48 protein-coding genes and 2 pseudogenes (1 of these 50 running past the window's edge) are annotated in these 57671 nt (G+C 72.1%); 37 read left to right on the plus strand and 13 right to left on the minus strand.

Annotated elements, in window-relative coordinates; genetic code table 11:
• The first annotated feature begins 221 nt into the window (after window positions 1-221).
• Together IEZ31_RS22615 and IEZ31_RS59405 are read left to right on the plus strand one after the other, a co-directional pair.
• Window positions 222-737, plus strand: a complete 516-nt coding sequence (locus IEZ31_RS22615; protein ID WP_268241683.1) for a sigma-70 family RNA polymerase sigma factor — start codon at window positions 222-224, stop codon at window positions 735-737.
• A complete protein-coding gene (locus IEZ31_RS59405; RefSeq protein WP_229835748.1) occupies window positions 734-1591 on the plus strand; it encodes an anti-sigma factor family protein in 858 nt (285 codons plus the stop codon). Before IEZ31_RS22615 ends, IEZ31_RS59405 begins: the two co-directional genes overlap by 4 nt.
• Before the next feature lie 60 nt (window positions 1592-1651).
• Here the strand turns inward: IEZ31_RS59405 and rarD are convergent, their stop codons facing one another.
• The 3 genes and pseudogenes from rarD to IEZ31_RS22635 all read right to left on the minus strand — a co-directional run bounded on the left by rarD (window position 1652) and on the right by IEZ31_RS22635 (window position 4983).
• Window positions 1652-2566: an EamA family transporter RarD gene (gene rarD, locus IEZ31_RS22625; protein WP_190251940.1), complete on the minus strand. Its 915-nt coding sequence runs from the start codon at window positions 2564-2566 to the stop codon at window positions 1652-1654.
• A 121-nt stretch (window positions 2567-2687) separates the two neighbouring features.
• Window positions 2688-3068: pseudogene (locus IEZ31_RS22630) on the minus strand (phage holin family protein); the annotation flags it as partial.
• A gap of 136 nt (window positions 3069-3204) precedes the next feature.
• Entirely contained in the window at window positions 3205-4983 is a 1779-nt protein-coding gene (locus IEZ31_RS22635) for a type VII secretion protein EccE (protein WP_190251942.1), read from the minus strand.
• A gap of 89 nt (window positions 4984-5072) precedes the next feature.
• On the opposite strand from IEZ31_RS22635, the gene eccB reads away from it, so the two are divergent.
• Entirely contained in the window at window positions 5073-6080 is a 1008-nt protein-coding gene (gene eccB, locus IEZ31_RS22640) for a type VII secretion protein EccB (RefSeq protein ID WP_190251943.1), read from the plus strand.
• Here the strand turns inward: eccB and IEZ31_RS22645 are convergent.
• Window positions 6074-6871 (minus strand): DNA adenine methylase, encoded by a 798-nt coding sequence (locus IEZ31_RS22645; RefSeq protein WP_190251944.1) that lies wholly within the window; start codon window positions 6869-6871, stop codon window positions 6074-6076. The two genes, eccB and IEZ31_RS22645, sit on opposite strands and share 7 nt — an antisense overlap.
• Window positions 6872-7013: 142 nt before the next feature.
• Between IEZ31_RS22645 and IEZ31_RS22650 the strand changes: the two genes are divergently transcribed.
• Both IEZ31_RS22650 and IEZ31_RS22655 read left to right on the plus strand, forming a co-directional pair.
• The gene (locus IEZ31_RS22650; protein ID WP_190251945.1) at window positions 7014-7337 is read left to right on the plus strand and encodes a WXG100 family type VII secretion target; all 324 of its coding nucleotides are present in this window, start codon (window positions 7014-7016) and stop codon (window positions 7335-7337) included.
• 17 nt (window positions 7338-7354) lie between these two features.
• Window positions 7355-7654: a WXG100 family type VII secretion target gene (locus IEZ31_RS22655; protein ID WP_190251946.1), complete on the plus strand. Its 300-nt coding sequence runs from the start codon at window positions 7355-7357 to the stop codon at window positions 7652-7654.
• Here IEZ31_RS22655 and mycP read toward each other — a convergent pair.
• Window positions 7630-8778 carry a type VII secretion-associated serine protease mycosin gene (mycP, locus tag IEZ31_RS22660; RefSeq protein WP_190252049.1) on the minus strand — a complete coding sequence of 383 codons (1149 nt, stop codon included), beginning with the start codon at window positions 8776-8778 and terminating at the stop codon, window positions 7630-7632. The genes IEZ31_RS22655 and mycP overlap by 25 nt on opposite strands.
• Window positions 8779-8994: 216 nt before the next feature.
• Between mycP and IEZ31_RS59410 the strand changes: the two genes are divergently transcribed.
• Together IEZ31_RS59410 and IEZ31_RS22670 are read left to right on the plus strand one after the other, a co-directional pair.
• Complete coding sequence (locus IEZ31_RS59410) at window positions 8995-13146, plus strand: SseB family protein (protein WP_190251947.1); 4152 nt, start codon at window positions 8995-8997, stop codon at window positions 13144-13146.
• The gene (locus IEZ31_RS22670; protein WP_190251948.1) at window positions 13143-13508 is read left to right on the plus strand and encodes a UCP033725 family protein; all 366 of its coding nucleotides are present in this window, start codon (window positions 13143-13145) and stop codon (window positions 13506-13508) included. The genes IEZ31_RS59410 and IEZ31_RS22670 overlap by 4 nt, the downstream gene beginning before the upstream one ends.
• Here the strand turns inward: IEZ31_RS22670 and IEZ31_RS22675 are convergent.
• Complete coding sequence (locus IEZ31_RS22675) at window positions 13505-14428, minus strand: alpha/beta fold hydrolase (protein ID WP_190251949.1); 924 nt, start codon at window positions 14426-14428, stop codon at window positions 13505-13507. The genes IEZ31_RS22670 and IEZ31_RS22675 overlap by 4 nt on opposite strands.
• Before the next feature lie 106 nt (window positions 14429-14534).
• Here IEZ31_RS22675 and IEZ31_RS22680 point away from each other — a divergent pair, with 106 nt between their 5' ends.
• The 3 genes from IEZ31_RS22680 (at window position 14535) to IEZ31_RS22690 (ending at window position 19211) form a co-directional block, all read left to right on the plus strand.
• Window positions 14535-15620 (plus strand): C45 family autoproteolytic acyltransferase/hydrolase, encoded by a 1086-nt coding sequence (locus IEZ31_RS22680; RefSeq protein ID WP_190251950.1) that lies wholly within the window; start codon window positions 14535-14537, stop codon window positions 15618-15620.
• A gap of 276 nt (window positions 15621-15896) precedes the next feature.
• Window positions 15897-17822 (plus strand): DUF1800 domain-containing protein, encoded by a 1926-nt coding sequence (locus IEZ31_RS22685; protein WP_190251951.1) that lies wholly within the window; start codon window positions 15897-15899, stop codon window positions 17820-17822.
• A 9-nt stretch (window positions 17823-17831) separates the two neighbouring features.
• The gene (locus tag IEZ31_RS22690) at window positions 17832-19211 is read left to right on the plus strand and encodes a DUF1501 domain-containing protein (protein ID WP_190251952.1); all 1380 of its coding nucleotides are present in this window, start codon (window positions 17832-17834) and stop codon (window positions 19209-19211) included.
• 743 nt (window positions 19212-19954) lie between these two features.
• Here the strand turns inward: IEZ31_RS22690 and acs are convergent.
• Entirely contained in the window at window positions 19955-21919 is a 1965-nt protein-coding gene (gene acs / locus IEZ31_RS22695; protein WP_190251953.1) for an acetate--CoA ligase, read from the minus strand.
• 149 nt (window positions 21920-22068) lie between these two features.
• Between acs and IEZ31_RS22700 the strand changes: the two genes are divergently transcribed.
• Complete coding sequence (locus IEZ31_RS22700) at window positions 22069-22812, plus strand: oxidoreductase (protein WP_190251954.1); 744 nt, start codon at window positions 22069-22071, stop codon at window positions 22810-22812.
• Between the two features lie 28 nt (window positions 22813-22840).
• On the opposite strand, the gene IEZ31_RS22705 is transcribed toward IEZ31_RS22700, so the two are convergent.
• Together IEZ31_RS22705 and IEZ31_RS22710 are read right to left on the minus strand one after the other, a co-directional pair.
• Window positions 22841-23146, minus strand: a complete 306-nt coding sequence (locus IEZ31_RS22705) for a hypothetical protein (protein ID WP_190251955.1) — start codon at window positions 23144-23146, stop codon at window positions 22841-22843.
• A gap of 334 nt (window positions 23147-23480) precedes the next feature.
• A complete protein-coding gene (locus IEZ31_RS22710) occupies window positions 23481-24311 on the minus strand; it encodes an HAD family hydrolase (protein ID WP_190251956.1) in 831 nt (276 codons plus the stop codon).
• Window positions 24312-25003: 692 nt separating this feature from the next.
• On the opposite strand from IEZ31_RS22710, the gene ssd reads away from it, so the two are divergent.
• The 7 genes and pseudogenes from ssd to IEZ31_RS59415 form a co-directional block, all read left to right on the plus strand.
• Complete coding sequence (gene ssd, locus IEZ31_RS22715; protein WP_190251957.1) at window positions 25004-26071, plus strand: septum site-determining protein Ssd; 1068 nt, start codon at window positions 25004-25006, stop codon at window positions 26069-26071.
• Window positions 26068-27108: a TadA family conjugal transfer-associated ATPase gene (locus IEZ31_RS22720; RefSeq protein ID WP_373294664.1), complete on the plus strand. Its 1041-nt coding sequence runs from the start codon at window positions 26068-26070 to the stop codon at window positions 27106-27108. The genes ssd and IEZ31_RS22720 overlap by 4 nt, the downstream gene beginning before the upstream one ends.
• The gene (locus IEZ31_RS22725; RefSeq protein WP_190251959.1) at window positions 27105-27773 is read left to right on the plus strand and encodes a type II secretion system F family protein; all 669 of its coding nucleotides are present in this window, start codon (window positions 27105-27107) and stop codon (window positions 27771-27773) included. The genes IEZ31_RS22720 and IEZ31_RS22725 overlap by 4 nt, the downstream gene beginning before the upstream one ends.
• Window positions 27770-28381 (plus strand): type II secretion system F family protein, encoded by a 612-nt coding sequence (locus IEZ31_RS22730; protein ID WP_190251960.1) that lies wholly within the window; start codon window positions 27770-27772, stop codon window positions 28379-28381. Before IEZ31_RS22725 ends, IEZ31_RS22730 begins: the two co-directional genes overlap by 4 nt.
• A gap of 52 nt (window positions 28382-28433) precedes the next feature.
• Window positions 28434-28601 carry a DUF4244 domain-containing protein gene (locus IEZ31_RS22735; RefSeq protein WP_190252050.1) on the plus strand — a complete coding sequence of 56 codons (168 nt, stop codon included), beginning with the start codon at window positions 28434-28436 and terminating at the stop codon, window positions 28599-28601.
• Window positions 28598-28999 (plus strand): TadE family type IV pilus minor pilin, encoded by a 402-nt coding sequence (locus IEZ31_RS22740; protein ID WP_190251961.1) that lies wholly within the window; start codon window positions 28598-28600, stop codon window positions 28997-28999. The genes IEZ31_RS22735 and IEZ31_RS22740 overlap by 4 nt, the downstream gene beginning before the upstream one ends.
• A pseudogene (locus IEZ31_RS59415) lies at window positions 28996-29391 on the plus strand (Rv3654c family TadE-like protein); the annotation flags it as partial. The gene IEZ31_RS22740 and the pseudogene IEZ31_RS59415, both read left to right, overlap by 4 nt.
• A 110-nt stretch (window positions 29392-29501) precedes the next feature.
• Here IEZ31_RS59415 and sftH read toward each other — a convergent pair.
• Window positions 29502-31802 (minus strand): DEAD/DEAH box helicase, encoded by a 2301-nt coding sequence (gene sftH / locus IEZ31_RS22750; RefSeq protein ID WP_190251962.1) that lies wholly within the window; start codon window positions 31800-31802, stop codon window positions 29502-29504.
• Window positions 31803-31945: 143 nt separating this feature from the next.
• Between sftH and IEZ31_RS22755 the strand changes: the two genes are divergently transcribed.
• The 7 genes from IEZ31_RS22755 (at window position 31946) to IEZ31_RS22785 (ending at window position 41665) form a co-directional block, all read left to right on the plus strand.
• On the plus strand, window positions 31946-32344 hold the full coding sequence (locus IEZ31_RS22755; RefSeq protein ID WP_190251963.1) for an STAS domain-containing protein: 399 nt from the start codon (window positions 31946-31948) through the stop codon (window positions 32342-32344).
• A gap of 4 nt (window positions 32345-32348) precedes the next feature.
• Entirely contained in the window at window positions 32349-32828 is a 480-nt protein-coding gene (locus IEZ31_RS22760) for an ATP-binding protein (protein ID WP_190251964.1), read from the plus strand.
• 210 nt (window positions 32829-33038) lie between these two features.
• Window positions 33039-35402, plus strand: coding sequence for a sodium-translocating pyrophosphatase (locus IEZ31_RS22765; RefSeq protein WP_190251965.1), 2364 nt, complete (start codon window positions 33039-33041; stop codon window positions 35400-35402).
• 88 nt (window positions 35403-35490) lie between these two features.
• A complete protein-coding gene (locus tag IEZ31_RS22770) occupies window positions 35491-36024 on the plus strand; it encodes a hypothetical protein (RefSeq protein WP_229835750.1) in 534 nt (177 codons plus the stop codon).
• Complete coding sequence (locus IEZ31_RS22775) at window positions 36021-37088, plus strand: hypothetical protein (protein ID WP_190252062.1); 1068 nt, start codon at window positions 36021-36023, stop codon at window positions 37086-37088. The genes IEZ31_RS22770 and IEZ31_RS22775 overlap by 4 nt, the downstream gene beginning before the upstream one ends.
• A 267-nt stretch (window positions 37089-37355) precedes the next feature.
• Window positions 37356-40133, plus strand: a complete 2778-nt coding sequence (gene topA, locus IEZ31_RS22780) for a type I DNA topoisomerase (protein ID WP_190251966.1) — start codon at window positions 37356-37358, stop codon at window positions 40131-40133.
• A 263-nt stretch (window positions 40134-40396) separates the two neighbouring features.
• Window positions 40397-41665, plus strand: coding sequence for an acyltransferase family protein (locus tag IEZ31_RS22785; RefSeq protein ID WP_190251967.1), 1269 nt, complete (start codon window positions 40397-40399; stop codon window positions 41663-41665).
• A gap of 36 nt (window positions 41666-41701) precedes the next feature.
• Here IEZ31_RS22785 and IEZ31_RS22790 read toward each other — a convergent pair whose 3' ends face one another.
• Window positions 41702-42994: a D-arabinono-1,4-lactone oxidase gene (locus IEZ31_RS22790; RefSeq protein WP_190251968.1), complete on the minus strand. Its 1293-nt coding sequence runs from the start codon at window positions 42992-42994 to the stop codon at window positions 41702-41704.
• A gap of 235 nt (window positions 42995-43229) precedes the next feature.
• Here IEZ31_RS22790 and IEZ31_RS22795 point away from each other — a divergent pair, with 235 nt between their 5' ends.
• The 10 genes from IEZ31_RS22795 (at window position 43230) to nadC (ending at window position 52643) form a co-directional block, all read left to right on the plus strand.
• Entirely contained in the window at window positions 43230-43775 is a 546-nt protein-coding gene (locus tag IEZ31_RS22795; protein WP_190252052.1) for a TetR/AcrR family transcriptional regulator, read from the plus strand.
• Between the two features lie 130 nt (window positions 43776-43905).
• On the plus strand, window positions 43906-44796 hold the full coding sequence (locus IEZ31_RS22800) for a Rossmann-like and DUF2520 domain-containing protein (protein ID WP_190251969.1): 891 nt from the start codon (window positions 43906-43908) through the stop codon (window positions 44794-44796).
• Window positions 44793-45617, plus strand: coding sequence for a pantoate--beta-alanine ligase (gene panC, locus IEZ31_RS22805; RefSeq protein ID WP_190251970.1), 825 nt, complete (start codon window positions 44793-44795; stop codon window positions 45615-45617). The genes IEZ31_RS22800 and panC overlap by 4 nt, the downstream gene beginning before the upstream one ends.
• Window positions 45614-46048 (plus strand): aspartate 1-decarboxylase, encoded by a 435-nt coding sequence (gene panD, locus IEZ31_RS22810; RefSeq protein ID WP_190251971.1) that lies wholly within the window; start codon window positions 45614-45616, stop codon window positions 46046-46048. Before panC ends, panD begins: the two co-directional genes overlap by 4 nt.
• Window positions 46049-46065: 17 nt before the next feature.
• On the plus strand, window positions 46066-46980 hold the full coding sequence (locus tag IEZ31_RS22815; RefSeq protein WP_190251972.1) for a septum formation family protein: 915 nt from the start codon (window positions 46066-46068) through the stop codon (window positions 46978-46980).
• An 81-nt stretch (window positions 46981-47061) separates the two neighbouring features.
• The gene (locus IEZ31_RS22820) at window positions 47062-47973 is read left to right on the plus strand and encodes a septum formation family protein (protein ID WP_190251973.1); all 912 of its coding nucleotides are present in this window, start codon (window positions 47062-47064) and stop codon (window positions 47971-47973) included.
• 5 nt (window positions 47974-47978) lie between these two features.
• Complete coding sequence (locus IEZ31_RS22825) at window positions 47979-48869, plus strand: septum formation family protein (RefSeq protein WP_190251974.1); 891 nt, start codon at window positions 47979-47981, stop codon at window positions 48867-48869.
• Between the two features lie 157 nt (window positions 48870-49026).
• Entirely contained in the window at window positions 49027-49893 is an 867-nt protein-coding gene (locus IEZ31_RS22830; RefSeq protein ID WP_190251975.1) for a septum formation family protein, read from the plus strand.
• Between the two features lie 231 nt (window positions 49894-50124).
• The gene (locus tag IEZ31_RS22835; protein ID WP_190251976.1) at window positions 50125-51765 is read left to right on the plus strand and encodes an L-aspartate oxidase; all 1641 of its coding nucleotides are present in this window, start codon (window positions 50125-50127) and stop codon (window positions 51763-51765) included.
• A complete protein-coding gene (nadC, locus tag IEZ31_RS22840; protein WP_190251977.1) occupies window positions 51762-52643 on the plus strand; it encodes a carboxylating nicotinate-nucleotide diphosphorylase in 882 nt (293 codons plus the stop codon). The genes IEZ31_RS22835 and nadC overlap by 4 nt, the downstream gene beginning before the upstream one ends.
• Before the next feature lies 1 nt (window position 52644).
• Here the strand turns inward: nadC and IEZ31_RS22845 are convergent, their stop codons facing one another.
• The gene (locus IEZ31_RS22845; RefSeq protein WP_190251978.1) at window positions 52645-54495 is read right to left on the minus strand and encodes a hypothetical protein; all 1851 of its coding nucleotides are present in this window, start codon (window positions 54493-54495) and stop codon (window positions 52645-52647) included.
• Between the two features lie 66 nt (window positions 54496-54561).
• Here IEZ31_RS22845 and IEZ31_RS22850 point away from each other — a divergent pair, with 66 nt between their 5' ends.
• Window positions 54562-55323 (plus strand): type III pantothenate kinase, encoded by a 762-nt coding sequence (locus tag IEZ31_RS22850; protein ID WP_190251979.1) that lies wholly within the window; start codon window positions 54562-54564, stop codon window positions 55321-55323.
• A 59-nt stretch (window positions 55324-55382) separates the two neighbouring features.
• Here the strand turns inward: IEZ31_RS22850 and IEZ31_RS22855 are convergent, their stop codons facing one another.
• Window positions 55383-56093, minus strand: coding sequence for a class I SAM-dependent methyltransferase (locus IEZ31_RS22855; protein WP_229835752.1), 711 nt, complete (start codon window positions 56091-56093; stop codon window positions 55383-55385).
• Window positions 56094-56229: 136 nt separating this feature from the next.
• Here IEZ31_RS22855 and lysS point away from each other — a divergent pair, with 136 nt between their 5' ends.
• Window positions 56230-57671, plus strand: the 5' portion of a protein-coding gene (gene lysS, locus IEZ31_RS22860; RefSeq protein ID WP_190252054.1) for a lysine--tRNA ligase. 13 nt of this gene lie beyond the right edge of the window; the window shows 1442 of its 1455 coding nt (coding positions 1-1442); it begins with the start codon at window positions 56230-56232; its stop codon lies beyond the right edge, outside the window.

Raw genomic sequence — 57671 nt, forward strand, 5'->3', positions numbered from 1 at the left:
CGCCGGTCGCGGCCCGCGCTGGTTGGCCTCCAAAGCAAGTTGACCTTGGTGGATTTCGGCCGCCGGGGCGACCGAAATCCACCAAGGTCAACTTGTGGGGCTCGTCGGCTCGACTGGGCCGTGATACGTCCAGTCACATCCGCGACATGTGGTGTGCGGCTGAACCGCTCTGCGTATTAGTGCGTAGAACCAGGTGGAAGGGATCGGAAACATCACGAGGCGTGAGTAGAGACGATGCAGACCTGCTGAAGGCGCTCCATACGGAGCACGGAGACGCACTGTTCGCCCATGCCTTGCGACTGACCGGCGGCGACCGCCAACGGGCCGAGGACCTGGTGCAGGAGACCCTGCTGCGGGCCTGGCAGCACCCCGAGGCGCTCGACCCGGCCCGTGGCTCGGTGCGGGCCTGGCTCTTCATCACCGCGAGGAACCTCGCCATCGACGCATGGCGGCGGCGCTCCGCGCGGGTCGGCGAGGTGTTCACCGACCAGCTGCCGGAAACTCCGGTCGTGGTCGACGAGACCGAGCGCGCGGTGGAGTCCTGGGTCATCGCCGAGGCGCTGTCCCGGCTTTCCCGACCGCACCGCGAGGTCCTGGTCGAGTGCTTCTACCAGGGGCGCTCGGTCGCCGACGCGGCCGACCGGCTGGGCGTGCCGCCCGGCACGGTCAAGTCGCGGACCTACTACGCACTGCGTTCGCTGAAGGTCGTACTGGAGGAGTTGGGGGTGACGCAATGAGGTGTGAGCACCTCCATGACTCAGGTGTCTACGTCCTTGGGGCGCTGTCGCCGCCCGAGCGTGAGGCATACGAGCGGCATCTCGCGGACTGCGCGGAGTGCCGTGCGGAGGTGGCGGAGTTCGCCGACCTGCCGGCCCTGCTCGGGCGCCTGGACCGGAGCGCGGCCGCGGCCATCGCCGACGAGCCGGCCGACTCAGGGTCCGCGCTCGACGGATGGGGCGACGCAGCGCTCGACGGGCCGGGCCAGCGCCCGACGGCTGGGCAAGAGACGGACGCGAACGGCGGCGCGAGGTGGGCCGGGCCGTCCAGCCTCGATCGCTCGTGGGCGGGGCCGATCATGGCGGCTTCCGGCGGTACCGATGCGACCAACGGCCACCGGGTGGACCCCCTGCTGCCTCGGGTGCTCGACCGCGCGGCCCACCAGAAGCGGGCCGACCGGCGGCGGAGGCGCTGGCAGACCGTGGGCACCGCGCTCGTCGCGGCGTGCCTCGGCGTGCTGGGCGTGCTCGGCGTGCGGGCCGCGGGCATCGGCGAGCCGAAGGGGCCGGAGTTCGTCGCGATGGAGGAGGTTGCCGGGTCGGTGCCGGTGACCGCCCGCCTGGCCCTCGAACCCGCCGCCGACGGGACGGTGGTCCGCATGCAGTGTGCCTACCAGGGCGGCGGCTACGGCAAGTGGACCTACAAGCTCGTCGTGGTGCCGAGGTCCGGCCCGGCCGAGGAGATCGACTCGTGGACCGCCGGGTACGGCGACGAGTACGACCTGAAGACCCGCACCACGATCCCGCGCGCCGACATCGCGCGGGTCGAGATCCGCAAGGACGACGACACACCGCTGCTGGCGCTCACCACCTAGAACATTCGTCTCACTCACCGGGAGCGGGCGGTCGTCTCATGAGGCGGCCGCCCATCTCGTTCACACGGCGGCGGGCATTTCCTCGCGCTGGGCCGCGCGCGTGCGGCGGGTCGAGCGGATCGCGTCCCAGGTGAAGATGCCGAGCGCGCACCAGACGATGGCGAAGCCGGCGAGCCGCCCCGGGGGCAGCGCCTCGTGGAAGACCGCGACGCCGAGGATGAGCTGCAGCATCGGCGTGAGGTACTGCAGGATGCCCAGGCCCGACAGCGGCACGCGGTTGGCGGCCTCGGCGAAGAGCAGCAGCGGCACCGCGGTGAGCAGCCCGGCGCCGGCCAGCATGACGGTGTGCCAGGCCGAGACCGTGCCGAAGGTGGACTGGTGGTCGCTGGTCAGCCACCAGAGGTACCCGATGGCGGGCAGCGTCAGCACCGCGGACTCCAGGAACAGCCCTTCGGCGGCGGGCAGGCCGAGCTGCTTCTTGAACAGCCCGTAGCAGCCGAAGGACCCGGCCAGGGTGAGCGCCACCCAGGGCAGCCGCCCGTAGTCGATCGTGAGCACGACGACCGCCACCGCCCCGACGCCGAGCGCGACCCACTGCAGCCGGCGGAGGCGTTCGCGCAGGACGAGCACGCCGAGCAGGATGACGAAGAGGGGGTTCACGAAGTACCCCAGGGAGGCCTCGACGACGCGGTTGGTGTCGACGGCGTAGATGTAGACGCCCCAGTTGACGGCGATGAAGACGGCGGCGGCCGCGACCCCGGCCATCCGCCGGCCGTTCTTGACCAGCTCTTTCAGCGGCCGCCAGCGCCACAGGGCAGCCAGTAGCAGCGCCACCGTGACGAGCGACCAGACGATCCGGTGCGCGAGGACCTCCACGGCACCGGCCGGACGCAGCGCCCGGAAGTACAGCGGGAAGACACCCCACAGGATGTTGGCGGACAGGGCGGACAAATAGCCTCGGCGCAGCGGGTCCACGGCTCAACCGTAAGGGGTGGACGCCTGCCCACCCCTCACCGGGCTACCGATAGTTCTGGTAGTTGCCGTACTGCTGACGGGGCGGCGGCTGCGGACGGCGGTAGTCATCCTTCTTCTTGCGGTCGCGGTCGCCGCGGTCGGGGATGAGGAAGTTGATCAACCAGCTGACGACGCCGATGAACAACGCCCCGAGGATGGCCGTGGGCCAGAACTTGTCGACGTTGAACGCCAGATCCAGCCAGTCGGCAATCTTGCTGGTGAGCAGGAGCAGCGCCCCGTTCACGACGAGCGACACGAGCCCGAGCGTGAGCAGGTACGCCCAGCAGCCGATGGTCTTGATGATCGGACGCAACACCGCGTTGACGATGCCGAAGATCGCCGCGACCGCGATGACCGTGAGCACCTTCCGCCCAGTGTCACCCTCGACGGTGATACCCGGGATCACCAGCGTGGCCAGCCAGACCGTGAACGCGCTCACGGCGAGCCGGATGAGGATTCCCATGCGGGTGATGGTGTCATGGACAAGCCAGCCCGGAACACCCCACTATCACCACTTCCTGGGCAGAAGGCCACCCGGCACTCACCCTCCCCGGCCGGGAGGGCGGGGGTGCGGCTCGTGTTCGGCTCCTGCCGGGAGGTCAGCGGCCGGTGAGCCGGCGCTCGTGCGGGGTCGTGGCGAGGTCGGCCCAGCGGACGCAGTGGCCGGTGACGACGATGGCCAGCATGTCGGGGCCGACCTTCGGGAGCCACGCCGCCGACTCGTTCAGGCCCAGCGCGTCGGCGGCGAGAGCGGCCTGCGGTCCGGGGAGGGACTGGAGGATCACCAGGTCGGACGCGCGCAGCGCCTCCGCGTCGGCCGGCTCGAGGTGCGGGCGGGCCAGCAGGGTCGTACGCCACGGCCGCGACGGCGGCGCCGGCCCGCTGTCCACCACCAGCAGTTGCGGGCGAGCCGGCGTCGGGTCCGGGAGCGGTTGAGCGCGGTCGGCCGCCTTGATCGAGACCGAGCTGCCCAGACGACCCAGGAACGGTGCCCAGGCCCCCGGGTCGGCGGACTGGATCACCACGTCCGCACCGGTCGCGGCCGCTCGCATGATCAATTGCTGGGCGCAGCGGAGCCCGGTGATCAGGGTCACCCGGGTCGGGAGATCGCGGAACAGGCGGATCGGGACCGGGCCGCCATGGCGGTCCAGGCCGAGCACCACCCCGGCCCGTCCAAGGACCAGCCGCGACTCCACGGCTGCCCGGCCGCCCTCCGAGCGACTGCCGGTTCCTGCCGCCGGGCGGCCGCCGGGTGCCGAGCCGGTCGCTGTGGCGGCTGGGCCGGTCACCGCGGCGGCTGGGCCGGTCGCTGTGGCGGCCGAGCCTGGCGGCAGGCGGTCCGTGCTCAGCAGGCCGGTCAGCGCGGCCGTCGGTCCGGTGGCGGCGGCGCCGAACGGGAGGGTCGCGGTCAGGCCGTCGAGCTGGGTGCCGTCCAGGCGGCGGATCCGGGTGCCGTCTGCCGTCGCTGCTTGTCGCAGTGCCTCCTCCGCTCGATGCAGGGCCGCGGCCGAGCCTGGTGCCGAGCCTGGTGCCGAGCCTGGTGCCGAACCGCCGTCCGCCGGCACGGTCAGGCGGACGACGACGTCGAGCGCCGGCGTGCGGGACGTGACCGTCAGCGCCACCGCCGTGGTCGACGTCGGGATCGACGTCAACGTCTCCAGGAGCGAGCCCTGACCTTGGGCTGCCACTCGGAACGCAGCATGGACGTGGGTGGCCGCCTCGACCGCCGAGCGGGTCTCGACGAGCGGGGCAGGCGGCGACGTGCAGTGTGCGGACTCCTCGAAGGCCGACAGTGCGGACCGCGCGGGCAGCGGCCGGGCCGGGACGCCGGAGCGCTCCAGCTGGCGCACCGCACGGCGGAGCGCGGCCCGCAGCGCCTGGTCGAGCGTCTGGCGGGCGTAGCCACCCGAGCGGCGGGCGCGCACCGTCAGCAGCACCCGCTGGCGAGCCGGGACCCGAGCACCCGTCAGCGAACGGTGTGCGGCGTCCTCCGCCGGCGGCACGGTGATGATCAGCAGCTGGAGGCGGATCTCCGGGGCATCGTCCGCGGCCGAGGGCAGCAGGGTCGCCAACGGCGGCAGCGGGGGTAACGGCTCGCTCGTCAGCCCCGCCGCGTCGCCGAGCTCGACCACCGCGGCCAGGCCGTCGACGTCCTCCAGCACGGCGACCTCGGCGCCGTCCAGGTCGGCCGGGGTCAGCGCCGCGCCCGGGTGGAGCCGGGCCAGCAGCGTCGCGGCGTCGCGGGACGGTGGCAAGGAGCGGCGGCGGGTCGGCAGCGGGGTCAGCAGGGCCGCGGCGAACGGGACGGCCAGCAGCGGCCAGAGCGACGCCGCGGCCCACGCCGTGGCCAGGGCGGCCAGCGCTACCTGGGCCGACACGATTCTTGCCCGCAGCATTACATCGCCCCCCACCGATGTCGTTCGCCGCCTATCGTATGTCCCCGGTACGACACTTTCTGGAGGACCGGATGGCGTCGCAGCAGGAGCAGGTGCACTCGTACCAGTTCGGGGTCCAGCGGGTCGTCGCCGCGCTCGTTGCCAGGGAGACCGACCCCGCGCAGCCGCCGTTCCGGCGGCTCGCCGGAGCCGCGCTCGTCGGAGTGCTGCTCGCGGCCGTCGGGGTCGGCGGGGCCGCCGCCTATGCGCTGCTGCGGCCCGGCGACACCAGCGACTGGCGGGACGACAAGGCCCTCATCGTCGAGCGGGAGTCGGGCGCGCTGTTCGTCTACCGCGAGCCGCGCCTCCACCCCGTCCTCAACCAGGCCTCGGCGTTGCTGCTGCTCAACGCGCCCGACGCGCACACCGTCACGGTGAGCCGGGCCCGGCTCAGGAGCGCGCCGCGCGGGGCCGTGCTCGGCATTCCGGGTGCGCCGGCCTCGTTGCCGCCCAAGGACCGCCTCCGGACCGAGCCGTGGATGGTGTGCTCAACGCCGGACGGGTCGGTGGTGTTCATCGGGGACCGGCCGGGGAAGGGGCAGGCGCTCGGCGACCGAGGGGTCCTCGTGGCCGGTTCGTCGCACCAGGTGTACCTCATCTGGCACAACCAGAAGCATCTGGTGCGCCAGCCGGGGGCGCGCTCGCAGGTCAGCGTCGGGCAGGGGTTCCTGCACGCGGTTCCGTCCGGTGCCGACTTCGACGGCGTGCTGCCGTCGTTGGTGGACGATCCGGGCGCGGCGATGTGCGTCGATGACCAGATAACGACCGCGGTCGAGCTTCCCGATGTCAAGGGCGGCGTGCCCACGGGCGGGGGAGACACGGTTGTCGTGCCGCCCGGCGGCGGTGCCCTCGTGCGGACCGACACCGGGGTGCTCAGCCTGGTCACCGACCTCGGGCGGCGGCACACCGTGCCCGGCGAGGACGTGCTGCCGGTGCTCGGGTACGCGGGGCAGGAGCCCGTCACCGTGCCCGCGGCGCTGCTCGGGCTGCTGCCGGCCGGGCCCGCGCTCGATCCCGTCCTGGCCGGGCGGTCTCAGTAGTTGGTCAGTACCAGATCTGCCGAATCGCGGGCGGATGCGCGGAGGTTGATGTCCCGCCGGGTGGCCATCCGGACGGCGGTGAAGCCCTGATAGATGCGGCGGGTGGCGTCCGTGTCACTGTTGGTCATGGTCAGCAGCACGCCGCGCGCGGAGGCCTCGCGCATCGCGGCGGCCAGGCGCTCGTGGTCGGCCTCGTGGAACTGACCCGGCGTGTACCGCTTGAAGTCGGCGAACCCGCCCTCCGGCAGGTACGGCGGATCGAGGAACACCCAGTCGCCGGCCGCCGCCTCCCGCAGGGGCTCGGCGAAGTCGCAGCGGCGGATGTCGACGTCGATCAGCGCCTTGGCGGCTGCCAGGAGCGTTTCGCGGTTGTAGTACGGGCGGTCGTAGGCGCCGTACGGAACGTTGAACCCGCCGCGGCGGTTCACCCGCCACAGGCCGCGGAACGCGGTCTTGTTCAGGTAGATGACCCGCGCGGCGCGGCCGAGCTCGTCGAGGTGCTCGGGCTGCTGGGCGCGGACGCGGGCGAACTGCTCCGGGGTGTTCGGCAGCGCGTCGAGGCGCTCCATGACCGCCTCCGGGTCGGCCGCGACGGCGCGGAAGCAGGCCACCAGCTCGGGATTGGCGTCGGACAGGACGGCCTTCGCCGGGCGGAGCTCGAAGAAGACCGCCGCGCTGCCCATGAAGGGCTCCCAGTAGCGGCCGGTGAACCGGGGGGCCATCGCGACCAGGCGGGCCGCGTAGCGCGTCTTCCCGCCAGCCCACTTGATGAACGACCGGCCCTCCGTCATGCCGCCATCTTAGGTGCACTCGTTCTGATGCATCAGATTTGATGCATGGAGTTATCCACAGGCTCGGAAAGGGTCTGGTGATCGATCGGCTACGGCCAGTACGGTCCAGGCATCGATCGGAATCGAGGAGACGGGGAGTTTCATGGCGCAGACCACGCAGGCGCAACAGGCGGAGCTCAATGCCGCCGCGCAGCGGTTCGAGCAGGTCAACGGAGAGTTGCAGAGCATGCTCTCCACGCTGATGCGGGAGCTCGAGATCACGCGCAGTGGTTGGCAAGGGGCCGGCGGGCGGTCGTTCGAGGCGGTCAAGCAGGCGTGGCGGCTCGACCAGGAGGCGCTCAACAAGAACCTGCTCGAAACCGCGGCCGGGCTCAAGTCCGCCGGGCGCAACTATGCGGCCTCCGACGTCGAGGCCGACGCCCGCCTGCGGCGGGTTGCCCGCACCGACCTGTCCGCGCTCGGCTGAAGGCGGAGGAGGACGTCATGGACGACATGCTCGTGGTCAACTTCGGTGCGATGGAACACGCCGGTCAGTCCCTCCAGTCCGCGCTCAACACCCTCAATGCGCGGCTCGACGAGGTCTCCCAGCTCGGCCGCCGGCTGACCGGGGGCTGGCAGGGCGAGGCCCGCGAGGCGTATGCGGCCCGGCAGGCCGGCTGGGAGCGCGCCGGAAGCGACCTGGCGCTGATGCTCAAGGACATCAAGGTCGCCCTGGACGAGTCGATGCAGCGGTACCTCGACACGGAGCACCGCAACCGTCAACTGTTCCCCGGCGCGCGCTGAACGGCGGGTCGCCAGTGGCGGCGGCGGGCTCGCGGCAGCGCGATCGCGGCCGCTACCAGCAGGAGTGCGGTCGCCAGCAGCGCGGCGGCCAGCGGCAGGGCGCCCGTCCGAGGCGCGGGGCCGGCGGCCGGGTGGGGTGCCGGCGCGTAGACCCCTGGCGATCGCGAGGGCGGCCCGGCCAGCTCCGTCAGTGCCCGCAGCGGGTTGAGCCGGCCGGCGCCGTAGCCCGCCGCCCCGCCGCCGTCCGCGGTCGCCCGCAGCTGCTCGGCGACCTCGCGGGCCGAGAGCTCAGGGCGGTACTGCAGGAGCAACGCCGCGGTCGCGGACACGAACGGTGTCGCGAAGCTCGTGCCGTCGCCCGCCCGCAGCCCGGCCGGCGGGAACGTGCTCACGATCCCGGCTCCCGGCGCGACCAGGTCCACGTAGTCACCGACCTGCGACGACGGCAGGCGCTCGCCGGACTCGTCGACGGCGCCGACGCCGATGACGCCGTCGTACGCCGCGGGATAGGGCACCGGGTTGCCCTCCGCGTAGCGGTTGCCGGCCGCCGCGACGACGATCACATCCCGCGCCAGGGCGTCGGCGACGGCGGCGCGGACGGCGGGGTCGTCGCGGTACAGCACGAGCGACAGGTTGATCACCCGGGCGCCGCCCTCGACCGCCTCGCGGATCGCCGTCGCCAGGTCGGCGGGGGTGCCCCGGCGGCCGTTCTCCAGCTCGACCAGTTCCGTCACCCGCAGTGCGAGGATCGTGGCTCCGGGTGCCAGGCCGCGGAAGTCGACGCCGTCCGCGGGGCGTGCGGCGATGATGCCGGCCACAGCGGTACCGTGGCCGACGCAATCCAGCCGGGAAAGGCCTCCGTCGAGGTGGTCGGGGCCAGGCTGGACGGCGTCGTGCAGCTGGGGGTGCCGGGCGTCGACGCCGGAGTCGATCACCGCGACCGTCACTCCGTGGCCGTCGGCCAGTCGGACGAGCATGCGTTGGTCGTACCGCTGCTGCAGCCATGGCGTTCCGGCCGGTTCCGGACGACTGGTGGGGCTCGGGCAGGCGGCCGGGGCATGCGCGCCGGCCGGCGGGGCCACGAGGCACGCCACCACGCTCAGCAGGGCCGCCAAACCGGACATTCGGCGCCCCCGAGGCATGACCCGATCGTAGGCGCTGGTCCCGCCCGGCCACAGACGTCGTGCTGATGCCGCGAATGAGACAGCGTTGTGATCGAGCGCCCGGGGATCGCTATGCTGGCCGGAGCGCTTGCCCGCGTCGCTCCCCTCGGATTGCCGTGGCCATATAGGTTAGGTTTCGGCGACGCGGCGGTTTCGAGCCCGACAAGGGGGGTGGCCGTGACCGAATGGGAGCCGGCCACCGAGGCCGAGGCCGCCATGCGTGATGCCCTGCGCGCGAACGACCAGGAGCAGTATTTCCGCATCCTCGCGCGCACCGACGTCCTGCTGCCGATCGCGCCCGACGCGCCGCAGCTGCCCGGCCCCGGCGACTCCGGCTGGGGCACGTGGACGACCGACGGCCGCACGCACGTGCTCGCGTTCACCTCGCCCGCCGCGCTGCACGAGTGCCTGGCCGGTCACCCCGGCACCCATCGGCGCGTGCCGTTCCGCGACCTCGCGACCATCTGGCCCAACGTCGACTGGTGGCTCGCGGTCAACCCGGGCCTTCCCATCGAGGGGTATCTCCCGAGCTGGTTCGTCACCCAGATCAGCCGCGGCGACGTGCGCCTCCCGGGCCGCACGCTGGGCGCTCGCGCGCGCATGGAGCAGGCCACCAACCGCACCCGCGCGGTCGCCCAGGTGCCCGTGCGCTCCGTGCCCAACCAGCCGGCCCCGACGCCGATCGAGCGCCAGCGGATGAAGGCCGAGCAGCAGGCCCCCTCCGCGCCGACGTCCGCCCCGCCGGCCGTTCCGCCGCGCCGCGAGGTGCCCCCGCCGGATGTGGCGCCCCCCGGTGCGTTCCTGCCCACGCGGGCGGATCGTCCGGTCAACTTCGACCGGACGATGGGGGCTCGTTCGGCGCCGCAGACGCCACCACAGGCCCCCGTCTCGCCCCCGCCCGACAGTCCGGCGCGCGGGCGGGCCGCCTTCCCGCGCCGCGGGCTGTTCGACGAGGACGATCACCGGTCGATCGACGTGCCGGGGGAGAAGGAGCTGTTCGGCGACCTGCCACGGCGGCCGGGCGGCGAGGGAGACCTGCCGCGCCGGCCCAGTGGTGAGGGAGACCTGCCGCGCCGGCCCGGCGGTGAGGGCGGGCTGCCGTCGCGTACGCCCGGCGTGTCCGACTCGCCCCGGTTCGCCGGTTCTGCTGGGCCGCCGCCGGCCGAGGAAGGGGATCCGCGGCGGTACTGGCCGCGGCGTGACCCGGCTCGGAGCCTCGGCGAGGTGTACACCGAACACGCCGATCCCGTGCTCCCGGCCGCTTGGCAGCCGCCGCCGGACCTGCCGAAGCTCGGCGGGCCGCCGTTGCCGACCCGGCAGCCGCAGGCCCAGCCGCCGGCCGCGTTCCGGCCCGGTGAGGCCGGGCCGCTGCCGTCGCGTCCTGATGGGCGGCCTGGCGAGGGGCTGTTCGGGTCCCGGTTGGGCGAGGACCGCCCGTTCTCGCAGGGCGGGCGACTGCCGGGCCGTCCGTCGACGCTCGGCAGCGGTGGTCCGCTGCCGCCGCGGCCGGCCGCGCAGCCGGCTCCGGGAGAGGCCAACCAGGCCGGCGGCTCGCTGCCGCAGCGGCCGGGCGCGGCCGATGATCGTGGATTCGGTGCGGGTGGTTCGCTGCCGTCGCGCGGTGGCCAGGGCGATGACCGCAGCTTCGGTGCCGCGGCTTCGGTGCCGTCGCGTGCTGCCGAGGACGATGATCGCGGGTTTGGCGCCGGTTCTGCGCTGCCGTCGCGTGCTGCCGAGGACGCTGATCGCGGGTTTGGCGGCGGTCCGTCGGTGGCGGCGCGTCCTGGCGAGGATCGCGGGTTCGGCGGGCTGCCCTCGCGGGCGGCTCGGGGCGACGACGCGGCGGCGTCCGGAGGGTTCTTCGGGGCCGCAGAGGCGCCGGCGAGCGAGCAGACGCAGCCGCTCGGCTGGAACGGCCCGGGCGACGTACGGCCGGCCAGCCTCGCCAAACCCCCCAGCCGCGCGCCCGAGGCCCGGCCGGCCGACGAGCCGCTGCCGTTCGACCGGCCGGTGTTCGACCGGCCCGGGTTCGGCCGGCTCGACATCGAGCAGCCCGAGGCAAACGAGTCGTCGGCGCAGCCGTTCGGAGAGGTGGCGTCGCGGGCCCGGGCCGCCGGGTTCGGGGACAGCGACCTCGATCAGCATCCGTTCTTCGCCGACGAGCCCGACCTTCCGCGCGCCGACCGCCAGTCGGCGTTCTTCGGGCCGTCGACCAGTGACGCGGAGTTCGGGCTCCCGGGGGCGTTCCGGTCCGAGCCGCCGGCCCCGCACCTTGCCGAACCTCCGGCGCCGCACTTTTCCGAGCCGCCGGCCGTCGCGCCGTCGCCGGCCGCGCCGCCGCACCTCGCCCAACCGCCGAGCGCGGTGCCGGGCGTGCCGCCGCACCTGGCCGAGCCGCCGAGCGCGTCGCGGTTCGGGTCGCCGTCGGACGAGCCGTCGAGTGTGTCCTCGCGGTTCGGGTCGCCGTCGGGTGCCGAGCCGCACCTTGCGCAGCCGGGTGCCGCGGAATCGTCCGCCGTGCCGCCGCACATGGCGCAGGGCACCGGCCCCGAGCCGTCGTTCTTCCCTTCCGCGGGCGAGTCCGGATTCTTCGGGTCCGGCAGCGAGTCCGGCGGCAGGTCGCTGTTCGGCAGCCGGAGCGACCGGTCGGCCGATGCGCAGCTGGACGGTCCCACCGAGCCGGTCGAGTACTCGGGGCAGGTCTCCTTCTCCGCCGGCGTCGACGCGCTCGCCCACGGAACCAACGGCGACGGTGACTGGCGGGAGCCGTCGCCGGAGCTGCGGTCGTTCTTCGAGACCGGGGCCGCCGAGCGGGCGCAGCTGGCCGACCAGCAGGAGCCGGTGAGCCGGCCGGGCGAGACCGTGTACGAGCCGGAGATCGTCGACGGAGCCCCCGTGCGGCTGCACGAGGAGATCGTCGATGCCGAGGTTGTCGTCTCCGCCACCGACTCCGACACCGGCAGCTGGCCCGTCGGGTCCTGGCAGGCGACCGCCTGGCGGCAGACCGCGCCCCGGGAGACCCCCTGGGAGGAGCCCGCCGCGACCACGCCACCCGCCGCGGCGTTCCAGGCCCAGCCCAGCACGGCGTTCCAGGCCGAGCCGGTCTTCCAGCCGCAGCCCGAGCCGGATCCCGAACCGGCCCACGAGCCCGAACCGGCCTACGAGCCGGAGCCGGCCTACGAGCCGGAGCTGGCCTACGAGCCCGAGCCGGCCTACCAGCCCGAGCCGAGCCTCCAGGCCCGGCCCGAGCCGCAACCGGTCGCCGACTGGCAGCCCCCCGCACCTGAGCCGCCGGTGAGCCCGGCCCCCACCAGCGTCGGCCCGGACGCCGCGCCCCCGAGCGCCCCCAAGCGGCTCGACCCGGCCGCCGTCGCGAGCTTCCAGCCCGCCAACAGCACCGAGCAGGACCTCTTCGAGGCCGTCCAGCAGAACAACACCGACCGGTTCCTCTCCACGCTCCTGCTGGCCAAGGTGCTCGTGCCCTACTGGGACGGCGAAGGCACCATCGAGCCGCAGAACTGGCGGACCGAGCACATGAACGGCGTGCCGCACCTCGTCGTCTTCTCCTCGCAGGAGCGCATGGAGGACCGGCTCGGCGAGGACGCCCTCGGCAGCTGGATCAAGTTCACCCGCCTCATCCGCCAATGGCCGCCCGGCGACCAGCTGGCGTTCGCGATCAACCCCGAGTCCCCGGCGGGCGCGGTGCTGCCCGGCACCGAGGTCGTCCAGCTCGCGACCTGGGCGGCCGAGATGGGGCTCGGCGTCGACGAGCCCGAGCAGCCGGCGCCGGCCAGGCGGGAGGAGGCGGCCCAGCCGCGGCCCGCGTTCGAGCCGCCGTCGTCCGGCGGGCGGCTGGTGATGCAGAAGCCGATCTCGCCCGAGCAGCTCAGCTACTACCTCGAGCGCAACTACGACCGGGTGTCCGGGTTCGTGCACCGGGCGAGCGAGGTCGGGCACCTACAGACGCCCGACCAGCTGTACAACGCGCTCGGCCTCGGGTATGCCGGGTCGAGCTTCAAGCCGGACGCCGACGAGTCCTACGTGCTGCGCTGGATCGCCTACCGCGGCGACCTCTACCGCATCCCGTACGGTGGGTCGTCGCAGGAGGCCATGCGGGCGATGGAGGGCTGGGTCATCGAGCGCCCGCCGTTCCGCGGCAACGGCTTCGCGCCGAGCGAGACCAGCGACGTCATCGCCGAGTTCAAGGTCGACAGTGCCCGGCTGCCGCACGACGCCGAGCTCTGGCGCCTGCGCCGCGACGGCCGGCAGGAGCTCATCGCGCGGCTCGACGCCGACGGCCCCAACTGGCGGAAGAACGGAGCGCTGTGATCCGTGACGGGTACGCGGCCCGGTGGCGCGGCGCCGAGTACGAGGCCAGCCCGGACGGGGACGACGTCCGCCTGTACCGGCCCGACCAGGCGGACGGGTTCGACGAGGTGCGCCCGGGGCGGTACCGCCGGATCGTCGCGCTGAACGAGGTCGACGAGCTCGTCTATGTGCGGACCACCTGCTTCTGGCGCGGTCAGCCGTTCATCGTGCTGGGGGAGCACGACGGGTGGCTGCGCGTCGAGTACACGGGCGGGCGCGCGCCGGTCGCCGCGGAGCTCAACCTGGAGGAGTTCGACTACGGCGTCTACCAGGGGTGGGCGCCGCGGGCCGAGGTCTCCGAGCTGCGCGAACAGCGAGTTTAGAGGCCCTTCACCCAGCGCAGGATCTCCCCGGTGACCAGCTCCGGCTGCTCCAGGTGCGGGAAGTGGGACGCGTCGGGGAGCAGCCGCCACTCGTACTCCGCGAGCACGTAGCGCCCCGAGCCCTGCGCGGTCCTCGGCAGTACCGCCGGATCCAACGCCCCGTGCAGTTGCAGCGTGGGCGCGGTCAGCGGCTGCTGCAGCAGCTTGACGAAGCGGTAGCCCTGCAGGCGCAGCGTCGCCCGCACGGCCCACCGGTAGGTCTCCAGCGCGCAGAACGCGGCCTGCGGGATGCGCATCGCCTCGCGGCAGCACCGCTCGTAGTCGGCAAATGTCTCGGAATTCACCCAATCGGGTGAACCCCACATTCGTAAGTAATCACCCACGAGTGCGGCGTTGTCGCGGGTCAGGATGTGCTCGAAGCGCGGCACCTGGAACTTCAGCACCGGCTTCGCGGCGGCCAACTGCCCGCGCGGGTCGGTGGCCAGCGCCGCGCGCAGCCGCAGCGGGTGGGCGGCGCCGAGCACGACCAGCCGCCGGACGAGCTTCGGGTGGAACGCGGCGGTGGTCCACGCGATCATGCCGCCGTAGCCGGCGCCGACCAGGTACGCACTGCGCTCGCCGAGGGCGCGGATGAGACCCGCCACATCGCCCGCCATCGTGTACCCGTCGTAACCGCGCGGTGGCTTGTCGCTCGCGCCGTAGCCGCGCAGGTCGATCGCGACCGCGCGGAAGCCGGCGTCGGCGACCGCGGCGAGCTGCTGGTGCCAGGCGTACCAGAACTCGGGGAACCCGTGCAGGAACAGCACCATCGGGCCGGTCCCGGCCTCCACGACGTGGAACCGCGTGCCGTTGGCGCTGACGAACCGGTGCGACCACGGCCCGTCGATCATGACGCAGGTGTCGTCAACCACGGGGTTCATGTCGCTCAGCGTAGGGCCTGTTCAGCGAAAATCTTGCCAGGTGAGTGGCTGTGACGCGCGTCTTCGAGGGTCGCGGGCAGGGCGGCGTCACGCTTAGCGTGCTCGTATGAGCCTGCCGTTGCCGCTGGTCGTCGTCGAGGGCACGCCGGGTGAGTGTGGCGTTGCCTACGGTAGGGCCGCCGCCGACCTCATCGGGTTGAACACGGCGAGCTATCTGGAGCGATTCGCGTCGTTCGCCGGTCTCGATCGCGCCACGGTACGGCGGTACGGCGCGCTCTTCCGCGAGGCGTCCCACCAGCACGCGCCGCGGGTCGCGGAGATGCTCGACGGCGTGGCCGAGGGCGCGGACGTCGACGTGAACGAGATCTACGCGCTCAACGGGCGGTCGGAGCTCATGTACGCCGGGACGGAGTGCACCGCGATCGGCGTGCTCGACACGCGCAGCGTCACCGGTCACGCGCTCCTCGCCCAGAACTGGGACTGGCATCCGGCGCAACGCCCGTACAGCATCCTGCTCGCCACCCGCGACGAGCGCGGCTCGCGGGTGCTCGCGCTGACTGAGGCCGGGATGCTGGCCAAGGCCGGGCTCAACGACGCCGGCCTCGGCGTGTGCGTGAACCTCCTCGGCTCGTCGCGCGACCGGCGCTCCGGCGGCGTGCCGTACCACGTGCTGCTCCGGGCCGTGCTGGAGGCGCGCCTGCTGGGCGAGGCGATCAAGGTCGCGTGCGCGACGCCGCGCTGTTCGAGCATCAACCTGCTGATCGGTCAGGCATTCGCGCCGGGTGTACCGAGTGAGGTGCTGGACCTCGAGGTGGTGCCCGGTGACGTCGGGGTGCTGCACCCGGTCGACGGCGTGATCACGCACGCCAACCACCTCGAGGCGACGTTGCCGGTCTTCGACGTCGTGCGCGGCCTCGGCGGCTCGACGTTCTACCGCGGTGCCCGGGCGCGCCGGCTGCTCGGCGCCGGGCTGCTGGACGAGAAGCAGGTGCAGGCGGTGCTGGCCGACCACGGCGGTTATCCGCAGTCGATCTGCCGGCACGACATCGACGCTCCTAGCGATGCTGAGCGGACGGAGTCGCTGTTCGGGGTGCTGCTCGACCTCGACGAGCGACGGATGACGATCACGCCCGGCCCGCCCTGTCAGGCGGACGCATCCCATGACATCCGACTTGCCGGACTTTTCACTTGATTTCCGCCTTTTGTCAGCCTCGGGCGCCCTTGTGTTACTCCTTAAATGTGTCTGTGCTGATCTCGCGTTTTTGATCTCCGATTTCGCGCATTTCCGCAGCTCAGCCGTGGATGCACAGGCAGGTTCGCATGTTGCCCGCCTCGGTGCGTCTTAAGTCCTGGTCAGAGCGCTTCAGGCGTGGGTTGTCCCTGGTCGGACCGGCAACTAGCTTCCCCAATCGACGCACGTGAGCCCCCACCTCGTCGGAATCGGGAATGCTAGATGAACGAGCGAGACGTGCCCAGAAGGCGCGGTGACTACGACTCGTACCGCGACTCGTATTACGAGTCCGGCTACGAGGACCAGACCGGTTACATGCGCGCCGACCGTGGCGGCTCGGGCCCGCACTTCTACGACCCGGGTTCCGTGTCCCGGGGCCGCGGCCCGCTGCCCGACATCGACGACGACGCCGACTACGACGAGCCGTCGAACTGGCGCCGCCGCACGGCGATGATCGCCATCGGGGGCGGCGCGGCCGCCCTGATCGGCGGCGGCGCGTACGCCGTCACCCAGTTCTTCGGCGAGGGCACCCGCACCGAACCCGCCGACGCCGAGGTCCCCGTCGACACCGCCGCCCCCGCCTACGTCGACCAGAACCAGAGCCTGATGAACGGCCAGGCCGGTCTCGGCGTCCGCAAGAACACCCCGACCACCGGTACCACGTTCGGCACCCCGGCCGACGCCGCCAAGAACGCCGTCGTGGTCGGCAACACGGTGCTGCCGAAGAAGGACCCGGTCCGCCACCTCGCCAGCCGGCTCACCTTCGGGCCGAACACGAAGACCATCAACGACATCAACAAGCTCGGGATCAATGGCTGGATCGCCAAGCAGCTGAAGCCGGAGACGATCCCGCTGACCCGCGGCGAGCAGAAGGCCGACGCCGAGCTGGTCACCTGGAACATGACCTACGAGCAGCTCAAGGCGCAGCAGGGCGACCTGGACAAGAAGGGCATCAAGGCCGACAACCAGAACGTCCAGTACGCCATCGCCAAGCAACTGTTCTCCGACCGCCAGCTGTTCGAGATGATGGTCGACTTCTTCGGCGACTATCTGCACGTCTCGGCGTTCCACGACGGCAACGAGCTGGTGCGGGCGGCCTTCGAGCGGGACGTGATCCGCAAGCACGCGCTCGGCAACTACGTCGACATGTTCATCGCGGCCAACAGCCACCCGGCGTTGCTGCGGTACCTCGACCAGCAGGCGTCGACCAAGGACCAGATCAACGAGAACCTGGCCCGCGAGAACCTCGAGCTCTACACCGTCGGCGCGTTCAACGGCTACAACGAGACCGACGTCCGGCAGGCCGCCATGCTGCAGACGGGCCGGAGCATCCGCGACGGCAAGTACGTGTACCGGCCGGAGCAGCACTACGTCGGCCCGGTGAAGATCATGGGCTTCTCGCACGCGAACCCGACCGCGGAGGGCGGCGAGGCGGTGCAGGAGGCGTACTTCCGGTACATCGCGCTGCACCCGAACACTGCGCGGTACATGGCGCAGAACCTCGCGACCCGGTTCGTCTCGGACACGCCGCCGAAGACGCTGGTCGACGCCATGGCGAAGACCTACATCGACAAGAAGAGCAACATCCCGGCCGTGCTCATGACGATGCTGACGCGCACCGAGTTCTGGGCCTCGGTCGGGCAGAAGGTCCGCCGCCCCGGCGAGTACCTCACCGCCACCTACCGGGCGCTGGAGATCAACCCGGAGGCGCCGGCCGGCTTCACGTCGCCCAACACGAACGTGAGCCCGATGGTGCAGGGCCTCGCCGACGTCATGCGGAAGCTGGAGGAGTACGGGCACGCGCCGATGGAGCTGCCGACCCCCAACGGCTACCCCGACGTGTACGTCGCGTGGACCTCGGCCGGAACCATGGTCAACCAGTGGAACGACGCCTACAACGCCGTCGTCGGCGGCCGCAAGCAGTTCACCTGGCAGAAGCCGGAGACGCTGATCGCCGCCCCGCCGGCGACCGCGGGCGCGTACCTCGATGCGCTGAGCAAGAAGCTCATCAACGTCACGCTCGATACCGCCCGCAAGACCGCGATCCTGAAGATCGCCGGCCCGAACGTCACGGCCGGCACGCCGGTCGACGCGACGTTCAACGGCGCGATCGCCGCGGTCGTGCGCGCCCTGTTCGCCACTCCCCACCACCACCTCCGGTAGGCGCAGACCATGGAGAAGAACGTGCACCGTTCCCTGCATCCCGAGTGCCCTGACCTGCTCCGCCTGGGGCCGAACCGGTTCGAGGCGGCGCTGCGGGCCGAGGCCGTCGCGGTCAAGGAGGAGCAGAAGGCCGTTCGCGACCAGTACCTCGAGCTCTCCCGCCAGGAGGACGAGCAGGAAGAGGGCAAGGGCGTGACCCGCCGGCGGTTCTTCGTCGGCGCGGCGGCGACCACGACGGCGCTGGCGACCAGCCAGTTCATCACCACGCAGGCGTCGTTCGCGGCCACCCCGACCGGCACCCTGATCCACGTCTTCCTCTACGGCGGCGCCGACGGCCTGTCGCTGTTCGCGCCCATGAACGACGCGGTGCTGCAGCGCGTCCGCCCGTCGTTCACGCTGGCGGAGAACACCTCGATCCCGCTGGAGCGCGGCTTCGGCCTCAACGAGTCGTTCGCGCCGCTGAAGAAGTACCTCGACGCCGGGCAGCTCGCGTTCGTCCCCGCGGTGAGCGACCGGCGGCTCGACCGCAGCCACTTCGCGGCCACGGACATCTGCCAGCTCGGTGGCCTCCCCGCCGAGACGGGCGGCATGGGCTGGCTGACGAACCTGGCCGACAAGCTGGGCGCCGGCACGGCGTTCCGCGCGATCGGCATCGGCTCCACGCTGCCCCGCTCCCTGGTCGGCGGCGGCGGCGCCCTGGCCCTGTCGAACGTCGGCGCCCTGAACGTCAACGGCGACGGCAAGTTCAAGCAGCCGACGGTCGACGCCATCAAGACCCTCTTCACGGGCGTCAACCACCCGATCGAGAGCCCGGTCCGCGCCGGCATCGACGCGCTCACGCTGGCCCAGAAGCTGGCCCAGGAGGGCTACACGCCGGCCAACGGCGTCCGCTACACGGGCGTCGGCAACGCGTTCAAGGAGCTGGCCCAGCTGATCAAGGGCGGCGCCAACGTCCGCATCGCCACGGTCGGCATGGGCGGCTGGGACACCCACGAGGGCCAGGGCACCCGCGGCGGCTACGTGGCCCGCCACTTCGGCGAGCTGGCGTCGGGCATGGCATCGTTCTTCGACGACCTGGGCCCGGACCTGTCGTCGAACGTGACCATCATGGTGTCGAGCGAGTTCGGCCGCCGCGTGGCGGAGAACGGCAGCGGCACCGACCACGGCCACGGCGGCGGCGTGATCATCCTGTCGGGCAAGAAACTCGCCGGCAAGGTGATCGGCACCTGGAACGGCACCGGCACCCTGGTCAACGGCGACCTGCCCGAGATGAACAACATGTTCAGCGTGTTCGGCTCGGTGGCCCAGGGCCGCTTCGGCCTGACGAACGCCGAGGTGGGCCAGATTTTCCCCAGGCAGACCTACACCCCGCTGAAGATCTACGCGTAGCTCCACCTACGCGTCCAGAGGGCGGCCCCGGTCCCGGGGGCCGCCCTCGCTACTTTGGATGCCCCCTCGCCGCGCTCCCATGATCGTGGGAACCATCTGGTCGCCCCCAACACAAGTTGACCGTGGAGGCTGCCCTGGCGACAAAACCTTCCGCGGTCAACTCCACGCCACGGTCAACTCGACGACCGACTCCACCACGCGGCGCGCGGACGCCGCGGTCACCCAGCCGCCTCGTGCAGCGGTAGGGTGCGGTCCGATTACTCACCGTCAGGGGCGTGCGGGTGACGGTGGGTGGCCGCGGGGCGCGTGAGGGGCGACACGCAAGAGGGACATCGACTCGGGCCCTGGTCGAGTTGACCTTGGTAACTTACGGTCGCCGGGACGACGAAAAGCCACCAAGGTCAACTTCGAACCCGCACCGCGGCCGCCAGGCCGCGGGTCCCCAGGACGACGGAACGCCATCAAGGTCAAGTTTGGGTGCGCACCGCGGCCGCCGCGGGCGTCGGTGCGCGGCCGGCAGGCCGCGGGTCCTCGGGACGCTGGAACGTCACCAAGGTCAACTTTGGGTGCGCACCGCGGCTGGGCGCGGGCGTCGGGCGCGGCCGGCAGGACGCGGGTCCTTGGGGCGACGGCGATGGCAGCGTGCGTGAGGGCGCGACGGATGTCGCGCCCTCACGAGCGGTGTCTGGCGGGAGCGACGGTCGTGCCTTCTACGGGCCCGAGTCATCGCTCCCTTGGGGGTTCTAGTCCTCCGACTTGCCGGACTGGAGGCCCGACGCGATCAGGTCCATGACCGTGGAGTCCTGGAGGGTGGTGACGTCGCCCAGGCTGCGGTTCTCGGCCACGTCGCGGAGGAGGCGGCGCATGATCTTGCCGGAGCGGGTCTTGGGGAGCTCGGCGACGAGCATGATCTGGCGGGGCTTGGCGATCGGGCCGAGGGTCTTGGCCACGTGGTTGCGCAGCTCCTGGATCAGGGCCTCGCCCGCGTCGCCGTCGGTCTCGACGCCGCCGCGCGGGATGGTGAAGGCGACGATGGCCTGACCCGTGGTCGGGTCGGTGGCGCCCACGACCGCGGCCTCGGCGACCTTCGGGTGGCTGACCAGGGCGGACTCCACCTCCGTCGTGGAGATGTTGTGGCCCGAGACGAGCATGACGTCGTCGACGCGGCCCAGGAGCCAGAGGTCGCCGTCGGCGTCCTTCTTGGCGCCGTCGCCGGCGAAATACATGTCCTGGAAGCGGGACCAGTAGGTCTCCTTGAAGCGCGCGTCGTCGCCCCAGATGGTGCGGAGCATCGACGGCCACGGCTCGCGCAGGACCAGGTAGCCACCGCCGCCGTTGGGGACCGCCTGGCCCTGGTCGTCGACCACGTCGGCCGAGATGCCCGGGAGGGGGCGCATGGCGCTGCCGGGCTTGGTGGCGGTGACGCCGGGGAGCGGGGAGATCATGATGGCGCCGGTCTCGGTCTGCCACCAGGTGTCGACCACGGGGCAGCGGTCGCCGCCGATGTGTTCGCGATACCACATCCAGGCCTCGGGGTTGATCGGCTCGCCGACGGAGCCGAGGAGGCGCAGGGACGACAGGTCGAACTGCTTCGGGATGTCGTCGCCCCACTTCATGAACGTGCGGATCGCGGTGGGCGCGGTGTAGAGGATCGTGATCTTGTACTTCTGGATGAGCTCCCAGAACCGGCCGCGGTGCGGGGTGTCGGGAGTCCCCTCATACATGACCTGGGTCGCGCCGTTGGACATCGGGCCGTAGACGATGTAGCTGTGGCCGGTGACCCAGCCGATGTCGGCGGTGCACCAGTAGACGTCGCTGTCGGGCTTGAGGTCGAAGACGGCGTGGTGCGTGAAGCTGGCCTGCGTCAGATAGCCACCGGTGGTGTGCAGGATGCCCTTGGGCTTCGCCGTGGTGCCCGACGTGTAGAGGATGAACAGCGGGTGCTCGGCGTCGAACGACTCGGCGGTGTGCTCGGCCGACGCGGTCTCGACGACGTCGTGCCACCACAGGTCGCGACCGTCGGTCCACTCGACGTCCTGGCCGGTGCGGCGCACGACGAGGACCTTCTCGACGCTGGGCGTGCGGGCGACGGCCTCGTCGACGATCACCTTGAGGCCGCTGGGCTTGCCGCGGCGGAAGCCGCCGTCGGCGGTGATGACGACCTTGGCGCTCGCGTCGTCGATGCGGCCGCTGAGGGCGTCGGCCGAGAAGCCGCCGAAGACGACGCTGTGCGTGGCGCCGATGCGAGCGCAGGCCAGCATGGCCACGGCCGCCTCGGGGATCATCGGCAGGTAGATCGCCACGCGGTCGCCCGCGACGACGCCGAGGCCGGTCAGCGCGTTGGCGGCCTGGCAGACCGAGCGGTGCAGGTCGGCGTAGGTGATCGTGCGGGTGTCGCCCGGCTCGCCCTCCCAGTGGATGGCGACCTTGTCGCCGCGGCCGGCCTCGATGTGCCGGTCGAGGCAGTTGTAGGCCACGTTGAGCTGGCCGCCCACGAACCATTTCGCGAACGGCGGGTTGGACCAGTCCAGCGCCTGGTCCCACTCCTTGGCCCAGCTCAGCCGTCGCGCCTGCTTCTCCCAGAAGGCGACGCGGTCCTGCCTTGCCTCGGCATACGCATCCTCCGTCAGGTTGGCGGCGGCGGCGAACTCGGCAGGCGGCGGGAACTGCCGTGTCTCGTTGAGAAGGTTTTCCAAGGTCTCGCTCATCGGTGATGGCTCCTCGAGGTGGTCCAGGTCTCGCAAGCAGGCTAGTTCGGGGGTGTGACAAGAAGCGAGGCTTCTGCGCTGAGCGGCTGCTGTGAAGCGCCGGGTTTCTCTAAACCTTGTTTACATTAGCGGCACGATACCGTCTGGTGGTGCCGACAGACCCGCTTGCCCCGCTGCTCGACCTCGCCGACGTGGCGCCCGCCTTCGACCAGGCCCGGGCCGCGGTCGACGCCGCCATGCGCAACCGTGCGCTGCGCCGGTCGGGCGGGCCCGTGGCCGCCGAGGTCGCGCTGCGCACCTCGGTCGCCAGCGCCGCGCTCGACACGCACGGGTTCGACCTGGAGGGCGTCCGGGCCGGCGTGGTCACCGACCCGGTGGTGCACGGCGCGCTGCGCGCCACCGCCGCCCTCGACGGGCTGACGGCCACCTGGGGGCGAGCCCCCCGGCAGGTGCTGGCCAAGCTGCACACGCTCGTCGCTCGGGACGTGGTGCCGGCCGCCGACCTGGGCCGTCCGGTGGACCCGCAGGCGGTGCCGCGGCTCGACGCGCTGGCGGCGCTGATCACGGGCGGCACGGACGTTCCCGTGCTGCTGCAGGCGGCGGTGGTCCACGCGGAGCTGCTGGCCCTGAAGTCCTTCGCGGGGCCGAATGGGGTCGTGGCCCGGGCCGCGGGACGGCTGGTCCTGATCGCCGGCGGGCTGGACCCGCGGGGGCTGCTCGCCATGGACGTGGGGCACCGCAGCCGGGAGCCGGAGTACGTGGGGTCGGCCAACGCATACGCGACGGGCACGCCGGACGGGGTGCGGTCCTGGCTGCGCCACTACGCGGCGGCGGTCGAGCGGGCGGCGGAGGAGCTGACCGAGATCTGCGAGACGGCCGCGGACCGGGGGTAGTGCTACCGCGGCCGCCTCGCAGGCCGGACTAGGCGTTCTGCTGCGCCTTCGACTGCCGGATCGTCTGGATCAGCAGCAGGATCGGGGCGATGAAGGCGTAGAAGAAGATCTGCACCGTGCCGCCGTCGAAGATGAAGAGCAGGTAGAACGCGTACCCGAGGAACCCGACGCCGAACAGGCCGTTGAGGATCCGCAGGCCGGTCGAGACCTTCAGGAACGGCTGCACGGCCAGGACCAGCAGGAACGCCCCACTGATGCCGAGTGCCGCGATGTAGCCGAAGAACATGCCGTCGCTCATCTCGGACACGGCGAGCACGTCTGTCGCGGTGATCATGGAACTTGCCTCCGGGGTGGAGAAAAGGGGGTATGGCCGCGACAGCCTAGAACCTTTCCCCAGCTCCGTGTGTCCCTCCGAGGCCCGCACACAGTGAACGGCGCCTCATGCTCCAGGAGGCGCCGTCACACACGTCCGGCCGGGTTACCAAGCGTGCACTCAATATCCGTTCGCAGCGGTCCTTGCGAAGCCGCTGCAACGCGCCATCCGCGGCTGATCGCTCGTGGGTGCCCGGCGGCCGTGCACGAGATCCTCTCGTGACCCCGCACTTCCTTTTCTACGCCGCCCGCTCCATGAGCGGAACCCCTGACCAGGAGATTGTGACTGGTGGGGCCTACGTGGCCGGCGCGGCGGCGAGCCGCGCGCGGCGCTGCCTGCTGCGGCTCCACATCGCGAGGCCGATCGCCAGCGCGGCGCCGATGCCGATCGCGGCGGCCGCCACCGGCACGGCCGGGCGGTCGCGCAGCCGCTTGCTCAGCGGGATCGGGTGGCGGAACTCCAGCATCGGCCAGCCGCGCTCCACGGCGATCTTGCGCAGCCCGCGGTCGGGGTTCACCGCGGTCGGGTGCCCGACCAGGCTGAGCAGGCCGGCGTCGGTCACCGAGTCGGAATACGCGAAGCAGGTGGACAGGTCGTAGTCCCGCTCGGTGGCCAACTCCTTGACGGCGACCACCTTGTTGGGCCCGGCGGCGTAGAAGTCGATCTCGCCCGTGTAGCGGCCGTCCTCTCCGACGTTCATCCGGGTCGCGATGACGTCGGAGATGCCGAGCAGCTCGCCGATAGGTCGGACCATCTCGTCGCCGGAGGTCGACACCAGCACGATGTCGCGGCCGGCCGAGCGGTGCTCGGCGATCAGGGCCGCCGCCTCGGCGTAGACATACGGGTTGATGAGCTCGTCGAGCGTCTCGCGGACGATCTGGCGCACCTGCTCGGCCCGCCAGCCCTTGACCAGCGCGGCCAGGTAGTCCCTGGTCTTGGTCATGGTCTGCTCGTCGGAGCCGCCGCCGACCCGGAAGATCAGCTGGGCGTAGGCACCCTTGATGACGTCGCGGCGGCTGATCAGCCCGTCGCGGTAGAACGGTCGACCGAAGGCCAAGGCGCTTGACTTGGCGATCACCGTTTTGTCCAGGTCGAAAAACGCGGCGCTACGCCCCACGGCGGGCAAGTGTAGCGTTGCATGGCATGCTGTGGCGGCCGGACTTGCCGGAGCCCGTTGCGGATCACGCTCGGCTCGCGTGCGCTCACGCATGCGCTACCCTCAACTGAAATATTGATTGGTGTTCCGGGCGTGTTGCGAGCCCGTCCTACTCGACGTATGTGGGTCGACTCAGGCATGCTTATGTTTGCGACGAGGTTTCATGTCCGCAGACATCGACCCGTTATTGACCCTCGGCGGTTGCACCCCCCGTGACCGCTGAGTGGGTTCGGCTCGACCCCCCCGGAGCCGAACCCCCGGCGACCCCCGTCACCCCCCGGCGGGGGTCGTCCCCTCTGTACCGTCAGATGCCACTTCGGCGCAGGTCCGAGCATTTCTGCCATATGGCAATCCGGATTATGGCAGCCCGCTTTCGGCGACTTACGGGTATTGACGAACGATGCTTTGTTGAGCGCTCACGAAATTTCCACATTGGCCGGTTTCGGGCCGTCCTCCGCGCGCTCCGGAGCGCTCCCGGCCGACGACCACGGCCCGCAACCGTCCTCTCGACGCATCGGCGTCGGACGTCGGACGGCTGGGCCAAGATTTTTTTCGGGGACCTGGCGCCTGCTTTGTCCAATTGACAGGGGTTTGTACGGCCGGACATAGCAGATCGGCACCGGGCGAACCGGGTTGTCCACAACCGGACCCTTATCCACAGAATGCGGGCCGCGGCCCGGAAACGGGGGCGCCGGCGCGGCCAGAGTGTCCGGGTGCATCGACCACTGCTCGTCACCGACGACCATGAGCTGCTCGACGACGTGCTCGGCATCGCCGCCGAGCTCCCGCTCGACCTCGACGTGGAGACCGGCCCGGAGCGGGCCCGCGGCCGGTTCGCCTCGGCGCCCATCGTCCTGATCGGCGACGCCGTCGCCCCCGCCTGCGTGCGCGCGGGCCTGCCCCGCCGCGCCGGGGTCCTGCTGCTGACCCGAGGGCACGTCGCCGACCGGGTCCGGGTCCTCGCCGAGGCCGTGGGCGCCGACCACATCGTCCCGATCCCCGACGGTGCCGGCCTGCTGCTCGACCGCCTCGCCGGACTGGTCGACGCCCAGCGCGGGCGCATCCTCGCCGTCCTCGGCGGGCGCGGCGGCGCCGGGGCCAGCATCCTGGCGGCCGGGCTCGCGGTCACGGCCGGCGACGCCGGCCTGCGCTCGCTGCTCGTCGACGCCGATCCGCTCGGCGGCGGCGTCGACCTGGCCCTGGGCTGGGACGACGTGAGCGGCCTCCGGCTCGGCGACGGGCTGCCCGGCCGCGGCGCGGTCGGCGTGCTGTCCTGCGACCGGGCCGCGCCCGGCACCGGCCTGACCAGCGACGCGATGGTCGCCGCGCTCGACATCGGCAGCCGCGCCCGCGACCTGGTGGTCGCCGACCTGCCCCGGCGCCTCGACGACGCCGCGGTGCTCGCGCTGCGGGCCGCCGACCGGGTGCTGCTGGTCGTGCCGGCCGAGCTGCGCGCCTGCGTCGCCGCCTCGCGGGTGGCGGCGACCGTCGCCCCGCACACCGACGCCCTGCAGCTGGTCGTCCGGCACCCCGCCCCGGGCGGGCTGCGCACCCGCCAGATCGCCCAGTCCCTCGGCCTGCCGGTGGCGGGCACCCTGCGGGCCGAGCCCGACCTGCCCCGGCGCCTCGAGCTCGGCGACCCGCCGACGGGCACCGGCCGCGGCCCGCTCGCCGCCCTGTGCCGCCGCATCCTCGACGACCTCGGCCTGGCGACGGGGGTGGCGGCGTGAACGAGGCACTCGTGGCGCTGCTCGACGACCCGGCGGTCACCGACGTCCTGGTCAACTGCGGAGAGGTCTGGGTCGACCGGGGCGCCGGCCTGCGCCGGGTCAACGGGCTGCTCGGTGACGCGGCCGAGATGCGCCGGCTCGCGCAGCAGCTGGCGTCCAGCGCCGGGCGGCGGCTCGACGACGCCAGCCCGTTCGTCGACGGGCGGCTGCCCGACGGGACGCGGCTGCACGCGGTGCTGCCGCCGATCGCGCGCACCGGGCCGCACGTCTCGCTGCGCACGTTCCGGCGGCGGGCGTTCACCCTCGACGACCTGGTCAACCACGGCAGCATCGACCCCGGCGGGGCGACCGTGCTCGCGGCGATCGTCGCGGCCCGCCTGCCGTACCTGGTGACCGGCGGCACCGGCACGGGCAAGACGACCGTGCTGTCCACGCTGCTCTCGCTCGTGCCGGCGGCCGAGCGGCTGGTCATCGTCGAGGACGCCGCCGAGCTGGCCCCGGTGCACCCGCACGTGGTGTCGCTGCAGGCCCGCGCGGCCAACGTCGAGGGCGCCGGCGAGATCTCGCTGCGCGAGCTGGTCCGCCAGGCGCTGCGGATGCGGCCCGACCGGCTGGTCGTCGGCGAGTGCCGCGGCGCCGAGATCGTCGACCTGCTCGGCGCGCTCAACACCGGGCACGAGGGCGGCGCGGCGACCCTGCACGCCAACTCGCCGGCCGACGTGCCGGCCCGGCTGGAGGCGCTCGGGCTGCTCGGGTCGGTGCCCCGGGCCGCGCTGCACGCGCTCGTCGGCGCGGCGCTGCGGGCCGTCGTCCACCTGCGGCGGGCGGCGGACGGCTCGCGCGAGATCGCCGAGATCTGCGTGCTCGACTGCCATCCCGAGCAGCGCACGACCGTCGTGCTGACGGCGTGGCGACGGGCGAGCGGGCGGGTCGAGCCGGGCGGCGGGCTGCTCGACGAGCTGCTCGCCGAGCGTGGGCAGGAGCCGCCGCAGCCGTCGGGTCGGTGGCGGTACGTGCCGGGGAAGGGCTGGCGATGACGGCCCGGCTCCGGGGGATCGTGCTGCGGCACCCGTTCGCCGTGCTCGCCGCGCTGTCGCCGGTCGTGGCCGCGCTGCTGCTGCGCTTCGGGCCGGTCGCGGGGTTCGCGGTCGCGATGTACCTGTCGATGACCGTCTGGATCGTCCGGCGGCTCGTGGCCCGGGACGCGGTGAAGGACACGGTCACCGCGCTCGTCGACGCGATCGAGGCGACCGTTGGCGACCTGCGGGCCGGCATCACCCCCGACGGCCAGGGGCTGACGATCCGGGTCCAGCGGGTGCTGGCGGCCTCGGCGACGCCGTCGGCGCCGGCGGTGCGGGCCGCCACGCTCCGGCTGGAGTCCGCACGGAGGGTCAGCGAGTACCTCGGGACGCCGCTCATCGACCTGCTGGAGCGGGTCGAGGCCGACCTGCGGGCGGCGCAGGCGCTGCGGCAGTCCGCCGACGTGCAGACGTCGGCGGCCTATGCCTCGGCCTTCGTGCTGATGGTGCTGCCGGCCGCCGGGCTGTTCTGCGCGGTCGCCATGGGCGTCGACCCGATCGACCGGCTGCTCCACACGCGGCTGGGCGCCGCGTGCACGGTGCTCGCGGTGACGCTGCAGAGCGCCGGGCTGTTCGTGACGTTCCGGATGGTCGACTTCCTGTCCCGCGAGGCCTGGCGATGAGCCCGTGGCTGCGATGGGTGGCCGCGATCCTGGGCGGGGTCCTGATGGGGGCGGCGCTCGGCGGCGGACGGGGTGGGATCGCCGCGGGGGTCGTGACGGCGGTCGTCTGCTGGCTGCTGCTGCGCAAGGCCGAGCCGCCGCGGGTCCGGCGGGCGCGGGCCGCGGCGCGGGCCGACCTGCCGTTCGCCGCCGACCTGCTGGCCGCCGCGCTGCACGCGGGAGCGGCGCCCGACCGGGCCGCGTATGCCGTCGGCCGGGCGCTGGGCGCCGCGTCCGTCGGGGGCCGGCTGGTGACCATCGGCCGGGCGCTGCGGGGCGGGACGCCGCCGGTCGACGCCTGGGGGCAGCTCGGCGAGATCCCCGGCGGGGGCCGCCTCGCGCGGGCCGCCACCCGCAGCGCGGAGCACGGCACCGCTCTGGCGCAGACGTTCGAGAAGCAGGCGGCCGACCTGCGCCGGGACCGCTCCGCCTTCCTGGAGGCGCGGGTGCGCAAGGCGTCGGTCTACGCGGTCCTGCCGGTCGGCGTGTGCTTCCTGCCCGCATTCGTGCTGGTCGGTGTCGTACCCGTGGTCGCCGCCCTGCTGGGCGAGGTGTTCGCCGCCCTCTGAGCCTGCATCCAGTTCCGTCAGTCGCAACAACGTAAGGAGTTCCGTGTACGCCATCCGAGCCCGTCTCCGCGCCCTCCGGGGGGATCGGGGAGTCACCACCGCCGAGTACGCCGTCTGCATGCTGGTCGGGGTCGGCTTCGCCGGCCTGCTGCTGAAGGTGCTGACCAGCGACGGCACGCGCCTTGCCCTGACGAACCTGATCGGGCGGGCGCTGGCATGAGAAGCGACCGGGATCGTGGCGCCCATCGGGCCCCGTTCGGCAGGGCAGCGCGGCATCGGCGCCGGGCCGGCGGTCCGCGCGACCGGGGCTCCGCCGCCGTCGAGTTCGCCGCGGCACTTCCCGCCGTCGCCCTGCTGCTGCTGGCCGGCCTCGCCGCCCTGGTCGTCGCGACGGCCCAGGTGCGGTGTGCGGACGCGGCCGGGCTGGCGGCGCGGGCGGCGGCCCGCGGCGAGCCGGACGCGGCGGCCTCGGAGACCGCGCCGGCGGGCGCCACGATCTCGGTCCAGCGCGACGGGGACCTGGTGCGGGTCACCGTGCGCTACCGGTTCGGGCCGCTGGGGCTGGAGCTGCAGGAGCGGGCCGTTGCCCAGTTCGAGCCCGAGGAGGGGTTGTCATGAAGGGTGCGCACCGGTCGGCCAGTCCGCCGTGGACCTGGGTCGGCGTGTGGAGGCGGCGGGGAGAGCAGCGGTGGCGGGCGCGGCATACCCGGCGGGCGCGGCGGACCCGGCGGGCCCGGCCGGCCGTCGAGGTTCGGGATCAGGGCAGCGTGACGCTGGTGATGCTCGGGGTCGGGGTAGGGCTGCTCGTGATCGGGCTCGCGCTGGTGGTCGGGGGCGGGCTCATCGTTGCCGGGCACCGGGCGCGCAACGCCGCCGATGCCGGCGCGCTGGCGGGGGCGCTCGCGGCCGGGGGCGGGCCGGCGGCGGCGTGCGGCGCGGCGGCGGAGCTGGTGGCCGAGAACGGTGGGCGGCTGGTGTCCTGTGCGCTCGACGGGCTCGACGTGACCGTTGACGTGCGGGTTGACGGGCCGGCCGGCACCGAGGCCGCGGCCGCCGCCCGGGCCGGACCGCTGCGCGCCGCGGGGATCCGCGTCAGGCCGGCGCGCGACTCCGGGCTCGGCTATGCCGCCAGGTCGGTGGTGCGGCGCGGCGACTCGCGGGAGAGGGCGTCCAGGACCAGGCCCAGGACGGTGACCGCGTCGGCCTTGCCCAGCGGGTTGTTGCCGTTGCCGCACTTCGGGGACTGGACGCACGACGGGCAGCCCTGGTCGCACCGGCACTCGGCGACGACGGAGCGGGTGGCCGACAGCCAGTCGGTCGCGACCTCGAACGCACGCTCGGCGAAGCCGGCGCCGCCGGGGTGGCCGTCGTACACGAAGACGGTGGGCAGGCCGGTGTCGGCGTGGAACGCGGTGGACAGGCCGCCGATGTCCCAGCGGTCGCAGGTGGCGACGAGCGGGAGCAGGCCGATGGAGGCGTGCTCGGCGGCGTGGAGGGCGCCCGGCCAGTCGACGTCGGGCACTCCGGCGGCGTCGAGCGCCTCGGGCGTGACCGTCCACCAGACGGCCACGGTGCGCAGCACGCGCTGCGGGAGGTCGAGCTCGCACACGTCGATGACCTCGCCGGACACGAGGCGGCGCCGCTGGTAGCTGACGACCTGGGAGGTGACCTCGACCTCGCCGAGGGACAGGGTGACAGGTCCGGCCGGGCGGGTCTCGCGGACGGACAGGACGGTCACGTCGGTGACGTCGCGGGGGTGGGTGCTCCAGTCGGGGTCCTCGGCGTGGACGAGGGCGACGGAGTCGGCGAGGTCGAGCTTGTCGACGACGTAGGTGGTGCCCTGGTGCAGGTATACGGCGCCGTCGTGGACCTGGTGGTGGGCCGAGCCGGTGTCGACCGTGCCGAGCAGCCGGCCGGTGACCGACTCGACCACGGCGATCGGGCCGCCGCCGGCGCCGCGGAGGTCGACGTCGGGGCGGTGGCGCTCGGTCCAGTACCAGCCGCTGGGGCGCTTGCGCAGGACGCCCGCCGCGACGAGCGCGTCGAGGGTCGGCTCGGCGGTCGGGCCGAACAGCGGCAGGTCGGCCGGGGTCAGGGGCAGCTCGGCGGCGGCGCAGCACAGCTGCGGGGCGAGGACGTGCGGGTTGCCGGGGTCGAAGACGGTGGCCTCGACGGGGCGGCCGAAGAGGGCCTCGGGGTGGTGGACGAGGTACGTGTCGAGGGGGTCGTCGCGCGCGATGAGCACGCAGGTCGCGTCGCGGCCGGCGCGGCCCGCGCGGCCGGCCTGCTGCCAGAGGGAGGCGAGGGTGCCGGGGTAGCCGGAGATCAGGACCGCGTCCAGGCCGACGAGGTCGACGCCCAGCTCGAGGGCGTTGGTCGAGGCCAGGCCGAGGAGGGTGCCGTCGAGGAGGTCGCGTTCGAGGGCGCGGCGGTCTTCGCGGAGGTAGCCGGAGCGGTACGCGGCGACGCGGGCGCCCAGGCCGGGCACGGCCGTGTCGAGGGAGCGGCGGGCCATGGTGGCGACGAGCTCGGCGCCCTTGCGGGAGCGGATGAAGGCGAGGGTGCGCACGCCGGCGGCCACGGCGTCGGCCAGCAGGTCGGCCGTCTCCCCCAGGGCGGACCGCCGGGCGGGTTCCGCGTCACCCGGTCCGGGGGAGGAAGGAAGGAGCGGGGGTTCCCAGAGGGCGAAAGTGATGCCGCCGCGGGGTGAAGTGTCCTCGGCGAAGGCCACCACCGGCAGCCCCGTCATCCGGCTGCCCGTCCGGACCGGGTCACCCGAGGTCGCCGAGGCGAGGACGAAGGTGGGAGCGGCACGGTAGCGGGATGCCATGCGGCGCAGGCGGCGCAGGACGTGCGAGACGTGGGAGCCGAAGACGCCACGGTACGCGTGGGACTCGTCCACGATCACGTAGCGCAGGCCGCGCAGGAAGCGGGCCCAGGACGCGTGACCCGGCAGGATGCCGTGGTGGAGCATGTCCGGGTTGGTCAGGACGACCCGGGCGTGCCGGCGGACCCAGTCGCGCTCCTCGCGGGAGGTGTCGCCGTCGTAGGTGGCGGGGCGGATGTCCGGCAGGTCCAGGGCCAGCAGGCTGCGGAGCTGGTCGGCGGCCAGGGCCTTGGTCGGGGCGATGTAGAGGGCCGTCGCGCGGTCGTCGGTGAGCAGGGTGGACAGGGCCGCGAGCTGGTAGGCCAACGACTTACCGGAGCCTGTCCCGGTGGCGACCATCGTGTGGGTGCCTTGCCAGGCCGACGTCGCGGCCTCCGCCTGGTGGCGCCACGGTGCGGTGATGCCGCGCGAACCCAGGGACGAGCGCAGCGACGGCGGCACCCAGTCCGGCCAGGGGGCCTGGACGCCAGCGCGCGGGGGGATGTGCTCCACGTGGGTGAGGGACTCGGCCGCCCGGTGCTGCGGAAAGAACACCTCCGCACTCTAAAACACCTGTTCGAAACGAGCGGTGCGGTACACGCGCGCCGTTTGTGGGAAAGGGGGTCAAGCGTCGCCTCGGCACCGCGTCGATGGTTAGATGCCCGTGGAGCGCAAAACCGCCAGAGGAGGAGGTCCGCATGGAGCTGTCGTTGTCGACGTACGACTCCGGCGACCACACAGTGCTCGAAGTCGGCGGTGAGGTGGACGTCTACACCGCCCCTCGGCTCCGCGAGAAGCTGGTCGAGCTGGTCGAGCAGGGGTCCCGCCACGTCGTCGTCGACCTCAGCCGGGTCGAGTTCCTCGACTCGACGGGCCTGGGTGTGCTGGTGGGTGCGCTCAAGCGGCTCCGGGCGGTCAACGGGACGTTCGGCCTGGTCTGCTCGCACGAGCGGCTGCTGAAGATCTTCCGGATCACCGCGCTGGACCGGGTCTTCTCGCTGTACGACTCGGTGGCCGCGGCGACCGCGGCGGACGGCGATCCCAAGGCGCCCGGGTCGTACGGCACCGACGCCGATCCCAAAGCGCCCAAAGCGTAGGTCCATGCCCACTGTCCGACTGTCGTTCTCGCCGGCGGCGGCACACGTCCGCACCGCCCGGCTGGTCGGCGTGGCCGTCGCGCGGCGGGCCGGCGTGGCCGAGGAGCTGCTCGAAGAGGTCCGCCTGGCGATCGGCGAGGCGTGCTCCCGCGCGGTCGCACTGCACCGGTCGCACGGCCTCGACGACCTGGTCGACGTCGCCATGGCCGACGGCGACCGGTTCACCGTGCGGGTCGTCGACCGCGCCGCGAACGGCGCGATGGTCACCCGCTCACCCGAGGATGACGAGACTGTCGTGCTGCTCTCGGATCCGGCGCTGCCGCTGACCACCCCGCCTGACCTCCTCGCGGAGGAGGCGGTCGCCGCCCGGATGGGGCTGGCCCTGCTCGCCGGCCTCGTCGACGACCTGATTGTGTCCGAATTGTCCGAAGGTGTCGGCACCGAGGTCCGGATGTCGTGGCCACTTGAGCGGTCCAGCGACTGACCGACGAGGAAAGATCGGCGAGATTCGATTCAAGTAAACTTGCAAGTCGGTGTGACCACTGACACGGATGGCGGCTAGAGTACGGCGATCGTGTATGACGTCCCTGGTCATTGGGTACCTCGGTCGCTCAGCACGGCTCCCCGCGTGGAGAACCCGCCGCCGGCCTGACCGCTCGCGGCGCTGTCATGTGTCGGTACAGGAGGACAACGAATGTCCGGATTGCTCGCCGCTAACGGCGAGATTTCCCTTACCGGGAGCAACCTGACCTACATCGTCGTCGCGCTCGTCATCGCCTTCGTGGCGCTCGGGTTCGCCGCGACGCTGGTCAGGGCGGTGCTCGCGACCGGTCGGGGCACCCCGAAAATGCAGGAGATCGCCGGGGCGGTGCAGGAGGGCGCGACCGCGTACCTCGTCCGCCAGTTCAAGACCCTCGGCATCTTCGTCGTCATCGCCGTGGTGCTGCTGTTCCTGCTCCCGGTCAGCGAGGCCGGGGAAAACGAGACGCTCATCAAGATCGGCCGCTCGGCGTTCTTCATCGTCGGCGCGGTGTTCTCGGCCTTCATCGGCGGCGCCGGCATGGCGCTCGCCACCCGCGCCAACCTGCGCGTCGCGGCGGCGGCCCGAGAAGACGGCGGCCGCGAGAAGGCGATGCAGATCGCGTTCCGCACCGGTGGCGTGGTCGGCTTCCTCACCGTCGGCCTCGGCCTGTTCGGTGCGGCGCTGGTCGTGCTCATCTTCAAGGGCGACGCCCCGATCGTGCTGGAGGGCTTCGGCTTCGGCGCGGCGCTGCTCGCGATGTTCATGCGGGTCGGCGGCGGCATCTTCACCAAGGCCGCGGACGTCGGCGCCGACCTGGTCGGCAAGGTCGAGAAGAACATCCCCGAGGACGACCCGCGCAACGCCGCGACGATCGCCGACAACGTCGGTGACAACGTCGGTGACTGCGCCGGCATGGCCGCGGACCTCTTCGAGTCCTACGCCGTCACCCTCGTCGCCGCGCTGATCCTGGGCCGCGCCGCCTTCGGCGTCGACGGCCTGGTCTTCCCGCTGATCGTCTCGACGATCGGTGTCCTGGTGGCGATCCTCGGGGTGGCGCTCACCCGCTTGCGCCCCTCCGACCGCAACGGTCTCGTCGCGATCAACCGGGCGTTCTACCTCTCCGCCATCATCTCGGCCGTCCTGGTCAGCGCCGCCGCGCTGTTCTACCTGCCGGCCGACTGGGCGAAGCTGCTCGGCAGCGAGTGGCGCGCCACGCTGAACCTCGCCGACGGCGACACCCCGCCGTTCGGCCCGCACGTCACCGCCATCATCGCCGTGGTCATCGGCATCGCCCTGGCCGCGATCATCCAGGCGCTCACCGGGTACTTCACCGAGACCGAGCGCCGCCCGGTCAAGGACATCGGCAAGAGCGCCCTGACCGGCCCGGCGACGGTCGTCCTCGCCGGCGTCAGCGTCGGCTTCGAGTCGGCCGTCTACTCGGCCATCGTCATCGGCGCGGGCGTGTTCGGCGCCTTCCTGCTCGGTGGCGGTTCGATCACCCTGTCGCTGTTCGCGGTCGCCATGGCCGGCACCGGCCTGCTGACCACCGTCGGCGTCATCGTCGCGATGGACACGTTCGGCCCGATCAGCGACAACGCGCAGGGCATCGCCGAGATGTCCGGCGACATCGACGAGCGCGGCGCCCGCACGCTGACCGAGCTCGACGCGGTCGGCAACACCACCAAGGCGATCACCAAGGGCATCGCGATCGCGACGGCCGTCCTCGCGGCGACCGCGCTGTTCGGGTCGTACACCGACACCATGCAGCGGGCGCTCACCGAGGCCGGGTCGAAGCTGTCGACCGATTCCCTGCTCAACGTGGCCAACCCGCGCAACCTGGTGGGTCTGCTCATCGGCGCGGCCGTCGTGTTCCTGTTCTCCGGCCTGGCGATCAACGCCGTGGCCCGGTCGGCGGGCGCGGTCGTGTTCGAGGTCCGCCGCCAGTTCCGCGAGTTCCCGGGCATCATGGACGGCTCGCAGCGCCCGGAGTACGGCAAGGTCGTCGACATCTGCACCCGTGACGCACAGCGCGAGCTGATCACGCCCGGCCTGCTCGCGGTCATGGCGCCGATCGCCGTCGGCTTCGGCCTCGGCGTCGGCCCGCTGGCCGCGTACCTCGCCGGCGCGATCGGCACGGGCACGCTCATGGCGGTGTTCCTGTCCAACTCCGGTGGGGCGTGGGACAACGCGAAGAAGCTGGTCGAGGACGGCACCCACGGCGGCAAGGGCTCGCCCGCGCACGCCGCGACCGTCATCGGCGACACCGTCGGCGACCCGTTCAAGGACACCGCCGGCCCGGCCATCAACCCGCTCCTCAAGGTGATGAACCTGGTGGCGCTGCTGATCGCCCCGGCCGTCGTGCTCTACACGGTCGGCGACGGCAACCCCGCGGTCCGGTACATCGCCGCCATCGTCGCGGTCGGCGTCATCGCCGCCGCGGTCATCATGAGCAAGCGCAAGCCGGTGGCGGTCGACGCCGGCGACGACAACGGCGCCTCCCAGGAGGAGTCGGCTTCGGAGCGGGTCACCGCCTGACCCACGGCACGAAAGCGCCCCGGCCGGATCGCATCCGGTCGGGGCGTCGTGTTTTCTCGAACACACGATCGGTTCTACGCTGCAACCCATGCGTCTCCGTCGTGTTCTCGTCGTCGTTGTCGCCCTCGCGTGTACCGCGGGGTGCTCCGCCGACGGCGCCGGTGACGTGGCCCCGAAGCGGTGGGCGCAGTCGGTCTGCGCGGCGCTGGCCCCCTGGCGCGCCGAGATCAACGACCTGACCACCAAGGCCCAGCAGCAGCTGCAGGCGGCCAGGACGGCGGCGCAGACCAAGACGAACATCGTCGACCTGCTGGCCGGCGCCGAGACGGCGAGCGAGAAGGCGCGTGTCGGCGTCGACGGCGCCGGCATCCCCGACGTCAAGGACGGCGACAAGGTCGCGGCCCAGTTCACCGCCTCGCTGTCGAAGGCGCGCGACGCCTACGGCAACGCCAAGCGCACCGTCTCCGGGCTGCCGACGAACGACTCGAAGGCGTTCTACGCGTCGGTGACGTCGGCGTTCGCCACGCTCAAGGAGGAGTACGAGCAGAGCGCGATCAACCCGTCCCACGTCGGCCCGGCGGATCTCCAGAAGGCATTCGACGAGGTGCCCGAGTGTCGATGACCCGGTCCGTCGCCGCCCGGCAGCTCTCGCTGTTCGGGGTCGAGGCGCGCCCGCCGGCGCCGCACGACCTCGAGGGCCTGCTGCTGGGCGCCGGTCAGGTCGGCCGCATGGGCGGCACCGGCCGGGTGACGACCGTGGTGGAGGACGCCTGGCGCTGTGCGGTGCTGCGGGCCGAGTGTGAGCTGCGCGGCCTGGTGCTGACCTGCGAGCCGGCCGTTGAGGAGGACCGCTTCGTGGTCCGGACCGCGTACTCGGCCGCCCTCGCCCCGCTGGCCGCCCGCTGGCTCGACGACGACGGCGTGCAGCGCGCCCCCGGGGACCTGGCGCTGGACGGCCGGCGGCTGCGGCTGTGGGTGGCCGCCGCCGGCGGGTACGACGGGCAGCGCGCCTACCTGCTCCGGCTCGCGCCGAAGCCCCGCCCGCCCGAGCCGGAGGCCGAGGTCGAAGCCGAGGTCGGGGCCGAAGCCGAGGCCGAGGTCGTCGATGAGGCTGCGGCGGTGGCCGGCGAGCCGGAAGTGGTCCACGAACCCGAAGAACCGCCGATAAACGGGCATAATGGCCACACGCCGCCGGTCGACCGGCGCGAGATCATGCAGGCCCGAGCCGACGCGAAACCGAACAAACGGCGCAAGAAGCCGGACAGCAAGGTGTCGGCCTTCGATCCCGGGCCCGACGAGTTCGCCGACTTCGACGCCTACGACGGCCCCGACCCGTACGCCGAGGTCGAGCCCTTCAGTGACCCCGGCGCCGACGAGTGGCCCGACTCCGGCATCGCCGACCTGCCGACCGTCGCCCTGGACACCCCGCCGCCCCCGCCCGAACCGGCGCCGAAGCCGGCGGCTGAATCGCCCCAAAGCGGTGAAATCACCATAGACCGCACCCTGGCCGACAACTGGATCGCCGTCGGCGAGGCGCTGGTCGCCATCGGGCTGCCGGCCGTGTTCATCGCGCCCGACGAGGGCGGCCCCGCGTACCGCATCGTGGGACTGCGGCGGATCAACCGGCTGGCCGAGTTCGTGGGTGAATCGCCCGCCGAGGCGCCGCCCGAGGTGTGGCCGCGGTAGGTCGGCCGGTAGGGTGGCGCAACTAACGGAGGATTAGCCCGCGCGGCGTGAACTGCCGGAAATGGACGCGCCGCCGCCCTCACAAACCGTGACAAACACGGCAACCGATGCGACACGTTCGCAAGATCGGGCAGGTAGCGGTTGTGCATGGGTGTACCGTGGCGCCGATCGGCGTGTCGCGAGCCGGCCCGCCGAGTGTCCCTTTGCGCAACTTGGCGCGAAGGGACGCGTTACGTTTGACGTCTGTCGTCCGCACCGGGGAGAACTGTGCCGAACTCCGCCAACACGAAGCGGCTGGTGATCGTGGAGTCGCCGGCCAAGGCCAAGACGATTTCGGGCTACCTGGGCCCGAATTACGTCGTGGAGGCCAGCTTCGGGCATGTCCGCGACCTGCCCGTGGGCAAGAAGGACATGCCGGACGACCTCAAGAGCAAGCCGTGGGCCTACCTGGGTGTCGACGTCGACAACGATTTCACCCCGGTCTATATCATCTCGGCCGACCGGCGGAAGCAGATCACCCGCCTGAAAGCGCTCCTCAAGGAGGCGAGCGAGGTCTACCTCGCCACCGATGAGGACCGCGAGGGCGAGGCCATCGCGTGGCACCTGTACGAGACGCTGAAGCCGAAGGTCCCGGTCAAGCGGATGGTCTTCCACGAGATCACCCGCCCGGCGATCCAGGCCGCCGTCGCCAACCCGCGTGACATCAACCGCGCGCTGGTCGACGCCCAGGAGGCCCGGCGCATCCTCGACCGGCTGTACGGGTACGACGTCTCGACCGTGCTGTGGAAGAAGGTCCAGCGCGGCCTGTCGGCCGGCCGGGTCCAGTCGGTCGCGACCCGCATCGTCGTGGAGCGCGAGCGGCAGCGGATGAAGTTCCGCGCCGCCGACTACTGGGACATCCTGGCCCGCCTGCAGCCCGACAACGACGAGCGCACGTTCAACGCCACGCTGATCGCGATCGACGGCGACCGGGTCGCCACCGGCCGCGACTTCGACCCGGAGACCGGCAAGGTCAAGCCGGGCGCGGGCGTGATCCACCTCGACGAGCAGGGTGCCCGGGGCCTGGCCGCCCGCCTGGTGGGCCGGCCGTTCACGGTCACCCGGGTCGAGGAGAAGCCGTACCGTCGCAAGCCCTACCCGCCGTTCATCACCTCGACCCTGCAGCAGGAGTCGGCCCGCAAGCTGCGCCTGTCCAGCGCGCAGACGATGCGGGTGGCGCAGCGCCTGTACGAGAACGGCTACATCACGTACATGCGTACGGACTCGGTCAACCTGTCGGAGGCGGCCATCGCGGCGGCCCGGCAGCAGATCCACGACCTCTACGGGCCGTCCGCGGTGCCGCCGCAGCCCCGGCGGTACACCGGGAAGGTCAAGAACGCCCAGGAGGCGCACGAGGCGATCCGCCCCGCCGGCGACTCCTTCCGCACGCCCGGCGACGTGGCGAAGGAGCTCTCCGCGGAGGAGCTGCGGCTCTACGAGCTGATCTGGCAGCGCACGATCGCGTCGCAGATGACGGACGCCGTCGGGAACAGCACGTCCGTGCGGATCAACGCCACGACCCCCAACCAGGAGTCGGTGGACTTCGGCGCGACCGGCAAGACGATCACCGACCCCGGCTTCCTGCGGGCGTACGTCGAGTCGTCCGACGACGAGACCGCCGAGGCCGAGGACGCCGAGCGGCGCCTGCCGGTGCTGGTCAAGGGCCAGCCGCTGACCGAGCGCGGCCTGACCCCGACCGGCCACACCACCCAGCCGCCCGCCCGCTACACCGAGGCGTCGCTGGTCAAGGCGATGGAGGAGCTCGGCATCGGGCGCCCCTCGACCTACGCGTCGATCATGCAGACGATCCAGGACCGGGGGTATGTCTTCAAGCGCGGCCAGGCGCTGATCCCCTCGTTCCTCGCGTTCGCCGTCGTGGGGCTGCTGGAGAAGCACTTCCCGCGGCTGGTCGACTACGACTTCACCGCGTCGATGGAGAACGTCCTCGACGAGATCGCGGCCGGCGACGAGAGCGCCGTGGACTTCCTGCGCCCCTTCTACTTCGGTGGCGACACCGGCGACGAGGGGTCGGTGGCCCGCCAGGGCGGTCTGAAGCGCATGGTCACCGAGCGGCTGGGCGAGATCGACGCGCGCGGGATCAACTCGATCCCGCTTTTCCGTGACGAGGCCAACCGCGACGTGGTCGTGCGGGTCGGCCGCTACGGCCCCTACCTGCAGCGCACGATCCCCGACGCGCCCGAGGGCGAGGAGGGCGACCGCGCTCCGGTGCCCGACGGCATCGCGCCCGACGAGCTGACCCCGGAGAAGGTCGCCGAGCTGTTCGTCGGCGGCACCGGCGGGGAGCGCAAGCTCGGCGAGCACCCGGAGACCGGCGAGCCGGTCGTGCTCAAGTCGGGCCGCTACGGGCCGTACGTGTCGACCGGCGAGAAGAACGCCTCGCTGCTGTCGACCCAGTCGGCCGAGCACCTGACCCTCGCCGAGGCACTCAAGCTGCTCACCCTGCCCCGCCTGGTCGGCAAGGACGAGAGCGGCGAGGACATCCTGGCCTCGCCCGGCCGCTACGGCCCGTACATCAAGCGCGGCACCGACACCCGCTCGATCGCGAGCGAGGACCAGCTGTTCACGATCACGCTGGAGGAGGCGCTCGCGCTGCTGGCGGCCCCGAAGACCCGCGGCCGCGCGGTCGCCAAGCCGCCGCTGCGCGAGATGGGCCCCGACCCGGCGACCGAGAAGCCGCTGGTCATCAAGGACGGGCGGTTCGGGCCGTACGTGACGGACGGCGAGTTCAACGCCTCGCTGCGCCGCAACCAGACGGTGGAAGCGCTGACCCTCGACGAGGCGAGCGAGATGCTGGCCGAGAAGCGGGCCAAGGGCCCGGCCCCGAAGAAGGCCCGCCCCGCGAAGAAGGCCGCGGCCGACGGGGCCGCCCCAGCCAAGAAGGCGACCGCCGCGAAGAAGACCACGGCCGCGAAGAAGGCGACGCCGGCCAAGAAGGCCGCCCCGCGCAAGGCCGCCGCCAAGAAGGCGAGCCCTCCGGCCGAGTAGCCACGCCGCAGCGGGCGGCGAAAATCTTGGACCGCCGCCCGCATTGCTCCGATATGCCCGGCACTGTCGGGTTCGCAGGCATGGCGTTGACCGGACCGGCTTGAGTATGGTGTTGGCTCCGGTGCCGGACCGCCGGTCAGAAACGCGTTTGCTACCCGGGGCCCCCATCCCTAAACCCGTGCCGCGCGTTTTTCTGCGGTCCTTGCCATCCGGCCATACGCAGGGCCGGCCCGTCGCGGGCCGCGGGAGCAAGGGGTCAGTGGATGGCGCGCGGCAGGACGCTGGAAGAGGCGTACTCGGGGCGCGACAACGCCTTCAACTTCATGCGGCTGTGCTTCGCGCTGCTGGTCATGGTCGGGCACGCCGGCGTGATCGGCTGGGGCCTGGCCGACGACCCGGTGCCGATGCCGATCGACACCGGCGGCGTGGCGGTCACCGGCTTCTTCGCGCTGTCCGGGTTCCTCATCGCGCGCAGCGGCCGGCGCAGCCACCCGCTGCGGTACGTCTGGCACCGGGTGCTGCGGATCTTCCCGGGCTACTGGGTCTGCCTGATGGCGACGGCGTTCGTGCTGGCCCCGCTGCTGTACTGGTACCAGCGCGACACGCTGAGCGGCTTCCTGCACCACCCGCGCGGCCCGCTGGACTACGTCCTCAACAACATCTGGACCGACCAGCTCCAGGGTGACGTGTCCGGGGTGACCCGCGAGGCGCCCTACCCGAACGCGATCAACGGCTCGCTGTGGACGCTCAAGTCGGAGCTGACCTGCTACATCCTCGTGCTCGCGCTGGCCGTGACCACCCTGCTGCGCCGGGCGCGGTGGATGGTGGTCCTGCTCGGTGTCGCGATGTCCGGGGTGATCGTGTGGGACACGTTCCACGAGCCGGTGGTGCCGGGCCCGCTCGCCGACCTGCACGCGATCAAGCTGCCGGTCCTCGGCTGGTTCACGCTGTACTTCCTGTTCGTGTTCGCGCTGGCGTTCGTGCTGGGCATGATCGCGGACCTGTACCGGTCGGTGATCCCGCTCAACGACTGGCTCGGGTGGACGTCGCTGGTGCTGGTCGTCGCGTCGGTCTATTTCTCCCTGCCGCTGTTCGGGCCGGCCATCATCGCCTGGGTCTACCTGCTGCTGTGGGCCGGCGTGCGGCTGCCGAAGGTGCTCAAGCGCATCGGGCGCCGCAACGACTACTCCTACGGCGTCTACATCTACGCATTCCCGATCCAGCAGGCGCTGGCGATCGTCGGCGTGCCGAAGCTGGGCTGGACGTTCTACCTGCTCACCTCGGTGGCGACGGTCGGCCTCGTGGCCGCGTGCTCGTGGCACCTGGTGGAGAAGCAGGCGATGCGGGCCAAGAACTGGACGCCGCGCCGCTTCCGCAAGCCGCCCGTCGTCGCCGCGCCTGTCGCTGCCGCGGAGGAGCCGGTTGTTGCGGCCGCGCCGCTCACGGCGGTGATCCCCGCGCCCCGCGAGCCCGAGTCCGTCGCTCCGGTGCTGCGGTCCACCGAGCCGGCGCCGGGCGTCGCCCCGGTCTGACCCCGGTCTGACCGCGACCTGACCGCGACCTGACCGTTAGCGGCCGAGGACCCGGTCGGTGTAGGCATTGGCGAACAGCCGGCCGGGGTCCAGCTTGTCGCGCATCGCGAGGAAGTCGCCGAAGCGCGGGTAGGCCGGCGCGAACGACTCGGCGTCGCGGTAGTTCATCTTGCCCCAGTGCGGGCGGCCGCCCAGCGGGGTGAGCAGCGCCTCGAAGCGGCGGAAGTACTCCTCGTAGGGGGCGCCCACGTACTGGTGGATGGCGACGTAGGCGTTGTCGCGGCCGTAACCGTGCGACAGCCAGATGTCGTCGGCGGCCGTGAAGCGGACCTCGACCGGGAATTGGATGCGGAACGGCAGGCCGTCGACGATGCCGCGCAGTCCGTCGAATGCCTCACGGAGCGCCTCGCGGGGCATTCCGTACTCCATCTCCACGAACCGGACCCGGCGCGGGGTGCAGAAGACGTCGTGGGACGGCGCCGTGTACGTGCGGGCCGAGAGCGCCCGGGCCGAGATCCGGCTCACCGTCGGTACCGTCGCGGGAAACGTCCGGCCGAGCCGGCAGGCGCCGCCGAACACCGTGTTGGACAGGAAGTCGTCGTCCAGCCAGCGCCGCCAGCCGGCCAGCGGCCGGTCCGAGGCCGCGACGATGTTGTTCCGCTTCATCTGGACGCGGTCGGTGTAGGGGAACCAGTAGAACTCGAAGTGGTCGTTCTCGGCGACGTGGGACGACAGGCCCGACCAGACGTCGGCGAGCGTGGCCGGCCGCTCGTCCGCCTGCAGCACGAAGGCCGGCACGCAACGCAGCGTCACCGCGGTGAGCACGCCGAGCGCGCCGATGTTGACCCGGGCCGCGTTGAAGAGGTCGGGCTGCTCGGCCGCCGAGCAGCGCAGCACGGTGCCGTCGGCGGTGACCAGCTCCAACGCCTCGATGAAGGTGGAGAGGCAGCCATAGGCGGCGCCGGTACCGTGCGTGCCGGTCGACAGCGCGCCGGAGATGGTCTGGGCGTCGATGTCGCCCAGGTTCGGCATCGCCAGACCATGGGCGGCCAGCGTCGCATTGAGTACCTTGAGCGGCATGCCCGCGCCGACCGTGACGAGGTTGTCCTCGATCGTGATGAGCGAGGCCATCCGATCGAGCTCGATCCGGACGCCGCCGGTGGCGGCCGTGGGGGTGAACGAGTGCCCGCTGCCCACCGCCTTCACGCGCAGGCCGTCGTTGGCCGCGGCGCGCAGTACTTCGCCCAGCTCGGCCGGGGTGGCGGGGTGCGCGACCCGGGCGGCGCGCGCGGTCTCGTTGCCGGCCCAGTTGCTCCACGGTGACGTCACAAAAGATGAGTACCCTTCACGTATACCCCCAGTCAATCACCCATCCATGTGTCGGTCAGTCACTCGGGTGAAACGGGCTATCCGGCGTTCGTCCCCGGTCGTTGACGTGAGTAGGTTTCAAAGCACGAGATAGAGGGGGGACATCCGGGTGGCGACGCAGACAGTGGCCGGCGCCGGGACGAAGCCGCTGCGCCGGGTGCCGGTGCAGGGGCGCAGCGTGGCGCGGGTCGGGCGGATGCTCGACGCCTGCGCCGAACTCGTCGACGAGGTCGGCTACGACGGCCTGACCACCACGTTGCTGGCGGAACGGGCGGGGGTGGCGATCGGCTCGGTCTACCAGTTCTTCCCCGACAAGCGGGCGATCGTGCAGGCACTGACGCTGCGCAGCCTGGAGCGGTATCTCGAGCGCCTCGGCGCGCGGCTCGCCGACGAGGGCATCACCAACTGGTGGGACGCCGTCGACGCGGCGATCGACGAGTACATCGACATGCACCGCACCGTGCCGGGCTTCCGGACGCTGCACTTCGGCGACGTGGTCGACATCCACCTGCTCGACGACGAGCGCGACAACAACGACGTCATCGTCGGGCAGCTGTCCGACCTGCTCGTCGCCCGGTTCTCGATCGTCGACGCGGAGCGGCTGCAGTTCGTGCTGGCGATCGCCGTCGAGGCCGCCGACGGGCTGATCAAGCTGGCGTTCCGCCGCTCGCCGGAGGGCGACGCGCTGGTGCTCGGCGAGGCCAAGGCGCTCATCCGGGAGTACCTGCACCACCGCTTGTAAGACCTGCCGCGGCGGCGGGTAAAGCGTTCGAAACACGTTGTTGACAATCCCACAACGTCTGTCCGCTTTGCCCGCTGCGGCGCATACTTTTGATCGACCGGTACCCCACTTCGAGGACTGGATCTATCAGATGAGCAGGCAAAACATCGGCATCATCGGTGCTGGACGGGTAGGGGCGGTGCTCGGCGCCGCGTTCGCTCGATCCGGGCACAAGGTGATCGCCGCGGTGGGTGTATCCGCCGCCTCCAAGTCCCGTGCCGAGCTCCTCCTGCCGGGCGCTTCGCTGCTCCCCGCCGACAAGGTCGCCGCCGCTGCGGACCTCGTTCTGCTCGCGGTGCCCGACGACGCGCTCCCGGGCCTGGTCAAGGGCCTGGTCGAGACCGGCGCGCTGCGCCGCGGGCAGATCGTCGCCCACACCTCCGGCGCCCACGGCCTGGCCGTGCTCGCCCCGGTCACCGGCGTCGGCGCCGAGCCGCTCGCCCTGCACCCGGCCATGACGTTCACCGGCACCGAGGCCGACCTGGCCCGGCTGCCCGGCATCTCGTTCGGCGTCACCGCCCCCGACCACCTGCGCGAGACGGCGGCGGCCCTGGTCGCGGACCTGGGCGGCGTCGTCGAGTGGATCGCCGAGGAGCGGCGCCCGCTGTACCACGCGGCGCTCGCACACGGCGCGAACCACCTCGTCACGCTGGTGAACGAGGCGATGGACCGGCTGCGCGACGCCGGCGTGCACCGCCCCGAGCAGGTGCTCGCCCCGCTGCTGGGCGCGGCGCTCGACAACACGCTCCGCCTCGGCGACGCGGCCATCACCGGCCCGGTGTCCCGCGGCGACGCCGGTACCGTCGAGAAACACCTCCACGCGCTGGAGTCGGTGGCGCCGAGCTCCGTCCCGCCCTACCTGGCGCTTGCCCGGCGCACCGCCGACCGGGTCATCGCCGCCGGCCGGCTGCGCCCGATCGACGCCGAGCCGCTGCTCGACGTGCTCGGCAGCCATTCGCGCGCGTCGGAGCGTGCCGCATGAGGGTCGTCGGCACGCGCCCCGAGCTCGCCGCGGCCCGCGCCTCGTCGTCCGGCACCGTCGCCGTCGTGATGACCATGGGCGCGCTGCACGAGGGGCACGCGGCGCTGCTGCGGACGGCGCGGGCCGAGGCCGACACGGTGCTGTTGACGATCTTTGTCAACCCGCTGCAGTTCGGCCCCAACGAGGACTTCGATCGCTACCCCCGGACCATGGACGCCGATCTTGCGCTGGCGCGATCGATCGGGGTCGACGTGGCCTTCACGCCGCCGCGCGAGGTCATGTACCCGCACGGCGAGCCCGTGGTGCGGGTGAACCCCGGCCCGGCCGGCGAGCTGTACGAGGGCGCCAGCCGGCCCGGCTTCTTCCACGGCGTGCTGACCGTGGTCAACAAGCTGTTCCAGCTGACCCGGCCCGACGTCGCCTACTTCGGCGAGAAGGACTACCAGCAGCTCGGGCTGATCCGGGCGATGGCCCGCGACTTCGACCTGCCGATCGACGTGCGGGGCGTGCCGACCGTGCGGGAGGCGGACGGGCTGGCGCTGTCCAGCCGCAACCGGTACCTCGCTCCGGCCGAGCGCTCGGCGGCGCTGACCCTCTCGCGGGCGCTGCGGGCGGGCGCTTCCGCCGCCGCCGAGGGCGCCGACGCCGTGGCCGCCGGCCTCGCCGTCTTCGCCGAGACGCCCGAGGTCAAGCTCGACTATCTCGTGCTCACCGATCCGCTGCTCGGGCCCGCCCCGGCGCACGGCCCGGCCCGGCTGCTCACGGCCGCCTGGGTCGGCGCGACCCGGCTCATCGACAACGTAGAGGTACAGCTTCCGTGATCCGCACGATGCTCAAATCCAAGATCCACCGCGCCACGGTCACCCAGGCCAACCTGCACTACGTGGGCTCGGTGACCGTCGACGAGGACCTCATGGACGCCGCCGACCTGCTGGCCGGCGAGCAGGTCGCGATCGTCGACGTGACCAACGGCGCGCGGCTGGAGACCTACGTGATCGCGGGCCCGCGCGGCTCGGGCGTCATCGGGATCAACGGCGCCGCCGCCCACCTGGTCCACCCGGGCGACCTGGTCATCCTGATCTCGTACGGGCAGTTGGACGACGCGGAGGCGCGCGTCTATGTCCCGCGCGTCGTGCACGTCGACGCCGACAACAATGTCATCGAACTTGGCCACGATCCGGCGGGCGCCGTGCCGGGTATGGTGGGTTCGCCCGTGCGCGGCGACACGGTGGGAGACCTCGCCCGGGCATAGAACCTGGGGAGGTCGGCGTGCGGCGCGCGCTCGCGGTGCTGAGCGTGGTCTTGCTGCTGTCCGCCTGCGGCCCGCCGCCCCCGCCCGCCGGCACCGACGCTGACCTCGTCGACGGCTGGCCGATGCTGCCGGCCGCGGCGCTCGTGGCGCCGGTCGCGCCGGCCTGTTTCCAGCTGCCCGCGGGCGGCGCGGCCGGCGACGTCAGCCGCTGGCCCGACCCGGTGGACTGCGCCGAGCCGCACCAGGTCGAGCTGGTCAGCGTCGGGCAGTTCACGGGCGCCGAGGCCGACCGGCCCACCCCGCCGGCCAGCGGCGGACCGGGGCTGAAGGCCGCCCACGCGAAGTGCTCCGTCGACGCCAACGCGCTGCTCGGGGCCGACTGGCGGCTCGGGCGCCTTTCGCTGAGCGTCGGCCTGCCGTCGCCGCTGCTGTGGGATGCGGGCGCCCGGTGGTACCGCTGCAATCTCCAGACCCTCGAAGACCTCGACCGCTTCACGCCGGTGACCAGGTCCGGCTCGCTCCGCGGCGCGCTGCGGCCGGGCGGGGACCTGCTCATCGGCTGCGTGACGGTGACCCAGCCGGCCGGGGGCAAGTCCGGTGAGATCGACCGCATCCGGCCGGCGCGCTGTGACCAGCCGCACGAGGCGGAGCTCGCCGGGCTGTTCGAGCCGCCCGACGGGCCCTATCCGCCCGCGCCGGACACGCGGCGTGACGTGAACCTCGCCGGCTGCCGCCCGGTCGTGGCCCGGTTCGCCGGGGTGCCCGACGACGCCAACTTCCGCTCACGTACCGGTCTGATCACAATGCCGTTCGACAAGGCGGCATGGGAGCTCGGCAACCGCGCCGTCCGGTGCTTCGTGTGGCCGCCCAAACCCGTTGCCACCTCGCTGAAGGGGGCAGGGACGAAGGCGTTGCCGATCACTACCGCCTGACCTGTCGCCGGGTTGCTTCGGACATTTATGGTTGGCACACTGCACCGGCGTTCCGTGCGCTCGGGGGAGGGGACAACGAAGATGACGCGTTTCCGGCGACTCATTCCGGCACTGGTGCCGGCCGTCGCGGTGTTCTTGCTCGCCGCCTGTGGCACCCCGGCCGGGGTCGACAAGGACCTGACCGACGACTGGAAGATGCTGGACGCCGCGAAGATCCCGTCACCGCCCGTGAACAAGTGCTACAACACGAGCGTCAGCTACTACGCGCACGACACCACGACGATCTTCTCGTTCACGCCGGTGGAGGCGTGCACCAGCGCGCACGCCAGCGAGACGTTCTTCGTCGGCGAGCTCACCGGCAGCGCGGCGACGGGCTCGACCCCGCCCAAGGGCGCCGCCCTCAACGACGCCTGGCAGAAGTGCGCCAAGGAGGCCGAGAGCTTCCTCGGCGGCGACTACCACGACGCCCGGCTCGCGCTGCTCGTGCTCGCCCCGTCGGCAGCGCACTGGGCCGCCGGCGCCCGCTACTTCCGCTGCGACCTCGCCGAGGTGGCCAGCGACGGCAACAAGCCGGTGAGCCGCAACAGCTCGCTCGAGGACGGGCTGCGCGGCGACAAGCCGATCGCGCTGACCTGCATGCAGGAGACCTACGAGGCCGACGGCAAGACCTGGCTCGACTACAACGTGACCTCGTGCACCAACGTCCACAACATGGAGTACGTCGGCACCTACACCTCCGGTGAGCGGGCCTTCCCGACGAACTCCGAGGAGCGCCGCACCGCGATGCGGCCCGGTTGCGAGGCCATCGGCGCGAAGTACCTCGGGATGAGCACGTCGACGCTGGTCAACCACCAGCAGCTCGGCATCGGCTTCTGGCTCGTGGACGAGGAGGCATGGCTGCGCGGCGACCGCTCGGCCCGCTGCTACGCGATGCTCTTCGACAAGCTGACGACCACCAAGTCCGTGAAGGGCCTCGCCGGCGGCAAGGTGTAGCTGGGATGAAGCGGTGGCAGGCGGGCCTGTCGCTGGCCCTGGTGCTGTTCGTCGCGGCCTGCGGGCGGCCCGCCGGCACCGACGGTGACCTGGTCGACGACTGGCCCGCGCTGGGCAAGCCCGGCGTGCCGGTGCCGACCGTCGGCCAGTGCTGGACGGGTGCGTCGTCGGCGGAGAAGCTCGAGCCGGGGTCGGGCATGAAGCCGGTCGACTGCGCGGCCGATCACGCCAGCGAGACCTTCCACGTCGGCACGTTCACCGGCACCACCGCGCAGGGCTCGGCCCCGCCGGCCGGGGCGCAGCTGGCCGAGGCCTACACCACCTGCGACCGGCAGGCGAAGTCGTTCCTCGACGGCGACTGGCACGACGGCCGCCTGGTCCTGCGGGTGTTCCCGCCGACCGGGGCCGAGTGGCGCGGCGAGGCCCGGTTCTTCCGCTGCGACCTGATCGAGGTCAGCGACGACAACGGCACCCTCTTCACCCGGAAGTCCTCGTTGAAGGACACGCTGGACGGCAGCCGGCCGATCGCGCTGGGCTGCGTCCAGGTGAAGACCGACAGCGACGGCTTCATCGACGACTTCGTGCCGATCACGTGCGAGCAGCAGCACAACGGCGAGTACGCGGGGACGTTCTACTCGCCCGATGCCCGGCCGTATCCGTCCGACACCGGTGCCCGCCGGGCGCTGCTGCAGCCCGGGTGCAAGGCGCTGGTGGCGAAGTTCCTCGGGGTGACCGAGGCGCAGTTCGACACCAACCAGCAGCTGAGCTTCGCCTGGTCGACGGCGCAGCAGGCGCGGTGGGAGTACGGGGACCGGTCGGCCCGCTGCTACCTGATGCTCGAGGGCAAGCTGTCGGTGGCCCGCTCGCTGAAGGGCAACGCCAACAAACCAATCTGATGCCTGCTCACGCGCCCGTTTCGTCGCGTCGATCTTGCACTTGTGGTGCCCGGACTGCCCTGAAATTTGGTGACATTTCCGAACCACAACTGCAAGATCGACGCGGGTGTCGGGTGGTGCTGGCTTGTTACTCGCGGGTAGGGCACACTGCTTGCTCATGAAGCAGCGGGTGGTGCTCATCACGGTCGTGGTGGTGTTGCTGGCGGGCGGGGCGTACTGGATCTTTCACGACCGGGGGCGCGACATCCCCACCACGCCGCCGGCCGGGGCGCCCGCCGTCGGGTCGTGCTGGACGGTCGATCCCGCCGCCGCCCAGGGCGCCTTCCCGTGGCCCGGCAGCGCCGTGGACTGCGCCGGCGAGCACACCGTCGAGGTGTTCCACGTCGACCAGGTCAGCGAGGACCTCCTGCACCGGTACGACAAGGCGCGCGGCGAGGACGTGAAGCTCACCGAGAACCTGCTGTACGCGCAGGCCCGCCGCGCCTGTCTCGTCCAGGGGCCGATCTTCCTCGGCGGCGGGTGGCACGAGAACCGGGTCCAGATCGTCGCCTCCTGGATCAAGCCGGCCGGCGACGGGTTCTTCGCCTGCGGCGTCGCGGAGGTCAGCGGGCCGACCGCCGACGAGTACGTGACGCGGAAGGCGTCGCTCAAGGGGGCGTTGAAGGCCGCCGATCTCGCGATCGCCTGCCTGAGGCGCAACGGGGAGCAGTTGCGGTACGTGGGATGCGGCGAGGCGCACGACGGGGAGTACTCCGGGGTCTACACCATCACGCCGCCCGAGGCGCCCTTCGACGAGACCGCCGTGCGTTCTGCCAGCGCCAAGGGGTGCACCACGCTCGGGCTGCACTACCTCGGGCTGCCCGAGGACGGGACCAGGGAGGACCTGGCGCCGGGGTCGGTGGGGCCGAAGACGGCCTCGGAGTGGCTGGGCAGCGACCAGGCCTTCACGTGCTACCTGATGAGCGCGAAGCCGCTGAAGGCGACGGTCAAGGGACTCGGCCTGGCGCCGCTGCCGCTCGCCTGAGGCAGGGGGTGTGTCGCTGCCGGGTCAGGTGCGCGGCGGGGTCGGCCGGCAGCCCGGCCGCGAGCGTGGCTCGGCGTAGGGCGGTGGGCCGGCGCGGCGCTAGCCCTCCGGGTCCCGCGGAGCGCGGCCCCGCGGGCCGGGGTGGCGGCGGGGTGAGGTGTGGGGTGGGTCGGGCGGCCGGGGGTGGCGGCGCAGGGCGACGATTATCACGGTCCGGCGAACGGAGGGGTGATGTTGACTGTAGGGATGACATTGCCGAGCGTGCCGCGTCGCCTTGCCGGGCCTCAGCCCGGGTGGGCGGAGCCGACCGACGTCGTGGTCATCGGGTCCGGGGTCGCCGGGCTGACCGCCGCGCTGCACCTGCGCGAGGCCGGGCTCCACGTCACCGTCGTCACCAAGGTGAACATCGATGACGGGTCGACCCGGTGGGCGCAGGGTGGGATCGCCGCCGTGCTCGATCCGGTCGACACGCCCGAGGCGCACGCGCAGGACACGCTCGTCGCGGGCGTCGGGCTGTGCGATCCGGCGGCCGTCGACGTGCTGGTCCGGGAAGGGCCGACGCGGGTGCGGGAGCTCATCCGCTGGGGGGCGGAGTTCGACCGGCACACCGACGGGTCGCTCATGCTGACCCGCGAGGGCGGCCACCACGCGAACCGGATCATCCACGCTGGTGGCGATGCGACGGGCGCCGAGGTACAACGGGCGCTGCATGCTGCCGTGCACCGGGATCCGTGGATCCGGCTGATCGAGCACGCCCTGGTGCTCGACCTGCTGACCGACGCCGACGGGCGGGCCTGCGGGGTGACCCTGCACGTGCTCGGCGAGGGTGCCGAGGACGGCGTCGGGGCGGTGCTCGCGCGGGCCGTGGTGCTGGCGACCGGCGGCATGGGGCAGATCTTCGCCGCGACCACCAACCCGATCGTGTCCACCGGCGACGGGGTCGCGCTCGCGCTGCGGGCCGGGGCGACGGTGACCGACGTCGAGTTCGTGCAGTTCCACCCGACGGCGCTCGCGCTGAACAACCGCGACTCGCAGCAGCCGCTCGTCAGCGAGGCGCTGCGGGGCGAGGGGGCGTACCTGCGCGACGGCGACGGCAACCGGTTCATGGTCGGCAAGCACGAGCTGGCCGAGCTGGCGCCGCGTGACATCGTCGCCAAGGGTATCTACCGGGTCATGCGCGCCGAGGGCACCGCCAACGTCTGGCTCGACGCGCGCCACCTGGGCCGGGAGTTCCTGGAGGGGCGCTTCCCGACGATCGTCGCGTCGTGCCGCGCCGCCGGCGTCGACCCGGTCGTCGACCTGATCCCGGTGTCGCCGGCCGCCCACTACGCCTCCGGCGGGGTGCGCACCGACCTGCGCGGCCGGACCTCGATCCGCGGGCTGTACGCGTGCGGCGAGGTCGCCTGCACCGGCGTCCACGGCGCCAACCGCCTGGCGTCGAACTCGCTGCTGGAGGGCCTCGTCTTCGCCCGCCGCATCGCCGAGGACGTCGCCCGCGACCTGCCGCCGCAGGCCGAGCCGCAGTCCGTGGAGCTGCCGGCGTGGTCGGCCGATCCGGCGATCCGCCGGCCCCTGCAGTCCGCCATGTCGGCGCACGCTTCGGTACTGCGGAGTGCCGAGTCCCTGGACCAGGCCGCCCAGGCGCTCACCAAGCTCTCGCTCGACCGCTCGACCCCGCACGTCGCCGCCTGGGAGGCGACGAACCTGCTGACCGTGGCCGGCGCGCTCGTCGGCGCGGCGGCGCAACGGCACGAGACCCGCGGCTGCCACTGGCGCGAGGATTATCCCGACGCCAGCGAGGTGTTCCGGGGGCACTTCCTCGCCGCCCTCGACGACGCCGGCGCCCTGACCGAGACCTGGGAGGAAGCGTGAGACTGGAGACCGAGGCCGCACTGCGGAAGATCGGCCTGGAGCCGGCCGCCGTCGCGGAGATCGTGGAGCGCACGCTCGTCGAGGACCTGGGCCCCGACCGGCTCGACGTCACCAGCGTGGCGACGATCCCGGAGGAGCAGACCGACGACGCCGACCTGGTGGCCCGCGCCGACGGCGTGGTGGCCGGCCTGGCCGTCGCCGCCGCGGTCTTCGAGGCCGTCTCCGACGCGGTCACCGTCGAGCCGCGCCGGCGCGACGGCGACGTCGTTGCGCGCGGCGACGTGCTGCTGAGCGTGCACGGCCCGACCCGGGCGCTGCTCACCGCCGAGCGCTCCGCCCTCAACCTGCTCTGCCGCATGTCGGGCGTGGCCACCCACACGCACCGCTGGGCCGTGCTGCTGGAGGGCACCAAGGCGCTCGTGCTCGACACCCGCAAGACCACGCCCGGGCTGCGGCTCCTGGAGAAGTACGCGGTCCGCGCCGGCGGCGGCACGAACAAGCGCATGGGCCTGTACGACGTCGCCATGATCAAGGACAACCACAAGCTGGCGGCCGGGGGGATCACCGCCGCCTACGAGCGCGTGCGGGCCGCCTTCCCGGACGTGCCGGTGCAGGTGGAGGTCACGACGGTCGGCGAGGCGGTCGAGGCGGTCACCGCCGGGGCCACGTTCCTGCTGCTCGACAACATGACGCCGGAGCTGCTGCGCGAGGTCGTGGCCGCGGTCGGCGGGCGGGCCGAGCTGGAGGCGACCGGAAACCTGCGGCTGGAGACGGCGGCCGAGTATGCGGCGACCGGCGTCGACTATCTCTCGGTCGGCGGGCTGACGCACTCCTCGCCGATCCTGGACATCGCCATGGACCTGCGCCAGCACCACTGACTCACGCCGGCGGGAAGGCCGTCACGACATAGGGGTCGATCTGGCGGTACCGCCAATCCGCCGGCACCACGCGCCGGCACAGCTCGGCGCTCGACACGCAGATGACGGCGTCGACAGAGGTCACGCTGGCCGCCGGGGCGGTCGGGACATCCGACTGCACCGACACCAGCTCGGTGTCCGGCAGCTCGATCTGGATGGGGTACTCCCAGAAGTCGCCCTCGATCACCAGACCGACCCGCCGCGCCCCGGCGGCCCGGACCTCGTCGATCGCCGACCGGTAGGACGCGGCCTGGCCGGGCAGCCGGGCGAAGCGCTCCTGCCAGTCGTCGACGGTGAAGACCGACCCGTGGCCGATCAGCCGGCGCGGCTGGCCGAGCAGCACGGCCGCGGCGGCGTGCGCGAACGCGGCCGCCATGACGAGGGCGACGCCGGCGGCGACGACCTTCCGGCGGGCGATGCGCTCCAGCCAGACTCCTGCCAGCGGTACCGCCAAGGAGAACGCGGGCAGGATCAGCCGGTTTCCCCAGTCCTGCCACTTGACGACCGCGGCCGTGAGCAGGAAGGCGCCGAGCACCATCAGCGCGTACGGCCGGGTCCGCCGGGAGAACAGGCCGACCGCGAGGCCGACGAGGACGAGCGCGGACTGGACCGGGTACGGCGAGCGGTCCTCGTCGGGCTTCCAGCGGGTGCCCGGGAAGATGCTGCGCCACTGGGTGATGGCCGGGTCGTTCGGGTCGACGTCGACCAGGTGGGCGACCCCGACGACGGCCTTGCCGACCGCCTCGTTGACCGCCGGCACCGGGACGAGCAGCGTCGACGCGCCCAGCCGCAGGGCGTTGACCAGGATCGCCGGCGGGTCGTGGCGCTCGGTGGACAGCGAGGTCCGGTAGGCCGGCGGCCCGAGCGGCGAGCCGAAGGCGTCGTGGACGCGCAGGAACGACGGCCCCGCGAGCAGCGCCATCGCGGCTATGACCAGGGCGGAGTAGGCGGCCGTCCGGGCGATCCTGCGTTCGCGCAACTGGGCGACGCCCCAGTAGGCGAGCACGGGTGCGAGGGCCATGAGGCCGGTGGACTTGGTCACGGTGACCAGGCCGGCGGCGGCCGCGAGCGACAGGACGTCTCTGCTCGATGTGTCCAGGGCGATCGTCGCCGCGCAGGTCACCCAGGCCACCACGACCAGGTCGTTCTGGGTGCTGCTGGACTCCAGCACGACGGCCGGGGCGGTGAGGAACACGGCGGCGGCCAGCCACTGGCCGGCCCGGCCCGCGCCGAGCTGGGCCGCGCACCTGGAGACCGCGACCGCGCCGAGCAGGCCGGCGCCCCACTGCAGCAGGTTGAACAGCCCGTCGCCGCCGGTGAGCAGCCGCAAATGCAGCAGCAGGAACTCGGCGCCGGGCACCAGGATGATCTGCTGGACCTGCAGGGTGGCGTAGTTGTCCAGGTCGCCGTCGGCGACCCAGTGCTCGATCTTCGGCAGGTGGTAGCTGTTGGAGTCGAAGTTGTTGGGTGCGGAGGCGAGGGCCAGCACCAGCTCGGCGAGGACGAGCAGGGCGACCGGGATCGCGAGGTACAACGGGGGCCACGAAATCTGCCAGTCCACCGGTCGGCGGCGCCAGGCCAGGTAGCCGGTGACGACGGCGGCGATCGCCCACAGGGCGATGACGGGGCCGCGGGCGATCGCCCCGGCGAGGGAGAGCGCCTCGACCGAGAGCACCGCGCCCGCGCCGACGGCGAGCGCCGCCCGGACGATCGCCAGCCGGTGCCGCTGGGGGGTCTCCTCATCGCGCGGGCGCAGCACCACCGCGGCGGAGAGGAGGGTCGCCAGCGGCAGTAGCGCGAGCAGTGCGGCCATTGGCTCGGGATGTTAGATGAGTCGCCGTAGGGGTGACCCGGGCGCCCCTTTGGTTACGCTTCCGACGTGCTGCTGTGCATCGACATCGGAAACACGAACACAGTGCTCGCCACCTTCGAGGGCGAGAAGATCGTCCACTCGTGGCGGATCAAGACCGACGCGCGCGCGACGGCTGACGAGCTGGGACTGCTGTACCGCGGACTGCTCGCCACCGACGCGGTGTCACTGACCGGTGTCGCGGCGTGTTCGACCGTGCCGGCGGCGCTGCGGTCCCTGCGCACGATGCTCCAGCGGTACTACGGGAACGTCCCCACGGTGATCGTGGAGCCCGGCGTGCGCACCGGCGTGCAGCTGGCGATCGACAACCCGAAGGAGGTGGGCACCGACCGGGTGGCGAACACCCTGGCGGCGTACAGCCTCTTCGGCGGGCCGTCGATCGTGGTCGACTTCGGGACGTCGACGAACTTCGACGTGGTGTCGGCCCGCGGGGAGTTCCTCGGCGGCGTGCTGGCGCCCGGCATCGAGATCTCCGTGGACGCGCTCGCCGACCGGGCGGCCCAGTTGCGGAAGGTCGAGCTGGTCAAGCCGCCGCGGGTGATCGGCAAGAACACGGTCGAGTGCCTGCAGTCCGGGGTGGTCTACGGGTTCGCCGGCCAGGTCGACGGGGTGGTCCGCGGGGTGACGGCGGAGCTGGGCGGCAACGTGAAGGCCGTGGTGGCGACCGGCGGGCTGGCGTCGATCGTCATCGGCGAGTGCCAGACGGTCACCCACCACGAGCCGATGCTCACGCTGATCGGCCTGCGCCTGATCTTCGACCGCAACACCTAGGCGACTGGTGTCAAGCGATGGCCGCCACGCCAGCGGCCGCCATCGCTGACACCAGCCACCTAGAGCTTGCGGGCCCGGTAGACGTAGGTCACGTAGGGCAGCTCGAACCGCTCGCCGTGGTCCTTGACCAGCTCGCGGACCTCCTGCTCCAGCCGCCGCCGGTTGGGCTCGTCGGAGACCAGGTAGAACGAGCGGGATTGGACCAGTTCGACGAGGGAGTCCGCGGTGTGCGTGGCACTCCACGAGAACTTGCGCAGCTCCGCGCCACCGAAGCGCGGGCCGAACTGGTCGCCGGGCAGGAAGCGCTCGTCCAGCGCCTCGCGGCCCCGGTGGCCGTCGAACACGGCCGACAGGTCGGCGACCCACGGGACGGACTCGTCGCGCACGTTCCAGATCGGGACGAAGCAGCCATTCTGCTTGAGCACGCGAGCGATCTCGGTGTGGGCCTCGTCGGTGGCGAACCAGTGGTAGGCCTGGCCGGCCGTGACCGCGTCCTGCGTGGCGTCATCGACCGGGATCGCGGTCGCGCGGCCGGCGCGGGCATCGCCGTCGATCTGCTGCCGCATCTTGTCGTCCGGCTCGACCGCGATCACGCGGTGGCCCTGGGCTCTGAGCTGGCGGGTGAGGATGCCCGTGCCGGCACCCAGGTCGACGATGTCGCTTTTATCGGGTAACGCCCAGTTCAGGGCCTCGACCGGGTACTGCGGGCGGATGCGGTCGTAGAGGTCGGCGGCGGCTCCGAACGACGAGGCGTGTGCTGCGAAATCCACCGGCCAACGGTACCGAAGTACGCTTCTGGGGATTTCCAGCCCTTTCTCTCCTAAGGATCTGTGCGCCGTGACCGACCTGGCCCCCGACCTGGCCCCCGACCTCGACCTCCCCGAGTCTTCTGAGCTTCCCGAGCAGATGAAGATCCGCCGGGAGAAGCGGAGCCGGCTGCTGGAGGAGGGGCGGGAGCCCTATCCCGTCGACTTCCCGCGCACCGCGACGCTCGCCGAGATCCGGGAGCGGTACCGTGACCTGCCCACCGACACCGCCAGCGGCGACAAGGCGGCCGTGGCCGGGCGGGTGATCTTCGTGCGCAACACCGGCAAGCTCGCCTTCGCCACGCTGCGGGCCGGCGACGGCACCGAGCTGCAGGCGATGCTCTCGCTGGACAAGGTCGGCGCCGAGGCGCTGGAGGACTGGAAGCGCCTGGTCGACCTCGGCGACCACGTGGGCGTCACCGGCGAGGTCATCACCAGCCGCCGCGGCGAGCTGTCGGTGCTCGCCGACACCTGGCAGATGAACAGCAAGGCGCTGCGCCCGCTGCCGGTCGCGCACAAGCCGATGAGCGAGGAGGGCCGGGTCCGCCAGCGCTATGTCGACCTGGTGGTCCGCCCGCAGGCCCGGGAAATGGTACGCACCCGGGCGACCGTGGTCCGCTCGTTGCGCGAGACCCTGCACGGCCTCGACTTTCTCGAGGTTGAAACGCCCATGTTGCAGTTGCTGCATGGCGGTGCAGCCGCACGGCCATTCGTCACACATAGCAATGCGCTCGACACGGATTTGTACCTCCGTATCGCTCCCGAGCTATTCCTGAAGCGCTGCGTGGTCGGCGGCATCGAGCGTGTCTTCGAGATCAACCGCAACTTCCGCAATGAGGGCATCGACTCGTCGCACTCGCCCGAGTTCGCGATGCTGGAGGTGTACCAGGCTTATGCCGACTACGACGTCATGGCCGACCTTACCCGCGGTCTGGTCCAGTCGGCGGCGGTTGCGCTGACCGGAAGTCACGTCGTGCGTCATTCCGACGGCACCGAGTTCGACCTCGGTGGGCAGTGGCGCAGCGTATCGCTTTACGGGGTGCTTTCCGAGGCGGTCGGCGAGGAGGTCACGGTGCAAACGCCGCTGGCCCGGCTGGCCGAGCTCGCCGACAAGCACGACCTCAAGGCCGACCCGAAGTGGGGCCCCGGAAAGCTCGCCGAGGAACTGTTCGAGGAGCTCGTCGTGCCCGGCCTGATCGCGCCGACGTTCGTGCGCGATTATCCGGAGGAGACGGCGCCGCTGACCCGCTCGCACCGCAGTGCCCCCGGGCTGACCGAGAAGTGGGATCTGTACGTCCAGGGTTTCGAGCTGGCCACCGCCTACTCGGAGCTGGTCGACCCGGTCGTGCAGCGCGAGCGGCTCGTGGCGCAGTCGGTGCAGGCGGCCAAGGGAGATCCGGACGCGATGCAACTGGACGAGGACTATCTGCGCGCGCTGGAGTACGGAATGCCACCGACCGGCGGCATGGGCATGGGAATCGATCGCCTTCTGATGGCTCTCACCGGGCTCGGCATTCGCGAAACGATCCTCTTTCCGCTGGT

It is taken from the genome of Dactylosporangium sucinum, from assembly GCF_014647515.1.
Classification (GTDB): domain Bacteria; phylum Actinomycetota; class Actinomycetes; order Mycobacteriales; family Micromonosporaceae; genus Dactylosporangium; species Dactylosporangium sucinum.

Bases quoted from the DNA above. Each gene is read 5' to 3' on its own strand.
- IEZ31_RS22725 (WP_190251959.1), top strand. From the start codon at position 27,105: ATGACGGCCCGGCTCCGGGGGATCGTGCTGCGGCACCCGTTCGCCGTG.
- IEZ31_RS22770 (WP_229835750.1), top strand. From the start codon at position 35,491: ATGCGTCTCCGTCGTGTTCTCGTCGTCGTTGTCGCCCTCGCGTGTACC.
- ssd (WP_190251957.1), top strand. From the start codon at position 25,004: ATGCGGGCCGCGGCCCGGAAACGGGGGCGCCGGCGCGGCCAGAGTGTC.
- IEZ31_RS22705 (WP_190251955.1), bottom strand. From the start codon at position 23,146: ATGATCACCGCGACAGACGTGCTCGCCGTGTCCGAGATGAGCGACGGC.
- IEZ31_RS22825 (WP_190251974.1), top strand. From the start codon at position 47,979: ATGAAGCGGTGGCAGGCGGGCCTGTCGCTGGCCCTGGTGCTGTTCGTC.
- IEZ31_RS22760 (WP_190251964.1), top strand. From the start codon at position 32,349: ATGCCCACTGTCCGACTGTCGTTCTCGCCGGCGGCGGCACACGTCCGC.
- IEZ31_RS22730 (WP_190251960.1), top strand. From the start codon at position 27,770: ATGAGCCCGTGGCTGCGATGGGTGGCCGCGATCCTGGGCGGGGTCCTG.
- IEZ31_RS22680 (WP_190251950.1), top strand. From the start codon at position 14,535: ATGAGCCTGCCGTTGCCGCTGGTCGTCGTCGAGGGCACGCCGGGTGAG.
- IEZ31_RS22765 (WP_190251965.1), top strand. From the start codon at position 33,039: ATGTCCGGATTGCTCGCCGCTAACGGCGAGATTTCCCTTACCGGGAGC.
- mycP (WP_190252049.1), bottom strand. From the start codon at position 8,778: ATGTCCGGTTTGGCGGCCCTGCTGAGCGTGGTGGCGTGCCTCGTGGCC.
- IEZ31_RS22785 (WP_190251967.1), top strand. From the start codon at position 40,397: ATGGCGCGCGGCAGGACGCTGGAAGAGGCGTACTCGGGGCGCGACAAC.
- IEZ31_RS22645 (WP_190251944.1), bottom strand. From the start codon at position 6,871: ATGACGGAGGGCCGGTCGTTCATCAAGTGGGCTGGCGGGAAGACGCGC.
- IEZ31_RS22675 (WP_190251949.1), bottom strand. From the start codon at position 14,428: ATGAACCCCGTGGTTGACGACACCTGCGTCATGATCGACGGGCCGTGG.
- IEZ31_RS22655 (WP_190251946.1), top strand. From the start codon at position 7,355: ATGGACGACATGCTCGTGGTCAACTTCGGTGCGATGGAACACGCCGGT.
- panC (WP_190251970.1), top strand. From the start codon at position 44,793: ATGAGGGTCGTCGGCACGCGCCCCGAGCTCGCCGCGGCCCGCGCCTCG.
- IEZ31_RS22775 (WP_190252062.1), top strand. From the start codon at position 36,021: ATGACCCGGTCCGTCGCCGCCCGGCAGCTCTCGCTGTTCGGGGTCGAG.
- eccB (WP_190251943.1), top strand. From the start codon at position 5,073: ATGGCGTCGCAGCAGGAGCAGGTGCACTCGTACCAGTTCGGGGTCCAG.
- IEZ31_RS22740 (WP_190251961.1), top strand. From the start codon at position 28,598: ATGAGAAGCGACCGGGATCGTGGCGCCCATCGGGCCCCGTTCGGCAGG.
- IEZ31_RS22755 (WP_190251963.1), top strand. From the start codon at position 31,946: ATGGAGCTGTCGTTGTCGACGTACGACTCCGGCGACCACACAGTGCTC.
- IEZ31_RS59405 (WP_229835748.1), top strand. From the start codon at position 734: ATGAGGTGTGAGCACCTCCATGACTCAGGTGTCTACGTCCTTGGGGCG.
- IEZ31_RS22835 (WP_190251976.1), top strand. From the start codon at position 50,125: ATGTTGACTGTAGGGATGACATTGCCGAGCGTGCCGCGTCGCCTTGCC.
- IEZ31_RS22800 (WP_190251969.1), top strand. From the start codon at position 43,906: ATGAGCAGGCAAAACATCGGCATCATCGGTGCTGGACGGGTAGGGGCG.
- acs (WP_190251953.1), bottom strand. From the start codon at position 21,919: ATGAGCGAGACCTTGGAAAACCTTCTCAACGAGACACGGCAGTTCCCG.
- IEZ31_RS22845 (WP_190251978.1), bottom strand. From the start codon at position 54,495: ATGGCCGCACTGCTCGCGCTACTGCCGCTGGCGACCCTCCTCTCCGCC.
- IEZ31_RS22690 (WP_190251952.1), top strand. From the start codon at position 17,832: ATGGAGAAGAACGTGCACCGTTCCCTGCATCCCGAGTGCCCTGACCTG.
- IEZ31_RS22830 (WP_190251975.1), top strand. From the start codon at position 49,027: ATGAAGCAGCGGGTGGTGCTCATCACGGTCGTGGTGGTGTTGCTGGCG.
- IEZ31_RS22650 (WP_190251945.1), top strand. From the start codon at position 7,014: ATGGCGCAGACCACGCAGGCGCAACAGGCGGAGCTCAATGCCGCCGCG.
- IEZ31_RS22820 (WP_190251973.1), top strand. From the start codon at position 47,062: ATGACGCGTTTCCGGCGACTCATTCCGGCACTGGTGCCGGCCGTCGCG.
- IEZ31_RS22795 (WP_190252052.1), top strand. From the start codon at position 43,230: ATGCTCGACGCCTGCGCCGAACTCGTCGACGAGGTCGGCTACGACGGC.